The sequence below is a fragment of the Acetobacterium sp. genome (assembly GCF_039830195.1).
GTDB lineage: Bacteria > Bacillota > Clostridia > Eubacteriales > Eubacteriaceae > Acetobacterium.
In genome coordinates this window covers 1-50,145 of sequence record NZ_JBDODG010000023.1, presented here as the reverse complement: position 1 = coordinate 50,145, position 50,145 = coordinate 1, and the positions used below count along the sequence as shown (strand labels likewise).

Below are 50,145 nucleotides of genomic sequence, written 5' to 3'. Positions count from 1 at the left end.
GACCTTTTTCAGCGATGATGGCTTCAAAGGCAGTCTGTACCTTATGGGCGCCGGCGGCAATGCCGCAGCTGCCTGATCCGATGATAATTTTCATACGGTTACCTCCTGAACACTGGTCTCTGAATCCGTTGTATCATCACTGGCCTTTTCTTTTAACTCCGCCAGAATATGGGTGACCTTGTCTTTGGTCAGCTGACCGTAGGTGTCATCGTTGATCATCATCACCGGGGATAAGCTGCAGCAGCCCAGACAGGCAACGTTGTTCAGAGTGAACAACCCGTCAGGGGTGGTTTCGCCTTCGGTGATCTCGAGATAGTCCATCACGGCTTCTTCCACCATTTTGGAGCCATTGACGTGACAGGCGGTGCCCTGACACAGCATGATCAAGTATTTCCCGACAGGTTTAAAGCGGAACTGGGTGTAAAAGGTGGCCACCCCGTAAACTTTGGCAATGGCGGTGTGGGTTTCGGCAGCGATATGGCGCATCAGCTCGACGGATAGAAAGCCGTACAGCTCCTGGGCTTTCTGGAGGATCGTGATCAGGCTTCCGGGGATGTCGGCGTAGCGGTCCAGCACCGGGGTCAGTTCTGTGAAAGGGTTGGGCTGGTCACCGTGGCAGCCACAGCCAGATATTTTTGTATTTTGACTCATTATTCTTCCTTTCTTTCTTAACAGGGTCCTTAAGGTGTTCACACTATTGGTTTTCATAACATTTAGAAAGCTTTTAATTATTCAAAAAACCTTGCAGCAATCTACAAGGTCTTCTGATTATCTCCATATCAATATTCCTTTATGAACTATTTGAGTATCCACTTAAAGCTTCCGGTTAAATCGCTTGTTACAAATCTAAATTGTTGTTGATTTAATAATTTCAATGATAGTGGTGTCTTTTATTGTTCGCTATTATCCTTTTGAAGCACAAAGTATCTCTGTTTTCTGGCAGGCTTCCAAACGTTGCCCATTGGCATACACGGTCATGTTTTGACCACGAACATAACCAATTAAGGTCACCCCCAGGCTTCGGGCTAGGTTTACCGCTTCATCAGTCGGTGAACTAAGCGAAACAACCATGGGCACTTCTAGCATTACTGCTTTTTTAAGAATCTCTGATGCAATTCTTCCTGTTGTCATTAAGATCTTATCTTTGGGATTGATCTCACACATCATACAGTTACCAATTACCTTATCCAGGGTGTTATGGCGACCGATATCTTCCCCCATGGCCAGAATCTGTTCATGATCACACAGCACAGTGGTGTGAACCCCGCCGGTTAAGCGATAGGCGGAGCCGCTTTTGACCATTTTCCGGATCAGATCAAAAATCCTCGCTGGCGTAATTTTTAACTCCGAACAGATATTGATTTTGGGCATCGCTGTTCCCAGACTCATTCCACCGCCACAGCCGGAGGTCAGAATCCGTTTTTCGGTGCTGATGGTGACTTCGTTTTTTAGCCGGACATCGGCCAGCCGACTGCTTTCGCAGACCCTTAAAATATCAATATCATTTACTGCTTTGATAAGTCCTTCTGAAAACAAATAGCCAATCACCAGAAAGTTCAAACTGGAAGGCGAACAAAGAATGGTTACCAGTTCATGGCCATTGACAAAAATCGTCAGCGGCATTTCTTCCGGCAAAGAAAGCTTTTGTTCCGTCCACCGCCCCTCTGCCAGCCGATAACAGCCACTGGTCTTCTTTTCTGATGACAATACCATTATCTTATCCATCACTTTTCGCCTCCTCACTTTATCTTTTAAATTTCACAGACAATGCTTATTGTGGGCATTTACCCAGCGCTGCCAATTCATTAGCCACGTCGCCCAATCCCAGTTTTTCATAGGTTTCTCGGGTCGGCCAGCCGGTTTTTTCATCCCAACCGCGCAAACGATAATAGTTGGACACAAAAGTATTAAATCCATCTTCGTCAATGCAAATACCGTCAGCATCCGGATAACGATGAAAGGGGACAATCTCATCGACTTCCATTTGTCGGGTTCGGTCGTAATTACGGATGGTAATGGCTCGAAATAAATTTTTGATCCGGTTAGCAGCTGTTTCAATCTCTTCCTGAGTCAGGCCGGCCCCGGTGGCCGCTTCAAATAATTCGGTTTCGGCCGTCATCCAGAACATATCCGGCAGCTGCCAGTCACAGGTGGTGATGGCTTCCTTCAATTCTGACTTCGTTTCATTCATGATCACTGATTGGGGGCCCGCCATGCTGCCATAAGGATCTGTTTTCATGGCATGAACATACTCAGTAGTATCTTTGTGATGGGTATTGGTCTGAGCATCCCGGGTGGAGGTCATCATTTCAACAGCTATGGGCAGCCAGGTATCTAACGGTACCGTTCCTTCATAACCGCGGCCATTCCAATGGGCGGAATATCCCCAGGCTACTTCAAAACTGATGGGAATATCCAATTGTTTACCGCCGAATCGTCGGGACTTTCGCTGCTGATAAATGGTGTCGCCGAATTTTTCTTTGCCCATTTCCCGTATTGCCCGGGACATGCCTTCGGCAAACAGATTGCCATAATAACCTTTACGGTAGACAATCATATCCAGCATATATTTCATGAAGTCTTCCGATTCCACATCGATTTCCATACCGAAGTCAATGTCATCAAAAACCCCTTCGGTATTACCCATGGACAGCCAGGTCATCAGCCAGACAATGATATCCCACTTATTGACGCCATACTGACTGCACAGCTCATTAATGGTCATCCCTCGGTTGTAGTCCGGACCCCAGAAATTGTATTCGTCCCCCTGATGTTCGTCAAAGAGAATCGGAATTTCAGGATCAGAAAAGTCCGGTGGCGGTGCTGCTCCGGACATCATGGCGCAAGCGGCGGTATTGTTTTTTTCGGTGACATAGGTTTGGGCCGGCATCCAGGCGCAATCGTATTTCCACTCAATGGCAAAGGGACCTACACATTTTGACACCTGATTCATCCGTTCCTGTTTCCAGGTGGTGCTCTTGATATCCATCATCAGTCGGGGACAATGCTGGTTGCATCCATGACTGCAGGTGGTATTGTATTCTCTCAGCCCCCCTTCCACTTCTGCTTCCTGGCCATGACCAAAAAACTTCGGTGATTCCTTAATCGGATTGGTATTAAAACCTGGGGTGCCCATGGTTTTTCTGAGTTCCAGCACCTTGTTCACATCTGCCGGTTTGATACTGCCGGTGCCTCTGACGCAGATGCCCTTTAACAGCTTTGAACCCATGACTGCACCGAACCCGCCTTTGCCGGCGGCGGTTTCATTGGCGGTGGCCACAATTGCCATCCGCAGCAGGTTTTCGCCAGCCGGGCCAATGACAATACTTTTGACATCTTTCCCATGAATAGACTCCAGTTTGATCTGGGTATCATAGGTATATAGCCCCCAAATGCCGGCTGCCAAGGCATCGCGGATTTCTACCGTCTGATCGTCAATAAAGAGATAGCCCGGTTTTTCCAGGGCGCCTTCAAGGACAATTCCATCATAACCGGCATATTTAAGCTCTGATCCAAACCAGCCGCCCATCCCCGACCAGGCATACTGCTCGGGATAACATTGGGGTGCAATTCCGGCAATGACAATCCTGCCGCCGGTGGGAATACCAGTGGCGGTGGTTGCCCCGGTCATGATGATCAGCTTATTCTCCGGATCGAGGGCTTTGACTCCCGGCTTCACCTCATCCCAGAAAATTTTGTTGGCGACACCGCGTCCCCCCAGGTATATGGGTACATAATCCCAAATCGGTTGTTCAGTAATTTCCTTTGTCGTCAGATTAACCCGCAAGATTTTTCCGGCATAGCCGCATAATTCTCTCTTCATCTTAGTTTTCCCTCCCTAAGTCAGCCTCTGACAGCGCGAGACATTGTACCTGGCAATACTCAATACAGGCCGGACCCGCTTCACGATTGCGGCACAAATCGCATTTTTTCGCTTTTTTTGACACTGTGTCATAATTGATTCTTTTGGGCTCATAGGGACAGGCTTTGTAGCATTTTTTACAGCCAATACAATCTGCTTCATTGATATAAACAATGCCGCTATCCGCTTCAATACAGATTGCTTGATCTTTTTTGGGACAGGCTTCATAACAGGGATGATCTTGACAATGCTGGCAGGTTAAAATCGTATGATCCTCCAGATTGATGGTATCCCGTTCCAGAAAAATCCGTCTTAACATCTGCCCCGCTTCACCCTCGTGCACCAGACTGCAGACAATTTCACAGGCATTACAGCCCACGCAGACTGAATATTCCTTGGCATGCTGAATGACGTGCCGGCCTAGCTCTTTTGGCCCAAGATTACTATTATTATTCGTCATTTTTCGCTTACATCCTCATCAAATTTTTTGTTGCCCTCTTTCAGTTGTTTGATACTTTATCTTAGTTGCTAATACACACGCCGCCGTCAACAACGATATTGGTTCCGGTTACAAAAGAAGACTCATCGGATCCCAGGTACACGGCTGGATAAGCGATATCATCTGGTTCACCCAAACGACCGACCATACACACTGTGTCAATCATTCCCTGTTGCGCTTCTTTGCTGTTTTTAATGAAGTCCGGTGTCATGCCGGTATTAATTGGTCCTGGTAAAATACAGTTGATCCGAATCCCTTGGCGGGCAAATTCCTTGGCGACATTTCGGGAAAGGTTGGTAACAGCCGCTTTCATAGCACCATAGAAATAAGAATTCAGTTCTGGCCAGATTGACGAAATAGATGCGACGTTAATGATGCTGCCTTTGCCGGCGGCCACCATGCCCGGGATGAAAGCCTGCATCGTCCAGACGTAAGCCCGATAATTGGTTTCCATAATTAAATCGAAATCTTCTTTGTTTTGCTCTAAAAACGGTTTGTGTACCAGAACGCCGGCTGAATTAAAAAGAATATCAACATGATCATATTTTGCATCAACCGCCGCTTTTAATTTTTCGATATCTTCAAATTTACGCAAATCGCATTGAACAAAAGAACCTTCGCCGCCTATTGCTTCAATTTTTTTAACCAGTTCGTTTCCTTTTTCCGCATTTCTGCCGACACAAACAACTTTTGCACCTTCTTTGACATACATCAACGAAACGGCTTCCCCAATACCGGATGTTGCTCCAGTTACTACTGCAATCTTGTTTTCTAATCTGCCCATTTTTTACTCCTTCATATTTTTAGTTTGGATTTAAAAATCAACATGCATTTTTTTGCAGTCTAAACAAAACCGATCTCAACACATCAATAATTTTTAAATCGCTATTACAATCGTTATCATTATAGCAACTGGCTTATCAAATTACATTCTACATTAATTTCAAAATTGCTTTTCTTTTTATACATTTTGTATGATGAATATTAACTACCGGTCTGTTTTTTTGAATCTTTAATCTGCTGAGGTAATTATTAATGAGAGTAACTATGTCGATGCTTTACGATGGCCTTAAATCGTGTGTGCTTTGCCGCAAAGGAACCGCTTATAACAAAAATATATACGTCGATGATGTCTGTTTCTCAAAAAAAAGTAAAATTCCAACCGATATCAGCTATGTCATTATCGACTGGAGCGACTATAACCAGGATGCTTATGTTCATATTCCTTCCGAGATGTTAATTTTGGCAACACGAAAGGAAACGGTCGACAGCGAAGTTCTGCCGCCCTGTGCCTTAGTTATTTATTCTGTCTCATCCTTATCGCAATTATTCGAGATTTGCCGAGATGTTATGCGCCGCTATTTTCAGTGGGGCGATGAGCTTTTGTCTCTGGTGATGAAAAATGTGGACATTCATCAACTGATTGACTATGCCCATCGGATTCTGACCAATCCCATGATGATTTTGGATAATTCCATGAAGGTTCTTGGATTTACCTCAGACGATGCCATGAATGATGAAGTTTGGAAGCTCACTGTTGAAAAAGGTTATGCGGACCTGGATAGTCAGGCTTCCCAGGTTTTAAAACGGGCCTTGACATTATTAGATGACCATGACGCCGCCTATAACCACCCCATGCATGGCAACAGTTGGGCATCAGCTAAAAGTGTCATTTTAAACGGCAATCGGGTTGCCATCATCAGTCTGATCCAAAAAAATCATCCCATCAGTGAGGGTGACTTTTCCTGTCTCTGTTATTTCGGTGATATGCTGGCCTTATATTTTAAAACCCATGACAGCCGCAGCTATCTAACTGACAACCGGTTAGAATTAATCATTACCGATATTCTGGATGAACGGTTTAAAAATGATGCTGAACTAGTTGCCCGGATCCGTAACGTTAACTGGCTGCCCAAAAAGAATTTCTATATTCTGACAATTCAGTCTCAGCATGTCTTTTTAAACAAAACTCAGCTGAAGAAAATAAGTGATGCCATCCTTAAACTCATTACCAGTTCCTGTGCGGTGATTTATAACGATCATATTGTCATTTTGATCAATCACGATCAATTAAGCAGTCTCAGTGCTCAGGAGTCTGAAAACTTAGCACACTTCCTGAAAAAAAATCAGCTGTGTGCCGGGGTCAGCAATGGCGAAGAAAAAATTTCTGATCTTGCCAGGCTCTACCGCCAAGCCCTGATGGCGATTGACATCGGAAATTATCTAGGTCTTGACGACCAGTTATTTAATTTTAAAGAGCATCGCCTCAGCAGCATGATTTATGCCTTTGTGAAACTTGGCGATATTGAAAGTTATTTAAACCCCTGTATTAAACAATTGCAGGCATATGATCAAAAGAAAGGAGCTGCCCTGCTGCCAACGCTTGTTGCTTATCTGGATAACAACTGCAAGCAGCTAAAGGCGTCACAGGATTTGTACATTCAGCGGGGCACCCTTATTTATCGACTCAAGAAAATTGAGGAGCTGTGTAAAATCGAACTGACAGATCAACAGGTCATCTTTGATCTGCAGCTTTCATTGAAGCTGTTTCAATTTATCCTTGCGTTTTAATCCCCTAAACTTTACTTCAATCATTTGGCTTTCTTTTATTAAAAAATCAGTACATTTGACAGATAAATGTACTGATTGAAAGAACATAAATTAAGACTTCCCAGCTAGCGGTATGAACACATTTGCTGGGATTTTCCCTTAATACAACCCGAATGGTTTTATCTATTTTTCAAACAAACTTTTTTTCTTCCTCTTTTAACTGAAATCGTCCGATCATCTGATTTAATAACTCAGCCTGGCTGTTTAACTCCTCACTTGCGGCAGCACTTTCTTCCGCCGTTGCCGAGTTGGTCTGGACAACTTGAGAGACCTGTTCGATTGCCAGCGTAATCTGCGCAATTTCTGACGCCTGATCATTCGAAGATATCGCAATATTGCTGACAAGATTCGAAACGGTTTCAATTTCAGTCAGCATTTCTTTTAAACGCTCTGACGTTTCATCGGCAATTTTCGAACCGGATACTACTTTTTCAATGGAGTCTTCAATTAAAACCGTTGTTTCTTTTGCGGCTTCAGCACTTCTTGCCGCAAGCGTCCTGACCTCTTCGGCCACTACGGCAAAACCTTTGCCATGCTGACCGGCCCGGGCGGCTTCAACCGCTGCATTTAATGCCAGAATATTCGTCTGGAAGGCGATATCCTCAATCACCTTGATGATTTTTGAAATGTCCGTCGATGACCGATTAATCTCATTCATAGCATCAACTGTTCTTTTCATCTGAAGATTGCCATCTTCAGCGTTATCCCGTAATCGTCTGGTAATTTCATTAACCGCATTGGCATTGTGCGCATTTTGTTTTGTTTCACCGGCTACTTCCTCGATGGAGGCGGTGAGCTCTTCAATGGTACTGGCCTGTTCCGTTGCGCCTTGTGAAAGGGCCTGACCCCCATCGGAAATCTGTCTTGCGCCCATTTTCACCTGATCGGCAGCGGTGTTGATCTCTGCCATGGTCTCGCTGAGATGGGTGGTAATGTCATTTAATGCCATTTTAATGGTAAGAAAATCGCCATGGTAATAGGAGGTAATTTCCAGATTCAGATTTCCCTGACCGATTTCACTCAATGTCTCACTGATTTCAGCAACATACCGCTTTAAAAACGCAATTGTTTTGTTCATGGCAGTTTTTATTTCAGCATGATCACCTGAATAGTCACCGCTCATCGCTGTCTGCAGATTCCCCTTTGATAGTTCAGTCAGTACAATTGAAGCTTCGGAAATGGGCGCAATCACTGCATCCAGGGTTTGATTAAAACCGGCGATGACTTTCGCATATTCGCCACTAAACATTTCGACATGCCCCCTGTAACTGAGATTTCCTTCGATAGCCATGGTTGCCATTGCCTGGGTTTCCTGAGTCAGATTACCAATATTTTCAATCATTGCAATCAAGCTTGGATTTAACGTATCGGCTGTGCTTAACTTCCCGACTTGTTTTAATTCTTTTAAATCACTGAGATCACCTGCGGCAATCCGGCTGGCTACTGCCACAATCAGGTTCAGTTGTTGGTGGACACGATTGATGGACTCCGATAGCTCTCCATAAATTCCCTGGTACTGTCCTTTAACAACTTGGGACAGATCATTGACACGCATGTTTGCCATCACAGCGTTGCCTTCTACGAGAGCCCCTAAGCCATCAATACAGGCATTAATGCCATCCTTGAGATGATTATAATCACCAGCATACTCTTTGGTGATTTTATCCGGTATTTCGCCTTTGCCAATCTTTCCAATAATTGACTCACCCATTCTGATGTGTTCAACTAGGTCTCTGATAACCTGATTAAAACCAATCATAAAATGTTGAAATTGACCATTTAATCCTTCTTCATTTCCTTCATATTCAAAATTACCTTCGTTTGTTTTAAAGGCTTTTTCTGCCATTTCAGAATACAATTGATTGATTTGAGCGACAATATCAAGCAAAGACTGACCTAAAATATCTTGCTCTGATTCTTTCTTAAACTCCACCGAAAAATCGCCTGCCGCCAAATTTTGAACTTTGGCGGCCAGGTCTTTTCGTTTTTCAATCATTAGGACAAATGATGCCATCATCTGTCCCAATTCATCTTTTGAACGTTGTGAAAATGCATTCAAATCATTTACATCCAAGTCAACATCTCCCAACGCCATTTTTGAGAAAACTTCATTCAGTTTTTTTATTGGTCGTGTTAATATATTTCCTACGATCATTGAACCAATCAAACTTAAACACATGATTGAAAGTGTCATCACTGCAATAAGCATTCCAAATTCAAAACGTATCTGTTCAACATTCAGATCTTTCAAATTAGCCAGATAGGATGATACAAGCAGATAAGAAATGACTCCGTATAAACCAATCCCGATGAACGAGATCGCGATAATCAGAAGTGATATTTTATGTGAAAACTTTCCTCTGAATTCCCTAATTGCAGCTGCTGATTCATTTTTTCTTTTTTTCATTTTATTCAACTTCCTTCTTTTTATCCATTGCTTTTGATTTAATACAGTCAATAACGCTTGATGTCTTTAATCGCCATATCTATTAAACTCACTTGAGCAGTGTATACATACAGGCATTGTGTACCTGATCATTGAGACAAACACTCTTTCTCATAATTCCTTCCAGCCGGAACCCTGCTTTTTCCAGAACTTTTCTGGCTCTTATATTCTCAAAGATTGGCACTGCAAAAATACGCACTAAATTAAATTCGGATAATCCCAATTGACACATTTCTTCAATAGCATTTTGGGTAATTCCCCGTCCCCAATAATTTTCACCGATCCAAAAGACTAATTCACCGGATTTACTGCCATCATCCTCCTGAATCATCAGGCTGATTGTCCCGATGATTTTGTTCTCGTACATAATGGCTTTATTAATCTGCTTAACCCGGTAAACATTCTTGTCTTTTAAAATAAACGAATGGATATCATCTAGAGCAAACGATTTTTGAGCCGCTTTTCCCAGGTTTCTCACCACCGGCCCAGTGGCATGATTCATGATACTGTGCGCATCATTCAGCTTTAAATTTCGTAATTGAACGTTCATGATTTTCTCCTAATTTATTTACGTAAACTAACTGGCATTTAGATTGATCGCTACATCCAGCGCTTCGCCAAACCACAACTTCGCTTCTTCCCGCAACGATGCTTCTGAATCGCTGCAGTGCAGCAGGTTATTACAGCTGCGGTTTTCAAGATTGGCTGCTTCCAGGGTGTCGTATCCATAGTCGCCTCGGATGGTGCCCCTATCTGCCTTTGACGGATCCGTTGTACCAGTGAGCGCCCGGGAGTTGGCAATGGCAGCTGGACCTTCCTGAGACAACAGAATTGGAATCATTCCTTTACCGGCATAACTGCTGATCACGGCCGCCTTAAAGCTTTCCCCAAACCGTTCAATGACTTCCTGATAATGTGCAATAATCAGCTGTTCATCGACATTGCGATAACCGATCTTTTCAATCGAAAATCCTTCATTCCTAAAGCGCTCGCTAATTGTTTCAACCAGTTCTCGTTCTAATGCATCTGGTTTCATAATGATAAAAGCATACGTTTTCATTTTTTATCTTTCCTTTCGATAAACAGAGCCCATCTCAAAAGCTTCTCGTTTTTCAACAAAAATTTTCTGAAGATGGGCCTGACGTTAAAATTTCTAAATTATTTGTATGAATGTACTTGTTATTTTATATTTTTTTATTTTTGCAATGGGGCTTTAAATGTTTTCAGTGGCAGGGTATTAGGATAACCCGATGATTTCACCGTCTTCGGTAATATCCATACCGTTGGCTGCCGGCACTTTGGGAAGACCCGGCATCGTCATAATAGCACCGGTAATGGCTACCACAAATCCGGCGCCGGCAGACAGACGGACTTCTTTGACATGGATGTTGAAATTGCGCGGTGCTCCCAACAGGGCGGCATCATCCGAGAACGAGTACTGGGTTTTTGCCATACAAACCGGCAGGTGATCAAAGCCCAGAGCGGCAATTTCGTCCAGCTGTTGCTTGGCTTCCAGGGTGTATTCCACCCCATCGGCCCGGTAGATCTCTTTGGCAATGGTTTCAATCTTATCTTCAAGGGGCAGTTCCAGGGCATAAAGGGGTTTGTAAGGTGCCACATTCTGATCACAGAGTCTGACCACTTCCTCGGCCAGCTCCACCCCGCCTTTGCCCCCCTGAGAGAAGACATCGGACAAGATCACTTTTACACCCTTATCTTCGCAGGCTTTTTTAACGGCGTCAAATTCGGCAGCCGTATCAGTTGGGAACTTATTGAGCGCCACCACCACTGGTACTTCAAACTTCTTTAAATTATCCAGATGCTGAACAATGTTGGCCGTTCCCGCTTCAACTGCTTTGACATTTTCTTTGGACAATTCCGCTTTTTCCACACCGCCATTCATTTTCAGCGCCCGGACAGTGGCAACGATGACCACGGCACTGGGGCTGATGCCGGCATAACGGCATTTAATATCAAAGAACTTTTCAGCTCCCAAATCAGCGCCGAAGCCAGCTTCGGTTACCACGTAATCGGCCAATTTTAAAGCTGTTTTAGTGGCCAGGACTGAGTTACAGCCGTGGGCGATATTGGCAAACGGTCCGCCATGAATAAAGGCTGGGGTATTTTCCAGGGTTTGCACCAGATTAGGTTTGATGGCATCTTTTAACAGCAGAGCCATGGCGCCGGTGGCTTCCAGATCACTTGCAGTCACCGCTTTGCCAGCGGTATTGTAGGCGACGATCATCCGGCCCAGACGTTCTTTCAAATCGGTCAGACTGGAGGCCAGACAGAGAATCGCCATAATTTCTGAAGCCACGGTAATGTCGTAGCCGGTTTCCCGTTCAACGCCGTTGGCGCGACTGCCTTGGCCAACCGTAATTTTTCGCAACGCCCGGTCATTCATGTCGACTACCCGTCGCCAGACAATCCGGTCCAGATCAATGTTTAAGGCATTTCCCTGATGAAGGTGATTATCAAGCAAGGCTGCTAGCAGGCTGTGAGCCGAGGTAATGGCATGGAAGTCACCGGTGAAATGAAGGTTGATATCATCCATCGGGACGACCTGGGCGTAACCGCCACCGGCTGCACCGCCTTTAACCCCAAAACAAGGTCCCAGAGAAGGCTCTCTTAAGGTTGTGATCGTTTTCTTACCAATGTAGTTCAGCGCCATGGACAGACCCACGTTGGTGGTGGTTTTACCTTCTCCGGCTGGGGTCGGGTTGATGGCTGTTACCAGCACCAGTTTACCATCTGGCTTATCCTGATTATCCTTTAACACTGAAAGAGATACCTTGGCCTTGTGATTGCCGTAAAGCTCCATGTCATCGGCTTTTATTCCCAATTGCTCTGCCACTGCTGAAATTGGCTTCAGATTGGCTTCCTGGGCGATTTGTACGTCGGTTTTCATTTTTAATAATTCTCCTGTTTATAATAATTTCCACGTTTACTAATTCATTCTCATTTAGTATAAAACGCGTTTATCTTAAAATTTTGCAACAAACGCGTTTTATAACTGACTTTATTAATTTTTTATCAGATGATTTTAGTATTCTTCTTTATAATAGATTATTTGTTATATCTCGGAATTTCGTTCACATCAATTTCTTTATTGTTTTCCAGATTCATATAAGGCGAACGGGCAACCGTCACCCGGATTTCTTTTTGCGGTTTTCCCGGTGTTCCCCAGACAACCTTCAATTCTTTTCCTTCAACGGCATATTCCGGCTTGATAAAGGCCAGCGAAATCATCCGCTGATAGTAATAACTATTCAATCGACCGCTGGAAATACCAATTTCTTTACCATCCGTCAGAACCTTATCAGCGTGGTAATACATCGAAAAACCGCTGTTGTAATACATATCCATGGGGCGGTCGTCCATGGTTTCAAAAGGTTCAACGTCCTGACCTCTGAACTGTGAAGCAAAGATTTCGCCCAGGTCATCGGGATTCCATTCCAGGGTCACCATGGTTCTGGTCGGGTTTTTGGCAATTTCTTCCAATGCCGCCTTGCCCGGGAAGTCATGATCAAACTTGATCAGATATTCCCAGCCGACATCATAGGGGGTGACAAAACGGGTCGTTAAATCATCACCCACGCTGCCAACCAGGGCTCTATTCAGATTAAAAAAGCCTTCCATCGGTCTTGCGGCCATATACTCTTTTAGGCCTTCCGTTTCAAACCAGGGCAATGGATAATGCATATTGATATTCGGGAAACCGGCTTCAGTATGGTTCATGGTATAACCAACCTGTCCCAGCTTTTTGGCGTCAAAGGTTTTAGCCACTTCCCAGATACAGTCATAAACCGCTTCTGAATTTTTCGTATCGCCATGAATTTCGTAGCCCAGGGTGCCGGCCATGCCCAGTCTGAGAATGCGTACATCGATCCCGGCAATTTTTGCCATCCGATGTTTGGTAAAGGCTATATCATGGAGATCGCTTTGAGAAGCCTGTTCCAGAATTTCCAGAGATTTTGGTCCAGCCAGCTGGAAGAAAAACTCTTTACCCGACAAATCAACGCCTTCAACATCCATCTCAGTAACCGATACATAATATCCCACCACCGGGTTAAGCCAGTAGGTTCGGAAGTGATTTTCGGCAATCATCATGACTACTCCGTCAGTCAGAATGAAACCCTGGTCATTACATAGAACGGCATGGCGGATGCTGCCTGGTTTCATCTTTAAAAAGCTGTTGATGCAGATGGAGGTCAGGAATTTTGCCGCATCCGGTCCTTTGACATCGTATATTGGGGAATTGTTCAATGTTGTCCCAAACCAGGCCGTCGATTTTGATGCCAAAATTTCATTTTTATACCCGGTGTACTCATAAGGTATCAGATTCCCTCCCTGGTTAAACAGCGTAAACGCATCGCGATTAATTGAATTTAACATTTTATTTCTCCTTTTGATTGAGAAGTGATAATGAAATCCTTCTCAATATTTTATTTGTCCTTATTATATTTAACTTGCACTTTAAAGTCATTGTCCATATAATAAAAAAATAATCATTATTATTATACAAACTTGTATAAGATGAAAGGAGTTCCTGATGAAACTGAGCATTGATATTGTATTTGAACAGCTCGCCTGGCCGGACGCTGCATTAATTTCAGGCAAAACCATTCAATTAAACCTCTCCGGAATCCGCTTTTATCGCCCTGAGGGTGGTTGTGACCTGAGTGAGGAATTGCTCTATCTCAGCGATGCAAAACAATTAGCTGACCTGCAATCGCCAAAATCATTGTCCTTTATCTGTCTGGGTCCGATTGACGAAGCCCTGCTCGACCCCCATTGGTCGGTTATCATCATACCTTCGCAAACCGATGCCGGTGAGCTGTTTGACGCGGTTCAGGCGATTTTTGACCGCTATCAACGATGGCTGGAACACATTAACGAAGCGATTTTTAACGGCCAGACGCTCCAGGCCATCCTTGACGAAGCCTGCCGGTATCTTAAAAACCCGGCGGCCTTGTTTGACGATTCCCAGGGGCTGCTGATGCGCACCAGTAACATGAATCTGGATAAATTGGATGCGATCTGGGCTCACGTTCTGGAAAAAGGCTATTCTTTAAAAGAGGTTGACAGTATCAATCTCAGCGAAAAGTTCAGAACCCAGCACCAGCCCTTTTATTATCAGTCCCCGGATACGTTTGGAAACATCAAACGCCTGATTGCGCCGATTCTTGTCAATGGCCAGCTGTTCGGATCACTGGCGATGACGGAACTGATCAGTCCGCTGACAAAGTCCGAATATGCCAACCTGTGGCTGGCTCAGCAAATAATCGAAAATGCCCTAAAGGTGAATGACGAATTTTGCAAAAATCTGGAAACCCCCTGGTATCTCTACCGTTTGATTAAAGAAAAATACGTCGATCCCCATATCCTCGCCCATCATTTAGGTTTAAAAGACCGCAAGATCGCGGAACCTTATGCCTTATGGTGCTTTAGCCCTGCCGGAAAAATTATTGATTCGGATTTCAGCACTCAGGGTTACTCTAATCAGCTTTCCCGATTGTTTAAAGATCAGCTGATTTTTTTGTTTGAGTCACTGATTCTCGTCTGTGATTACAATCTCGAACCTGAAAATAAAAAACAGTTCCATGAGCTGATTCTGGATTTCTTAGCCAAACGCGAATTCAAAGCGACGAAGAGTATGGTTTTTAATGATATCTATGAAATTAATCTGGCCTATCTGCAGTGTCAGATAGCCAACGAATACGCCAATGATGCTGCTTGTGAAATCATCTGTTTTAATGACATTTATGCCGATCATATTTTAACGGTTCTTGATCGCCACACCAAACTCGATGTGCTCATTGTCCCCCAGCTTAAAAGCTTGAATCAGCAGGATCCCTATACCCACGAGTTGCTTTTATGTCTTAGAGCCTATATTGCCAACGGCAAAAACATTACCGCGGCCGCTGATTCACTCAAGATCCATCGCCACACCGTGGTTTATCGTTTAAAAAACATTCAAAAGCTCACGGGTCTGAATTATGAGATGCTCCAGGACGACATGATGTTTCAATTGTTTTTGTCCTGTGGAATTTTATTGCGAAATGTACCGCAATAAGAAATCATTTGTATTCCTTTTATAAAGACAAACAAAAAACAGCATCTCCATTAATTGGATAATGCTGTTTTTTTCTTTTCTAACTTTATTAATTTTCAGTTGAGGTTCGGCTACCAATCCGGTGATTTTCCAGATCCTGGAAGATTTCCCGGACGGATAATGGTTTTCTGCCAATCAGCATTTCTACATCCTTGGAGCAGGCGTTCATCTGTTCCAAGCGGATGGCCCGGCCAAAGGTCACCATCCCATCGGAACAGAAGGGAAAGTTCTTGGCTGTTTCGGCCCATTCACCTTCGGTATTTCTCGGCACACCAATAGAATCGAAGAAGGCGTACATCTCGTCGTCAGTCAATTCCTGATAGGTAACCGTTTTGCCGGTGACTTCGCTGCCGATTTTACAGAATTCGGTAATGGTCATCGCTTCCGGTCCACTGATATCGTAGATGGTATTGTTTTCGCCAGCCCCGGCCGCCACACAGGCAGCGACTTCGGCACAATCATCCCGTGAAATGAAGGCCATGTGCCCATTGCCCATGTTAGTGGCCATTACACCGTTTTCGGCGGCACTTTGTTCAAACACCGATACCATTGCCTCGGCATACTGGGAATCCCGTAAGATGATCCAGTCAATATCAAGGCTTTTCAGGTAAGCTTCGGTGATTTTATGATCTGAAACTTCATAGGTATCACAGTCTTCTTCGCCGGCACCGACAATGGAGGTATAAACAATTTTTTTCACACCCGCTTCAACGGCAGCATCAATCGCGTTCTTGTGAGCAGTTCTTCGGCGCTCACCAACAAAAGGCATAGAGATTAGCAGTAGTACCTCTCCCCCTGCAAAGGCTTTTAATAATGTCTCTTTATTAAATATATCCGCATATCGGGTCTCGACGCCCTGCTCTTGATACTGTTTAATCACATCTTTGTTTGGGGTTGTAAAGATCAGCTGGTCTTTCGGCACTTTTTTTAAAATACTGCGCGCAGAATAACCGCCAAAATTACCGTCTACACCGGTCATTATTATTTTTCCCATTAATTCGTTTCTCCTTGTTTGTTATTTATCTAACTAAGACAAGTATAACGAATCTCTGACCAAAAAGATAATTCAAAGAGGCAAAGATGATAATCAGGTTTACTTATGATGTTATATCAATAACGTCCGATATCCCGGGCAATGGTATAGGCGGTGGCATTGGCCGTATAAACATTTTTAGGTTCAACACAATCGCCAAGTTCAAAGAATAATGGTGCGCAGTTTCTCAATTCATTTGACTGGTCTCGCAGTGGTTTCTGCCCAAGCGCATAGATCACCGTGTCCGCTTCATAAAGGCTTTGTTTGCCAATTTCGTAGTGTTGATTCAAACTGGCCTGGGTCACAGCCGATACCAACATTCCTTTTGTAATGGTATCGCAGCATTGTTCTTCTGAAAATGAGTCACCAACAAACTCACCAATGACACCTTTTTCAGTGATCTCGACAGCTTTGGTTGAAGTCACTACCACGATTTGATACTTCAGGATTTCATTGTTAATGGCCATTGAATGAATGACATTGTTTGAAAAGTTCAAACGGTTGGACATTTCGATAATGGTCACTTTTTTCCCTAGCTGTGAAAGATAAATGGCCAGTTCAATCCCGGATAATCCGCCACCTAGAACAACTGCTTTTTCGCCAACTTTCTCGGCCTCCAGATATCCCGCATCTGCATCCATAACGTTTTTGCCGTTAATTCCAGGGATATTGGGCATCACTGCTTTTGCGCCCAAGGCAGCAATGATAACATCTGGTTTTAAGACTTTAGCTAATTCCGGCGTGACTTCGGTATTCATACGCAAATCAATTTCCGCTTCTTCTATCAGCGCACTTTGTGAATCCAGATATTGCTGCATATTCTGCTTGAAAGGCACTTTTTTCTCACAACGCAAAGCACCGCCTAATTCATTTGACTTTTCACAAAGAATAACTTCATGACCGTGTTCATAAGCAGTCAGAGCCGCTTGCATACCACCGATGCCGCCCCCGGCAATCAATACTTTTTTCTTCTTTTGAGGCAATATCTGATTGTATTTTACTTCCCGTTCAAAACCAATTTCTGGGTTGATTGCGCAAATGCTTGTTAACTTTGTGAAGTGCGCCGAGAAACATTCAAAGCAACGAATGCATTTGCGAATTTTTTTCTCCTGTCCCATTTGGGCTTTAATAGGGGTGTCCGGATCAGCCATCAATTGACGGCACAACATCACCACATCGGCTTTTCCTGAAGAAATGATCTCTTCCAACAGCTCCGGTTCAGCCAATGCACCTACCGTTGCAATTTTAGAATGACGGATGACTTTTTTCACTGCCGCCGCATATTTTATATTGGCACCGTCATCTAAAAACATACTGGGGGAAGTGATGGTAAACACCGAAGTTTCTTCGTGAGCGCCTACCGAAACGTTGATCAGATCCGCATGGCCATCTAATTGTTTGGCAATCTCAACGCCGTAGTCAATGTCATAACCGCCTTCAAAAAGCTCTGCTCCGCTGATCCGAACACCAACCGGAAAATCACGACCGCATTTTTTCTTGATATCAGCAATGGCCGCATTAACAAAGCGAGCCCGATTTTCCATGGAACCACCCCACTGATCCCGTCGGTTGTTATGGGGTCCAAGAAACTGGTTGAACATCCAGCCATGACCGGCATGGATAGTTACCATCCCAAAACCGCAGTGTTTGGCGGTTTGTGCCGCATCACCAAATTTCTTGATGATTTCAAAAATAACGTCTTCCGGCATTTGGGGAATCTCCATCCCTAAACCATTAACCGAATCAAAGGCACCAAAAATCTCATTTCCCAGACCAAACTTGCTGTGATACGAATTTGCCCCACAGTGTTGGAGTTCAATATCGGCAACAGCGCCGTGTCTGCTGACACATTGAGAAAGTCTGTATAAAGGCGACAAAGCGGTGGGATCATCCAGTCTGATGGTCGGACCGATGGCACCTCTGGCATTATCAGCCATTGCTGAACCAATGCTGACGGTGGCCGCTCCGCCCTGAGCCTTTCTTTCAAAATAAGCGATAAATTCATCCCCCGGATGCAATCGCTCGTCGGGATAGTATTCCAACCCAATTGGCGCTGCAAAAATCCGGTTTCTAAACTGTCTGTTTCCCAGTACTACTGGCGAAAATAATTGTTCAAATTTTTTCATTAAATCTCTGCCTTTCAAAATAAAATAATAGTATTCACGCTTCTATCGTAATTAAAATTAACACTGTTGTCTAACGATTAAAAAGCCTGATGCTTATGCTAAAAATGCATAAGTACCAGGCTTTTGTGACCTCTTTAATTTTTGTCTCGCGCTGTATTGAGGAATGCGTTAAGACAAGGATTTTTATTCGCCTGATTCCAGGCAAATTCAATGTTATATTGATGATGCGTCTGATTAATTTTCAAAAACGTGATCGTCTGATATTTTTTCGTCAGCCCATCTGAATCAGGATAGAAAGAAATGCCCCTTCCCAATTCAGTTAACAGTAACTGGGTTTCAAACGAATCGACTTCAATGACTATCGGATCAAAACCATCCTGACGACAGCAATCCAGAATATAATCATAATGCTTCTGAAAGCTTTCCCTTTTGGGTACAATAATTTTCTCATTTCTAAGTTCAGGTGCTTCAATCGATTCTCGTCCTACAAACCGATGAAATGGCCCCACACCAACTTTTACATTATATTGACAGATATTTAATGAATTGATTCCTTTTTCATCCTGCAGTTCTGCTTTAAAGACCGAAATAATATCCAAAGTGCCATCGTTGATTTGGGTCAGCAATTGTGCCGGCGTACTTTGTTGCAGAACGATTTCGACATTTTGATTTTTTTGCTGATATCGTTTTAATACCCCAGTCACATACTCAAAGCCCAGATCATTAGAAAAGCCCACTTTTAAGACATTGTTTTCTTTGTAACTTAAACGCACGCCATCTTCAACCGCTTTATCGTATAATTTCAGTATCGATTTCACACTGGTTAAATAATCGCTACCCGCTGGAGTGAGCTGAACTTTTGTGGTGCACCTTTCAAAAAGTGCAAAACCAATCTCTTTTTCCAATTGTTTGATGGCGCGACTGATGGTCGTTTGTGAAACAAACTGGCGTTTTCCAGCTTCAGTGAAATTTAAAGTTTCAGATAATGCGATAAAATACTCCAGGGTTTGTCGATTCAAGCACTTGCTCCCTCCTTACTCTTTTTAATAATCAATTGCATAAATTCATCAATGAGGGGATTATCATCATTCTTATTTCGGGCCATGCAAAATTCTGAATGATGATGGGTTTCGATCAGTTTTATCCGGTGAATCCCAGAAGCTTCGGTTAGCACTTCCTCAGAAATAATGGCAATTCCTTTATTGGCACTAACCAATAAAATCATCTCATCAAAATTATCGACCTCTTTAATAACATTCGGTTCAAAACCGTCCTGTTCGCAGCTCCTGAAAAAGGAGTCGTGATATTTGGGTCCATAGGTTTTTGAAAAAATAATCAGCTTTTCAGATTTCAATTCATTGCCATAGATTTCATAACGATCGTGCCAGGGATGACTGGTCGAGACAATGACACATAGGGTGCTGGTGAATAAGGTTGTGATCTCGATCTGGGGATAGGTCTCAATTTCATTGGCCAGACCGAACATAATATCAATTTCGTTATTTCTTATTTTTTCAGATAATTTTCTAAAGCTGAGTTCATACAGTTCCAGATTCACTTCCGGGTGATGGGCGACAAATTTACTTAACACCTCCGGCAAAAAACGTTTTTCAACCGGACCGGATACGCCGATTCGCAATGATCCTGAAAACCCATTTTTTAAGGCCTTGGCCTTTGTTACCGCTTGTTCGTAATCCTCAATTATCCGCTTGCTGGCTTCATAAAAAGCTTTACCGGCTAAGGTTAAGGTCGGACGATAACCGGATCGGTCAAACAATTGAAAATCCAGTTCCTGTTCCATGGCAGCCATCTGCTGGCTCATGGCCGTCTGGGAGACAAAGCATTCCTGTGCCGCTTTGGTAAAACTGCCATGCTCAACTGCCGCAATAAAATACTCCAATTTTCTGAAATCCATTTTCCACCTCGCTGGGATGATCATTCATCATTGCATTCTTTGCTCCAATTTTATCATTCGTTTGTTTTCCACACAATGCGAAATTTATGAAGCATTTGATTTTTACTGCAATGCAATTATATATTGCGATTTTTTCTGCTATCCCAAGATTGTACAGGTTTCAATATAAGTTTACAGCATAAAAAAGCTATCTGAGATTTGTCTGCATGCAGACAAACAGATAACTTTTATTGATTATTATTTTACTTTCTTAAGGTAAACTGATGGATGGTTTCCTTTGCAGCTTCGGCGCTGCGGGCCGCCAGGGTTCGGACCTCTTCAGCCACCACCGCAAAGCCTCTGCCATGCTGGCCGGCCCGGGCTGCCTCTACGGCAGCATTTAAAGCCAGAATATTGGTCTGGAAGGCAATGTCGTCGATAACTTTAATAATTTTGGAAATATCATTGGATGATTGATTGATCTCAATCATGGCATTTTGCATTTCCGCCATCTGACCGTTGCCAATATCCGCATTTTCACGAACAACCCCGGTTAGTTCCCGGGCCTTATTGGCATTTTTGGCGTTTTCCTTGGTCTGATCTGCAATTTCAGCGATTGATGCGGTCAATTCTTCGATGGAACTGGCCTGTTCAGTGGCACCCTGAGCTAACGACTGGCTGCCGGCCGCTACCTGGTTGGCACCTGAACTGACCTGCAAGGCCGCCGTATAGATTTCACTTAACAAGGTATTTAATGTTTTGATAATCTCATTCAGAGCATTTGAGATCCCGACAAAGTCGCCGCTATACGCCTGAATATCGTCGATATCAAGGTTACCATTGCCAATTTCCCGGGTAACCGCAGAAATTTCTTCAATAACACTGTTTAATTGTGCAACCGTGCCATTCACCGATTGTTTCATCTGGTCAAAACCGCCTTCGTAGTGTCCCGTGATGCTGGTTCTCAAATCACCAGTCGAAATTGCATCCATTACTGTCGAAATCTCATCAAAGGGCTTGGCAATCTCAATCAGGATGTTATTCATTCCGGAAATAATAGTCTGCCAGGAACCTTTAAAACGTGTTTCATCAGCCTTTATCTGTTCGCCCTTGACAATGGCATTTAACAGCATATCGGCTTCGCCAATCAGATCTCCGACCGACCCTTTGACTACACCTAGACTCGTATTGATTGCCCCGAAGTATTCTTTTATTTCGACCGTGTATTGATTGCCTTCGCCAATCGTCAGATCAAAATTCAGATCGCCATCGGCCAGAAGCAGCAGGTTTTCTTTGAGCCGTGAAACCTCGGCCTCCGTGTATCGATTGACACTCACCGATGAGGTTAGATCCATGGTGATTTCAAGAAAACCAAGCTTCTCATTTTTTTTGTTCGTGATCAATCGAGAATTCTTTTGCAGGTATGCGCCTAAAAATTCAAAATCGAAAGTGGTCACGTCATTATTAATTAACTGATAAATACTGCAGTTCGCCGGACATTCTTGTGAATTGCAATAGTCAACCCCAAATTCACAGGCTTTTCTGCCATAGGCACCTTCGCGGTTCTCAATAATGCCAGCCTGCAAAAGTTGATTCTCCAGAGTTTTATTAAAAAACAGCCAATGGGAATTGGTATCCAGAATATGCATGGGATAAGGTATCGCATCCATGGCATGCTCATACAGTTCGATTTTGGCAGTGTTTTGAACTATGGTGCTGCTAATCGTTTCAAACAGTGACAAATAGATACCCGATAGATCAGTGGCTGTTGGTCGAATTTGCCAAAAAAGTCAAACAGTATTATAACCCGGATATTTTTAACAACTATGATGACATCGCCACCGAGCGGGGGCTGTTTATGTCCCCGGCCACTTATCGAAAACTGATCAAACCTCATCACAAACGCCTCAATGACGCCGTTAAAGAACTGGGGATGATTCCCATCCAGCACACCTGCGGGCTTTGTGAATCCCTAATCGAAGACATCATTGAAACCGGCGCTGCCGCCTGGAGCTCGGTTCAGCCGGTTAATGACATTGTGGGGCTGCTGGAAAAATATGGCGATCGCATTGCCTTAATCGGGGGCTACGATGCCAATGGTGCACCTGACCACCTGGATGCTACCACCGAAGAACGACTAGCTGACGTGCATCGGTGTCTGGACACCTATGGCAAATATCAATCCTATATCGTCTTCCCCTTTGTCATCGTTGACTCCCTGGACCCCAACGATATGCTTGCCTTGATGGGGCCAATGCTGGGTGAAGCGGTCCGATACAGTCATGAACTGGGACGAACCCAGGCTGTCTAATTGTTTTCATTTGTATTCGAAAAAATAATGAGGGGAATTATGTGACCGAGATTATGGTGGCAATTGACTAGCACGGGCGGATAAATAGTCCGGCCACAAAAAAAGAAGCCGATTTTCTGCTTCCTCGAACCTGATTAATAAAATAACCAAGAAATGGTGTGAGATCGAGAACCCCGCTGATCTGAGCATTTTCTTCTGAAAGTGTATAAGCCTGATCATACTTATTTATGCTGACTTCAATATGATTTGAAAACGGGATAAACACAGTGGGTACATATCCCTGTTGAACCAGATACCAGATTGGTGATGCTTTTCATAGAATTCAAGAAAAAAGGGGCTTTTGCAAAATAGCGAATAAGCTATGATGCAAAAGCTCCTTTTTTTGTAGCATACCGTATTAAATGTCTTCACTTGATTATTTTTAAATTTGTTTTTACTCAACCGTCACACTCTTAGCCAGATTTTTCGGCTTATCGACATCACAGCCTCTGGCAACGGCCAGATAATAAGCCAACAGCTGCAGATACACAATGGTGGGAATGGCGGTGATATCATCGTCCATCTCGGGAATCACCCAGACCTCATCTACCTCTGAGGCAATATCCTCGTGACCGGCCTGGACAATCGCCAATACGTGGGCGCCGCGGGCCTTCACTTCTTTGATATTACTGAGCATTTTTTCGAATACATTTTCCTGGGTACAGACGGCCACTACAATGGTGCCATCCTCGATCAGGGCGATGGGACCGTGCTTCAGTTCCCCGGCCGCATAGGCCTCCGAATGAATATAGGAGATCTCCTTGAGTTTAAGTGATCCTTCCATACTGGTGTATAAGTCCACCCCTCTGCCGATGTAGAAAAGGTCATGGATTTTATGATTTTTGTCAGCAAATGCTTTAATCACGTCCTGGCTTTCCAGCGCCTTTTCGATCAGTCCCGGGGTCATCATCAGACCATGACAAATCCGGGCGGCCTCTTCTTTTTTCATTTTCCCGTTGAGATTTCCCAAAAATGAGGCCAACAGCATCATACAACCAACCTGGGTAACATAAGCCTTGGTCGATGCCACGGCGATTTCCGGTCCGGCATTGGTGTAAATAACGTCATCCGCTTCCCGGGCGATGGAACTGCCGACCACATTGGTCACCGCCAAAACCCAGGCGCCCCGTTCTTTGGCGAGGCGGATCGCCGCTAAGGTATCGGCTGTTTCGCCAGATTGACTGATGACAATCAGCAGGGTATTTTCATCGACAATCGGATTCTTATAGCGATACTCTGACGCTGCTTCGGTTTCCACGCTGATCCGGGCAAATTTTTCAAAATAATATTTGCCTACCATCCCGGCATGATAAGCCGTTCCACAGGCCACAATCTGAATCCGGTTAATGTGTTTCATCATCTCAGCATCAAGCTTCAGACCGGTAAAGGAAGCGCCATTGTCGCAGCAGCGGCCCATTAAGGCTTCCATCATCGCCTTGGGCTGTTCCACCATTTCTTTCATCATAAAATGATCGTAGCCGCCTTTTTCAGCATCGCCGGGATCCCAATCGACGACAAATATTTCTTTGTCAATGACTTGACCAGCGCTGTTCATGACCTCGATCGCGTCAGCTGTCAGCACTGCCATTTCGCCGTTATCCAGCAGATAAACATCCCGGGTATAGTTTAGAATCGCCGGAATATCCGAAGCGATAAAATTTTCACCATCTCCCAATCCGACAATCAACGGGCTGTCTTTACGGACGGCCACAATTTTATTCGGTTCATTGGCACAAAGAACTGCCAAAGCGTAGGAACCCTTCATCCGCTTCAACGCAATCTGAATGGTTTGAACCAGATCGCCGTTATAAAGCTCATTGAGCAAATGAGCAATCACTTCGGTATCGGTATCGGAAATGAAAACATGACCCATCGCTTGCAGTTCATCTTTCAAAGACATATAGTTTTCAATGATCCCGTTATGGACCACCGATATTTCTTTATTGACACTACAATGGGGATGGGCATTGGCATCTGAAGGAACCCCATGGGTGGCCCAACGGGTGTGACCAATGCCGACCTGGCCAGAAAGAGGTGTTTTTTCCAGAACATCTTCCAGATTTTTAAGCCGCCCCTTTTTCTTTTCCACCCGGATCACTTCATTTTCCAGAGTCGCAATTCCAGCCGAGTCGTAGCCCCGATACTCCAACCGGGAAAGACCACTAATTAGCACATCCTGAGCCTGTTTATCGCCGATATAACCTACAATTCCACACATTTTTTCACCTGTTATTCTTTTTTTATGCCATCTCTGTCCTGAAGATCACTCTTCAGTTTTTCATGACAATTCTCCAGGGCATCCGCCGAAATTTCGATACTCCCTGACCTCGTCAACTCAATTATGTGTGGACCATCACTTGAGTTCTGGCGCTTCTTTGCTGTCTTTGGTTTTGGTCCATGGTCTTTTTTTACCCAAATACACGCTGAAATAATCTAGCTAAACTGTTCTAGCTGGGTTATTTTATCATAAACGATCTTTGAACGCAAAGAAATGAGAGGCATGCCCCTCATTTCTTAATAAGTTATTAATGTTTCAGTAATCATTTATACCGGTTAAACCATCACGACTTGACCGACTGATGGTCCCGAACTGCCTAAACGATCTTCAATGAAAAGAGCCAGTTCTTTGGCCATATTGGTCAATTCATTCTGATCCTTTCCTTCAATCATCACCCGCACCAGCGGTTCGGTCCCGGACGGCCGGATCAGCACCCGTCCCTGGCCCTGAAAATGAGCTTCAACTTCCTGAATCTTCTTTTGGATCTGATCATCTTTCAGATAATCCTGTTTGCGACCATTCTCAACTCTGGCATTAACCAGAATCTGGGGGTATACTGTCATTAAATCGCCCAGGCTTTTTGAATCCCGGCCATCCAGTTTCAACAATTCCAGCAGCATCAAGGCTGTCAGCATGCCGTCTCCGGTAGTATTATGATCCAGCAGAATCAGATGGCCGGATTGTTCCCCGCCGAGATTATAATCACCCGCAATCATCGCTTCTAAAACATAGCGATCCCCTACATCGGTTTTGATGGTTTGGCAGCCCGCTTCTTTCAAGGCAATATCCAGACCGATATTACTCATCACTGTCACCACCACGGTATTTTTTTTCAGCGTATTGCAGGCCTTCATGCGACTGCCAATGAGATTCATGATCTTGTCGCCGTCAATGATATTCCCGGCGCAATCGACGGCCAGGCAACGGTCAGCATCGCCGTCAAAGGCAATCCCGATATCGGCCTTTTCTGTCACGACCCGGCGCTGCAACGGCTGCAAATGGGTCGAGCCACATCCGGCATTAATGTTCTTACCATCAGGGTTGTCACCAATGACGACCACTTCGGCCCCCAGGCTACGAAAGAAAGCCGGAGCAATGGCGTAGGATGCTCCATGGGCACAGTCCATGACCACCTTCAGCCCAGTAAAATCCCCTTGAACCGCCTTTTTTATGTGATTCAGATAAAAGCTTTCTGGTTGCTCCAGGTGCCGGATACTGCCGCCATCTTTTAGTGGCACTGGCTGACTTTCAAGGATGATCTTCTCAATTTCATTTTCCACCGCATCCGGCAGCTTGAAGCCCTGATTGTTGAAAAACTTAATCCCATTAAACTCATAAGGATTATGCGATGCTGAAATAACAACACCGGCATCTGCTTGTAGTTCTCTGGTAATGACGGCGATTGCCGGGGTTGGCAAAACACCAACCAGCAGCACTTCTCCACCGACTGAAAGAATCCCATTGGCCAGGGCCTGTTCCAGTTGTGCTCCCGATTCTCGGGTATCCATACCGATAACAATCTTGGGCCGGTGGGCATTTCTTCCCAACACACTGGCACCAGCCTGGCCAAGACCATAGGCCAGCTCCAATGTCAATTCTTTTTCATATATTCCACGCACACCATCGGTGCCAAATAATCTTCCCATCTATATAAAACTCCTTAGTTTGTTTGCTCGCTTGTTTGTTTACCAAAAGATAATTCGCTATTTCGGTAACCTGCTGTGCAAGTCGACTGACTTCAAACATGTCATTATCCTTATCTTTATCGACATACCCCATCATTTGTTAATCTTTTCTGGTGGTTTGACAGTCTGCTTAAGCCTAGTAATTTTTCCAAATCTTTTTTATTATACCTCAAGGCCACTGGAATTAAAACCGTTTTATAATTCCACCGCCCAGAACCTGACGGCCCTGATAAAAAACCAGGGCCTGACCCGGGGCCGGCGCCCGAACTGGAACACAGCTGTGGACGATAGCCTGAGTCCGGGAAAGTCGTTCGATACGGCCTTCATATTCGTGACCCCAGCGACAGGTTTTAAAGGTGAAACCGGTTTCCGGCAGACCCTTGGGTGACTGGATGATCAGTTCGTCGACAAAAATAGCACTTTGATACAAAGCCTTTTCCTCATCCAGTACCACGGTATTAGTCGCCGGTATCACCTCCACCACTGCCAATCGTTGCTCGCTGTTAATCCCTAAACCCCGGGTTTGACCCAGGGTAAACTGATGAATCCCCGGGTGTCGGCCCAGGATTTTTCCCGTAACATCGACAAAATTGCCGGGGGCGGTGGGGTTATTCCCAAATACGGCGTCTTTAAGAAACAGACCGTGGCCCTTCTTGGGGATAAAACAAATCCCCTGGCTTTCTTTGCCCCGGGCCAGCTCCGGCAGCAAGCCGAGGATTATTTCACGGACCGCAGCTTTGGATTCAAAACGATTCAGCGGAAACAACAACCGCCCCAGCATCTCCTGATCCAGATGATATAAAAAATACGACTGATCCTTATTCGGATTAGGACTGGCCCAGAGCTGAAAATCATTTTCATATTTGCGGATTTCGGCATAGTGTCCGGTAGCAATCATGGCATCATCATTGGCTGCTGCAAACTCACCCAGCAGTCTAAACTTCATATTCTGATTGCACAGCATACAGGGGTTGGGTGTTTCCCCCAACTGGTAGCCCGCTACAAACGGATTGATGACTTTTTCCTTAAACTGACTTTGAGCCGCCAGTACATGGTGTTCAATTTTCAGTTTTTCCGCCACCTGTCTGGCGGAATTAATAGTATTTTCGTCATTTAAAAAATTAAAGGTTACGCCAATTACCTCGTAACCTTCATTTTTTAACAGATAAGCAGCGGCGGCACTGTCGATACCGCCGCTTAATCCGATAATCACTTTTTTCTTTTTCACGTTTATTTCTTTCTCTGAATTTAATTTTAATTCCAAGTTAAATGCCTCGGTTAAATGCTTGATTCAAGTTCTTAGTAGTATTTATGCTAGCGTACTGTGATGTCCTTCAACCGGGTCTCTTTTTTTTCAATGTGGACGATCTTGGATTTTAAGGACTCCAGCTCCAGCGTATTATCCCGGTGGTCTTCCCAAATCGGCCAGTTCTTATTGGTTTCAATTAAATTGATGATTTCTTCAGTGAGCCAGGGGTTGCAAACCAACACCGGGCCCAGGGTATTGGTAAAAATACCTTTGCCGCTGATAACACCTTCAAATCGAGTCTCACCGTTATTGCCGTAACCATATTTCAACCGGCCAAAAGGTGACTCTTCTTTGATATCCAGGTCGATCATCTGAATTTGACTACCGACGATTTCCATTTCTTTGCCATTATACTGACAGCTGTAATAAAGATCGTCGCCATAAACGGCGTGATTTTCCCGGGTTTCAATTTCGATAATGCCCAGTCCTCTAATCGAAGACTGATCATCGCGGCTGATTGTTTCCCCAAAAAGCGCCACCGTTGTGCCGGTCACCAGCATCGGCCGGGTTTCAATATAGGCAATCAACTCTTTGCGATGCGGTTCCAGATAGGCTGCCACCGCCTCAAAATGGTCAATTTCTCCCGGCGGACAAAACAGAAAATCAAAGTCCAACGGGTTAAAGATCTCCGTATCCAGGTTAATCTGCTCGACCTCAACCCGGTAGCCCCGGCGTTCCCCTTCGGCCCGGATGGCCAGCAGATTGCCCCGGTCGCCATGAAGGTTAAACATATTATTAAAAAGCCAGCCGACTTTTATGGTCTGTTCCATTAGTTTTGTCCTCCTTCTATGAATTTTTTCATCTTTTCAAAGGTGGAGAGCCAGGTGATTAAATAAATATTATCGGTTTCGGCCTTGTCAATCTCGGCGAAAATTTCGTTAATATCGTCACTGTCCATAATTGTGATCGCTTCTTTGGCAACCCCATCATAAACAAGCCGGTTGGCGGTATCATAAGAAACATGTTCAGAAAAACACAGATAGCGCTCCACATTTGATTCTACCACCGGTTTGAAATCACAGTCAAAGGCATAAAAGGTATTGATATAATGGGGTACAAAGTCATTGACCACATACAAACCCAACGCCACCATTTTTTTACTCTTATCAGAAGCCATAATATTTAAAGCACTCTGGAGCGTATCAGGATTTTCCTGCTTAATCCGCATGTATTTAATGGTTTTATTTTTATAGGTCAAGATCTCAAAGCGGCCGCCAATGTTTTTGAAATTATCAAAAGCCTTAGCTGCCGCAGCTGGCGCGATACCGCAAATTTCTTCACAAACAGCCAACGAACCGGCATAGTTATAAAACATAAAGGGCAGATCATAGGGCATATGGAAGTCGACATTCTTCAGCTTAAAGGTTTGTTCGGCAAAATTCAGATCAGTGACCTGATAGTCCGGTGTGCTTTTACTGGCGAAACCACAAAAGTCACAATGAAAAGCGCCGATGCTATCAACATTGTAATAGTCAAAACTCATATCATGATGGCATTTGGGACAGGCCTGGGTTGGGTAATCCGCACCTTTAGTGAATGATTCATCGTGACGGGAAACCCCGTAATAAATGGAGCGACGGGCTATTTCCTCAAAAAATCGGGATCGCGGTTCTTCGTTATTGAGGATCAGTGTCATCCTGGGATTCACAACCTCTTTTAATTTACGGATGATAAAATCCGGATCCCCATTTCTCTGGACCTGGTCTTTTTGTAAATTGGTGATCAGCATGTTTTCAGCCGGCAGTTGGGCATAAATCAAGGGTAGATAACGCTCATCCGTTTCAAAAACATAGTAGTCCGCCTTCAGTTTCCCCAATAAGCTGGCTTCTTTGGCCAGCATTGTGGCAATTCCACCCAGTAAATTAGCACCCTCCAGATTCGAGACAATTTTCTTTCCATTTTGCTTTAAAATATGGGTGACCAGGTTGGTCGTCGAGGATTTTCCATTGGTTCCGGTAATAAAAATAACCTTCGAGTAGTCAATATTTTTAAAATGTTTCACAAAATCAGGGTCGATTGTCAACGCCTTTTCACCCGGAAGGTTGGTTCCCCGACCCTTGCTGACAAGTTTAATGGCAATCCCCATTAATTTTGCAAACCATAATGCGAGATAAAATTTCATTGTTAATAACCTTTCTTTACTATTGTAGTTGCTATTGCAATCGTGCTGTGAGCTCTACAACTCTTTATTCTTTAATTTTTCCCGAACCACAGTGAGCATGCTTTTGCGGTCATTGTGATCTGACGGATCGGATGAATCATCCTGATCTTTTGTTTCCAGGCTCTGATTCCAGCTCATCTGAGCCGCTCCGGCAACCACTGCTCCAACAAAGCAGGCGGTGCTGAACATGCTGGCCAAACCGATCACCATCGCCACCAGTTCGCCGTAGATGATACCATTAAATCGGACCGGGTGAATATCCCCATAACCGATGGTAGCAAAAGAGATCACCATATAATAGAGCATATCAAAGGCGTCCAGGGCCCGGTCTGAATTGGCCACATAAAAATTCGGATCGATCTTAAAACAATTAAAGACCATCAGGTAGAGGATACTCATTTCACTGACAACCAGTACCAGCATTCCTTTTAGAATACTGGCGGTTTCATGATATTTTCGCCGCTTTGAAACCGAACTCCGGATGATGCTGGGATTGGCAATGGCCCGGATCATCACCGAAAAACAGAGAATCAAGGCAAAGGAAAGTCCGACAAGACCCAGTGGCAGGCTTGGTGGCGAAATAAAATTCGCAAACAGCACAAAGTAATGACCCAGGACCAGATAAAAGATCAAATCCACAAAACGTGAGACAATGATATCCTGAAACTGATCGATCTTCATAAAAAGATGCTGAACCAGAAATACGATGACAATAAAAACGGCAAAACTTCCTAAAATTCCGGCTAATTCACTGACTAAGATCCGATGATGGCTGGAGACCACCACCAGTGAAATAACCAGCAACACGCCGGACACCATTAAAATCCCCTGATATTCATAATTGACAATCAATTTTACCAGAAAACGTCGGAACGGTTTGATTTTTTTTGTTTGATTCAGCTTTACTTCTTCAACAATTCGTTCTTTATTGTAAAATAAAAATAGTTCAAACAAAAAAAGCAGCATGATAAACAGATCATAAATAATAATAATGGCATTTCCATTAGCCAAGGTTTCGTAGACCGGAAATTCATTGACAAAGGGATTCATCTGAAAACTCCTTTATTGATCTTATGGTTCACGACTCTCAATCAACTTTATTTTTTGCTCTTTTGTCATTTTTTTGATGGCAACTTCCCGACTCAGGGCTTCTGACCGGGTATTGAGAGCTTCCCAATAAACCAGCGTCACCGGCAGGCGGCCCCGGGTATATTTTGCCCCGGTTCCCGAATTATGAACCTTGATCCGGGCTTCAACGTTGGTGGTCCATCCGGTATAAAGTGTATTATCACTACATTTTACGATATAAACGTAAGCCTTGTCTATCATTTGTTTATCTTTCTTTCAGTTTAAATGGGAAATCGTCCAACCGGTTTAATCTGTCACATCAACTTATCTATTTATTCTTGCGGTTCCTCCGTTTACCGGTTCGCAAGAAAAAAAGATCCCTAAAAGGGATCTTAATTGTTTTTTTTTAATTCCTAGAAGTTGCTGTTTCTTGGTCTTCTAGTTTGTTTTCTTTTTGTTCGACATTCACGACATCTTTTTGGTTCATTGTCAAAACCTTTTTCCTGGTAGAATTCTTGTTCACCTACTGTAAATACAAATTCTTCGCCACAATCTTGACAAATTAAAGTTCTGTCTTCCATGAGTTACCTCCACTTAATTTTAATGTACAGGATCTGATTATTCTTTTTTAAATGGAGCATGGACAATTTTGTCTGAACATTTTTTACCATTTATGAACTTGTAATCATTAACTATACTATGGTCATTATACAATGTTCGTTTACATTTGTCACCTGTTTTTTTAATTTTTTATTGAGTTAAATTCTTTTTTCGGATATATTAAAATAATACTATTTCAATTATAAGGAGATAAATCATGAGAGATCAGCGACTGTTAAAATATGCCCAAACCCTGGTCAATTACTCCCTCTACATTAAACCAGACGAGTGGGTTGTGATCCGGGGTTCCGATCTGGCCCTGCCCCTGATTAAAGAGTGCTACCGGGAGATCTTAAAAGCCGGCGCTCACCCCACTGTTATCCTCAACCCGGAAGGAATCTCAGAAATTCTTTTAAAGGAAGGCAACGACGACCAGCTACAATTTAATGCGCCGATGATGATGGAAGTCTATGCCAAAGCTGATAAGATTTTAAACATTCTGGGGGACCATAACCTGAAGTCATTGGCAGCGGTTCCCAGCGAACGTATCGCTCTGCAACGCCGTTCTGGTGCACCAGTCACTAAAATTTACAATGACCGGGTGGCCCGGGGTGAAATGGATTGGACATTGTGCCTCTACCCCACTGAAAGCGGCGCTCAGGAAGCCAATATGTCGCTGTCCGACTATGAAGAATTCGTTTTTGAGGCCTGTCTCCTGAATACCAACAACCCTACTACCGCCTGGCAGAAAATTCATGATGAACAGGAAGCAATGGTCGGCTATTTAAATCAAAAAACTAACTTCCATGTGATTGCCAAAGATACCGATCTGACCCTCAGTACCAAAAACCGGATTTGGATCAATTCCGACGGCCACCATAATTTCCCCAGCGGTGAGGTCTTTACTGCACCGGTAAAAGAAAGCGTAAACGGCACCATTCGTTTCACCTTTCCCGGTATTTACAGCGGCCAAGAAATTGAAGACATCCGTCTGATCTTCAAGGACGGCAAAGTCGTCCAGGCCAGCGCCAAACGCGGCGAAGCCTTGCTCCACGCCCTGCTTGATACCGACGAAGGTTCCCACTATGCCGGTGAATTTGCCATCGGCACCAACTACGGCATTACCCAATTTACCCGCAATATGCTTTTTGACGAAAAAATCGGTGGTACCATTCATGTGGCTCTGGGTAAATCCTACCCCGAATGCGGCCCCATCAACGACTCGATGCTCCATTGGGACATGCTCTGCGACATGAAAGACGGTGGTGAGATTTATGCTGATGGCGAGCTTTTTTACCAGAACGGAATGTTCATCAAAAAATAATCCCTATTTATACCTATCATCACCCAATTTATTGTAATAAACCCGGCTTTATGGTATTATTGGCAAATATACAAACAGGAGGAAATTAATGGAGACCACGGAAAAAAAGACGAATTTTATCACCAATGCAATCGATCAGGACATTGCCAACAAAGTCTACACCAACGATCGCGTTCACACCCGCTTCCCCCCCGAACCAAACGGATATTTACATATAGGTCATGCAAAAGCATCACTTCTCAACTACCGGATTGCGCAACAGTATCATGGAAAGTTCAATCTCCGCTTTGACGACACCAACCCCATCAAAGAAGAGTTGGAATATGTGGATTCGATCAAAGAAGATCTCAGCTGGCTGGGAATCAAATGGGATGAGCGGCTCTTTTTCGCTTCCAGTTATTTTGATAAAATGGCCGAGTACGCCGTTGAACTGATCAGCAAGGGTCTGGCCTTTGTAGATGAACTGTCGGCCGAGGAAATGCGCCAGTATCGGGGCACCCTGACCGAACCCGGCCAGGAAAGTCCCTTCCGCAACCGCCCGATCGAAGAAAACCTGAACCTGTTCGAACAAATGAAGGCCGGAAAGTTGCCGGAAGGCTCTTATATTCTGCGGGCTAAAATCGATATGGCCAGCCCCAACATGAATATGCGGGACCCGGCGATCTATCGGATTCTCCATACCCAACACCATTCCACCAGCGAAGACTGGTATATCTATCCGATGTATGATTACGCCCATCCGATTGAGGATGCCATCGAAGGGATTACCCATTCCCTGTGTACCCTGGAATTTGAAGATCACCGCCCCTTCTATGATTGGGTATTGGCGAACATCGACGATTTTAAGAACGAACCGCCGCGGCAGATCGAATTTGCCAAACTCAACCTGACCAAAACCATTGTCGGCAAACGCTTCTTAAAACAACTGGTCGATGAAAAAATTGTCGACGGCTGGGATGATCCCCGGTTAGCCACCATTTCCGGTTTACGCCGGCGCGGCTTTACGCCCGAGTCTATTCAGGCCTTCTGCGAAGCCATCGGGGTCGCTAAAACCAACAGCACCGTGGATATTGCCATGCTCGAACATTTTATCCGGGACGACCTGAAACTCAAAGCGCCCCGATTAATGGCCGTGGTCGATCCCCTGAAGGTGACCATCACGAACTACCCGGAAAACCAAACCGAGTGGGTTGAACTACCACTTAATCAGGAAAATGACGAAATGGGTAGCTATACTACTCCATTCAGCCGGGAAATTCTGATAGATCGCAGTGATTTTATGGAAGTACCTCCTAAAAAGTATTTCCGGCTATTCCCCGGAAATGAAGTCCGCCTGCGTGGTGCCTACTTCATCACCTGTCAGGAAGTGGTTAAAGATGCCGACGACCAGGTGATTGAGTTAAAATGCACCTACGATCCGGCTACCAAATCCGGGGCCGGCTGCGAGCGCAAGGTCAAAGGGACCATCCACTGGGTGGATGCCAGTCATGCCAGCGAAGTGGAAATCCACCTTTACGACTATCTGGTCGAAGACGATGCCGGACTCAACAAAGACAACTTTCTGGAACGGATCAATCAGAAATCATTGGAAATTGTCAAAGCCTATATTGAACCAGAACTGCTGAAGGCGAGCCCGTATGAAAAATTCCAGTTTATCCGCAACGGGTTTTTCTCAGTCGATCCCAAATATTCAACCCCAGACGCCCCGGTTTTTAACCAGATTGTCTCTTTAAAAAGTTCCTGGAAACCGACAAACTAACTGATAAATGAATACTGGCAAGATGCTGTTTTAGATGAGGGGAGAAGTTATGAAAATATGGTCTGATAAAGAAAAGATGTCCCGGGGCGAACTCCGGAAACTGCAGTTTAAGCGTTTAAAGAAAACCCTGAATCACGTTTATGAAAACGTACCTTATTATCACGAAAAGTTCAAAACCGCCGGGGTTAAACCGGTGGATATCCGAAGTTTGGAAGATCTGCGGCTGTTGCCGCTGACCACCAAGGAAGATCTGCGAAAAAATTATCCCTTTGGCCTCTTTGCCATGCCCAAAAATAAAATTGTCCGCTATCACGCCTCTTCCGGCACCACCGGCAAACCAACCGTGGTCGGTTATACCAAGCACGATTTGAAGGTTTGGCGGGAAGTAATCGCCCGGATTGCCACCATGGGCGGCGTCACCAATGAAGATACGGCCCAGATTACCTTTGGCTTCGGCCTCTTTACCGGAGCCTTTGGCTTACAGCAGGGGCTGGAAAAGGTCGGTGCCGGGGTGATCCCGATGTCGGCCGGAAATACCCAGAAGCAGATTATGATCATGCAGGATTTTCAATCCACCGTGCTGATTGGAACCCCCTCCTATGCCCTGCATCTGGCTGAAGCTGCTCAAGAAATGGGGATTGATCCCAAAGAAGAATTGTTTCTGAAATACGGCCTCTTCGGTGGCGAAGGTTCCACCGAAGAAATGCGGACCAAACTCAACGAAGCCTGGGGCATTGTCGCCACTGAGAACTACGGCATGAGCGAGCTGATCGGCCCCGGCGTTTCGGGCGAGTGTCTGGCTTTTAAAGGGATGCACATTAATGAGGATCACTTTATTGCCGAAATCATCGACCCCAATACCCTGGAAGTGCTTCCCGAAGGCTCGGTGGGTGAATTGGTAATCACGCCGATTACCAAAGAAGGACTGCCGCTAATCCGTTACCGTACCAAGGATATTACCCGACTGGACACCACCCCCTGTGATTGTGGCCGGACCTCAGTCCGAATGGCGAAGATCACCGGACGAACCGATGACATGCTGATTATCGGCGGCGTGAACGTCTTCCCATCGCAAATTGAAGGCGTCCTTCTGGGTATTAAGGGTATCGGCTCCAATTACCAGATTCGGGTACTGAAAAAAGGGTATTTAGATCGTATCGAAATCGATGTAGAAGTGGTCAACCAGGACTTGCTGGTCTCGGTGACCCTGCTGGATCAGCTTTACAAAGAAATTGAATCCAAACTGCACACGATCCTCGGCATTCACGCCGGCATTCATCTGGTTGAACCAAAAAGTCTGGTTCGCTCTGAAGGAAAAGCCAAACGCGTCATCGATCTACGATCAGAAAATCAATAGGAGATAAACCATGCTTATTAATCAATTGTCGGTCTTTATAGAAAATAAAAAAGGTCATCTCAGCAAGATCACCAAAGTCTTGAAAGATGCTCAGGTGGATATTCGGGCCATTTCCGTTTTTGACAGCGCTGAATTCGGAATTTTGCGCATCGTCGTCGATAAACCCGAGTTGGGCGCCGAAGCCCTTAAAAAAGCCGGTCACGTCGTTAAACAAAGCTATGTGCTGGCCATTGACCCCTCTGACAAGGTCGGCAGCCTGCATGATGTCTTTGCCCTGCTTTCGGATAATGACGTCAACATTGAATACGTCTATTCCTTCGTTATGCCCAATAATCAGGGGGCACCCCTGATTATTCTAAAAGCCGACGATCAGGAAAAAGCCATCGCCCTCCTGACCGCCTCGGATTTCAGTCTGATTCCCAAAGAAGCCGTTTATAACGTTCAAAACGGCTGATCGCCCAACCCCGTACCGACAATTGTTATATCATGTTGTATGCCTCAAGGCGAACAATTGCAAGGAAACGTCTATTCTAGCCGAATTAGTAATGCAACTGTACGAATTGCGCGCATACAACAGATTAACAATTGGTCGGTACGGCAGTTGTGTAACAAAACAAAGCCGGAGCAATGCTCCGGCTTTGTTTTTTATCGTCTGTTTTTGACCTTTTTAAGCCTGAAAAACTCTTCCCGCTCTTTTTCTTCGATGGTGTCCTGAATATACTTTATTTCGGTCTCTAATCGGGGAATCTGGATCTTGTCCAGGGCGTTGGCGCTTTTCTGGGTCTTTTTTATTTCCAGGGACAGCTTATAGGCAGTCGTTTCGACCTGCGCCAATTGATAAGACAAATACTTGACATCATTGAATTTTTTGATGGCAATATCCAGGGCCGGGTTATTTTCATTAAAACCAAAAGCCAGGTTTCTTTCCCGCCGCTCCGTATAGATGACCTCGGGAATATCTACCCCCATAACCCCTTTGGCCCGAATTTCAAACGGGATCTCCGGGGTTACCGAAAGCGCAAACTCTTCCAGATGATTAAGCCCCATACTGATACAAACCTGTTGCAGTGCCTCATAGGCATCCCGAAACATCTGACCGATTTCTTTCTCGATCAACTCGGCTTCTTTGACCAGCTGCATGATTTCCTGAATCAGGATGGTTCTTTTTTTATCCAGCAGTTCATAACCTTTGATCGAAAATTTCAGACGTCCCTTGGCCTTGATCAGATTCGCCTTGGTCGGTGTTATTTTAATGGCCATGACACCACCTATGCTTCCTTGGGAAAATACTTGTCGATGTTTTCAGGACTGAGTCGATCCAGCTCAGTTAATGGCAACAGTGCCAGCAGCCTCCAGCCCAGATTAAGACTTTCGATAATATTTCGGCCTTCATCAAAGCCCTGATTCAGAAACTCCGCTTCAAAAGCACGGCCAAAAGCCATATACTTTTTATCCGTCTGACTGAGATCCTCTTCGCCAATGATCTGAGACAAATCTCTGACTTCCTGTACCTTGGAATAAGAAGCAAATAATTGGTTGGCCACCTCGGCATGATCCCCTCTGGTAAAGCCTTCCCCAACCCCATCTTTCATCAGACGTGACAATGAGGGCAAAATAGCAACCGGCGGGTAAATGCTGCGTTGAAACAAATCCCGGCCGAGCACGATCTGACCTTCGGTGATATAACCGGTTAGATCCGGAATCGGATGGGTGATATCGTCATTGGGCATCGTCAGGATCGGTAAGAAGGTGATCGAACCCACCTGGTCTTTCAGCATTCCCGCCCGTTCATAGAGGGAGGCCAGATCCGAATACATATAACCGGGATAACCTTTTCGACTGGGTACCTCTTCCCGGGCTGATGATATTTCCCGCAGCGCTTCACAGTAACTGGTAATGTCGGTCATGACGACCAGAATGTGCATATGTTTTTCAAAAGCCAGGTATTCGGCCGCCGTTAAGGCGCACCGTGGCGTTGTTATTCGTTCGGCGATGGGGTCATCAGCGTAGTTGACAAACATGACCACCCGATCCATAACATTGGCTTCATCAAAACTTTTTCTAAAGAACTTTTCGTCATCATGTTTAACGCCGATGGCCGCAAAAACCACGCCAAATTCTTCATCGGCATTATCGCCCAGTCTTGCCTGTCTGACAATCTGAGCCGCCAATTCGTTATGCGGCAATCCATTGCCGGAGAATATTGGCAGCTTCTGACCGCGAATTAATGTCGCCAACGTGTCAATGGAAGAAATTCCGGTCTGGATAAAGTTACGGGGATATTCCCGCGACATCGGGTTAATCGGGCGACCATTAATGTTTGCTTCAACCAGACTGAAAATATCGCTGCCGTTGTCAATCGGCTCGCCAATGCCATTAAAAATCCGGCCCTGCAAATCCAGCGACATTGGTAAATTAAATGCTTCCCCGGTAAACTTGATAATGCTGTTCCCGGCTGCTAAACCGGCGGTGTTTTGAAAAACTTGGATAATGACATTTTTTTCTTCAATTTTGATGACTTTTCCCTTTTTAATATTTCCGGTGCTAATTTCGACAATATCAACTACTTCGCCATAGAAAACATCATCAACATCGGAGATCTGAATCAGGGGACCAACGACTTTGTCGATCTGTAGATATTCTTTTTTCATGTTATTCCCCCTTAATTCTCATATTTTTTAAAGAGCACTTCAAAATACTGGTCAATCTCATCTTTAAGTTTGTCAATCCCACTTAAATCATCGTTGGGAATGGTATACTTCATTTTTATGAATTGACTGAAAATATCCAAATTTTTAAGCCGCGATGTAGGTATCCCCAATTTCAGCCCTTCCCGTCCTCTTTCATAAAGATACTCAATCGCCTTTAACATTGCATATTGTTTTTCCAGCGGCACATAGGTGTCATCTTTGTTATAGGCATTCTGTTGGAGATAACCGACTTTAATGATTTTTGCGATCTCCAGAACCCAGCGCTGGTCATCCGGCAGTACATCTTCCCCAACCAGCATGACCATTTCCTGAAGTTTGTTTTCTTCGTACATCAGCTCCAGCATTTTATTTCTCAGGCTGATACAATCCGCAGCCACATTATCCTCATACCAGTCCGATAATATTTTAATGTAACCGCTGTAACTTTCCAGCCAGTTAATGGCCGGATAATGTCTGGCATAAGCCAGACTTTTGTCCAGGGCCAGAAAGACATTGACGAAACGCTTGGTATTCTCGGTTACCGGCTCAGAAAAGTCTCCACCGGCCGGAGATACGGCACCAATAATCGTGATCGAGCCGTCATCGCCGCCCAGGGTTTCAATACTGCCGGCCCGCTCATAAAACTCGGCAATTCGCGACGGCAGATACGCAGGATAGCCTTCCTCCGCCGGCATTTCTTCCAGCCGACCGGAAATCTCGCGCAGCGCTTCAGCCCAGCGGGAGGTTGAATCGGCCATCATCGCCACGGCATATCCCATATCCCGGTAGTATTCAGCGATGGTAACACCGGTGTAGATACTGGCTTCCCGGGCGGCCACCGGCATGTTTGAAGTATTGGCGATCAAAACGGTCCGCTCCATTATCGACTTGCCCGAGCGGGGATCGATCAGTTTGGGGAAATCTTCAATAACCTCGGTCATTTCGTTGCCGCGTTCACCGCAACCAATATAGACAATAATATCCGCATCCGACCATTTGGCCAATTGATGCTGAGTCATCGTTTTACCGGTTCCAAATCCCCCGGGGATCGCAGCAGTTCCGCCTTTGGCGATGGGAAAGAAAATGTCGATAACTCGTTGACCGGTTATCAATGGTACCAGTGTTTCCCGGCGATAGGCATTGGGTCGGGGAGTACGAACTGGCCATTCATGAGCCATCTTCAATTCATGAAGCTCATTTTTAGCGTCTCTGATCGTCACGAGTACGTCTTCGATCGTATATGAACCGTCAGCTACCACTTCAATGACAGTCCCTGATACATTCGGCGGTACCAGAAGGCGATTTTGGATGACCTCAGTTTCCTGAACGGTTCCAAAAATACTCCCCGCCAATAAGACGTCTCCAGGTTTAACCGTCATTACAGCCGGCCACAGTTTTTTGTCATCAATGGATAACAGACCGATTCCTTCAGGGATGAAAATTGGGGAAATCTCCTGGATTTTCTCCAGTGGTCGCTGGATCCCATCAAACATGTTTTTCAGCATCCCTGGTCCCAGCTTGAGACTCAGGGGTCTACCGGTGGGGGTTATTTCCTCGCCGGTTTTCAGCCCTTCGGTTTCTTCATAAACCTGGATGGTGCCGACATCCCCTTCTAAAACAATGACTTCACCGATTAAACGCTGTTCGCCAACGGTTACCATTTCCCGCATCTTGAAGGTGGTCATATTTTTCCCTTTGATTACGGGACCATTGATGGCAGATATAATGCCCTTTTCTTTGTTTTCTTCCTTAACTGCCACTTAGCTCACCTGCTTTTCCATAAACCCGTTCAGTGTCATTCCGATGAGTTTATAATTGGTTTTAATCAGATTTTCAACCGTAAAATCACAATGTAGTCGGCCTTCGGCATCTTCGGCAATAAAACCACCAATACAATCGATACACTCCTGACGGTATTCGATGGTAAAACTAGCTAATTGTTCTTCCATTAAGGCTTTAATCTCTTCAAAATCCCGTTCATTGACAAAGACAACAATATCTTTTTTATCGCCGAACACCTGGGGAATCTGTGCTGCACAATCGCGCAGATAATTGTTGTAAACATCTGCGGTCAGATAATCTCTGGCTTTCTCCCGGATCATCTGATTGAAATCCAGCAGAATCCGATTCTTTTCTTCCAGCTCCAGGGTTTTGGCTTTATTCTTACCTTCAGCAATAATTTTATTTTTATCTCTGAATATCGTATGATAACTCCGTTCCTCGATAGCGCGCTTTTCTTTTTTAATCTTTTCTTCGGAGTCAACCAGCAACGCTTTCTTTTTATCTTTTGCTTCGTAGATGATATCTTTTCCCCATTTGCGTTCTTTGCTTAAGAGATATTGGGTAAATACCCGGAGTTTTTCTTCTACTGAAATCATTTTATCACATCCTTACAATCCCACAGATTCTTTAATATACTGCATAATCATCCCTTCACTGCGCTGATAGCCATGACGATCGGGGATGACCGTAATTAAAGGTGAAAAGTACTTCTTTTTTGCTTCTAAAACTAAATCCTCAATCATTAGCGATGCTTTTTCGGTCAGAAAAATTATTCCAATGTCCTTATCTTTCAAGGCTTCCTTAAACGCTTCTTCAATCTCAGCTTTTGTTTTAAAATAAGATCCTTCGATGCCAGCCAGCTGCATTCCCAGAAAGGAATCACGGTTCTCACTGATAACATAAGATTTCATTACTACAGACTTCCGATAATCATGATCGAAATGATCAAACCATAGATTGCAACACCCTCTGCCAAACCAACATAAATCAAAGTTTTACCTAAAATTTTCTGGTCCTCAGAGACAGCCCCTAAAGCGGCCGAACCAACCACACCAACCGCATAACCAGCACCAGCACAAGCCAGCCCGGTAGAAAGTGCTGCCGCAATGTAGCCTAACCCCGCATCAGTGATTCCCCCTGGTGCGCCTTCAGTAGCTGCGGATACTATGCTGGGCGCCATAAAAATAAGTGCCCCGGCCAGCAAAGGTATAAATGTTGACAAATTTACACGTAAGAATTTTTTCATATTCTGACTTTTCTCATCGCAATCATTATATACGAAATAAACCCCACATGCGATTGTTCCTAAAACTAATAGCGCTGCTCCAATTGTAATCAGAGTTAAAACATTCATTTTCAAATTCTCCTTAATTTAAATTAATTTCCAGATCAACCGACTTAAACTCAACTCCGTCACCTGAATAGTATTTACTGAATAATTCATAAAACTGCAATCTCAGTGCCTGAATGCCAACGATTAATCCCTCTAATGCTATGATAAAAATATTAGCAAAGATGAGTATCCCCACGCTGATCACACCATTTTGGACCATGATTGCCAGAGTCTGAAATGCCATAAATAAACCCACATGGGTTAATGCAAACGCTCCAATTCTGATAAATGAAAGGGTGTTGCTCAACATACCCAAGAGCATTTCAAAAAGCTCAAAACCACTTTCTACATAATATTCTGAAGCGGTCTCTTCATACAATGGCTTCTTCTTCATCAAATAATTTGCCAGTGGTTCCCTGATTAATACCAGAAATACCAGTGATATTGCTAATACAATCAATACCGGATTGAATATTTCAGCATATGGTAAAACACCAAAGTTCAAACCAAAGATACCCAAAATACTAGAATACAAAGCTAAACCACAGATACCATTTTTTCCGAAAATACCCTCTTTGATTTCTTTCTGCTTTAGTTTGTTGATAATGCTGTAGACATACGCAATAAAAAGCATTGCCATGCCGATAAAAACTGCTGTCAGAAGAATGGTGTTAATCTCCTCAAAAGGTCTTAACCACAAGGGATGGATCACTTCTTCGAATCCAAAAATACTGCCATACATAAAACCAAAGAAAGTGGAGCACAGTCCTAAGCGTAAGAGCACTTTCCCAAGCTCCATTCCCCTTTTTCCCAGGATCAATCCAGCAAGTGCCAAAACCAATCCCTGACCCACATCACCAAACATAAATCCAAAACAAAACATATAAGTGATGCTTAAAAAAGGGGTTGGGTCGAGCTCATTAAACGATGGTACTCCGTACATTTTCACCAGGGTTTCAAACGGGCGAAAAAGCCAATTGTTTTTTAATTTTGTGGGTGGTTTTCCACTACCCTTATTGGTGTCTGAAAACATAATGATCATCTCCGGATATTTGGCCGCAATTGCTTCCATCCGTTGTTTATCCCGCTTGGAAATCCAGCCCGAAAAGTAAAAGTTCTCATCACTGAAGGCCATGTACTTTTTAATGATACTGAGATTTGCATACAAACTCAGGGTGTTGAAACTGTCTGTTGCATCCAATCGGTTTTCTTCTAAATGAATATTTAGTTTCTGAACTAGATCCGCATTCTTAGTCTGCAGTTCATTGATTTCAGCATCAATTGCAGCCAGAATTTCCTTTGGCGATTCGGTATATTTGGCATTAAACCCTTCAATCGGTTTAAAATTGAGGGCTTTTAGAATCCGTTGGGATTCGATTTCCAGATCCTTGGGCGACACAATCATAAATACTTCTTCATTGTCTTCCTGATTGCCAACATGAAAAACTATTGATGTCACGCTGTTGTAGATACTTTTTAATCGCACGGCGTTGTCTTTTGTTACCGAACCCAGGCTATATGAAAAATTTTCCAGACTGTCCAGTTCACTCATCTGCGCATCTAACTCGTCAAGATAGGAATATGCTATCTTGCTTTTTTCGAGGGCTTCGATCTGCGCCTTGACATCCCTCAATTCACTGTATTCCATCACTAAATTACTGTCAAACTCCCGAGCTTTGCCCAGGGCTTTCCCAAGGTCATTCTCACTTTTTGCTAAAGAAACCATGTCTAAATTAAGCGAACCTTTGTAGAGTTCGTTCAGCTTATTCACCGTTTTTACAAAATTCTTCTCATCCATCATAGTTTCGCCCGACACAAGCTGTGCAAATCCCAGTAGTTCACCCATATTTTCTTCACGTATGGGAAGAATGAACCGCCCGGAATCGATTTCCTGCATGGCATCGACTATTTGTATATCATTGAAAAGAAAAATGTCTTTGGCGAATTTATCAACATATTTGATCTTTCCGACCACATCCATCATAATCACATTTTCAATTGCCATAGAATACTTCCTTTCACAGCCTAATCAATGGGCCTGATTAAATATTTTTTAATTTCATCCGATCCCATCCGATAGCGCTTACTTTCGATGATTGAAGTAATATCTTCAATCTCAAAGTCCAATAGCCGAACATAGGCAACGACACGTCCAAATGAACCATTCCCTTCACTGAAAAGCTTGAGATACATAAAATAAAGATATCTTTCCTGCCGCCGTTCCATATACAGATCGATGGTTTTAGTATGATTAAACAGAAATGCATAATCTGTATCAGCGATCTGTTCTTTCATTTCAATGAAATTTTTCGCTTCAACTAATGCGAGCAAACGTTTTTCATTTAATTTCAGTCCGCCTCTTAATGAGTATGCAATCAGCTCCTCCCGAGACAGCTTATAAAACTTTTTACCGCGATAGATCCAGATTAAATTCAGCAGATCAAAATTGCGGCGCTGGGCATCAATTAAATCCCGATTCGCTTTTACATCCAATTTTAGCAAACGATTTTTCACCAGATCATAATAATAACGATCCAGTGTTTTTTCAACCATTACCAGGTCCTGCTCTATCTTAATATCTTTATAGATTTCCAGAATTCGATAGTAGTCGGTATTGATCAGTAGTTTTTTAAATTCATCCCAATCCCGTGCCCGAAATAACTTTTCAAAGGGGACCGTTGTATACTCATGGGAATAGATGATCAATTCCCTTAAAGTCTCAAGATCATCACTTCTGGCAATGCCCCGGATTAAAATCCGTAGCGCTTCTACTTCCAGTCGAACGAGAAATACCTTGAAATAGTTCTTATCTTCTCCTGATAAATAATGCATCAACTTTTCAGTTTCCTGCACTTTCAAATCGTTTAAATGCGCCTCAAACTCGGTTCGATGCAAATCCTCGATATTCATCATTTTTAGAAACTGACCATAGTAGGTATTATCTCTTAAATACAGAAATACTTCCTTCAAATCCTTTGCTTTGATGAGTTCCCGAAAATCTTCATCGCTAATTTTACGCGCTCTCATCGCCAGTGCTTTTGTACTTATACAAGCATATTTACTCTTAGACATACGATTCTCACACTTTTCTTTAAAATCTAGAAAGAGAATCAAAAAAAACTGGTTTTATGCGAATTTTTTTCTTTTCTTTCCGTTTCCACCTGAGTGTAATACTCATGAGACCTGTCGCTTTAATGTCCTTCAAACATCACTAGCTTTTTTTTTGAATAGTATTTCCAGCACTTCCCTGGCTTTATCTTCTTTTTTTTCATCATACCGGCAACGGATTTTTCCGAGTTCCTGCTCCATCGAATCTATGATTTTCTGGCGTTCATCTTTAGCTTTATCTATTTCCTGTTGATAGTTTTTTTGGGCTAATTCCCGAGCTCCATCCAGCTCAACTTTTTCTTTTTCTTTTATATCATTCTTAGTTCGTTCTAAAATTCTATCGGCTCTTTGGACAACATTCTTTTTAATTCGCACTGCCTTAGAGTCAAGATTTATAACTTGTCTGATGACCAAATTAATATCAGCATCTTCACTATGTAGCATGATCAGTCTCCTTTCAGTAATATTTGCACAATTACTTCTTATTAATATACCCACTAATTATGATTTTCATTATAGCACTTTAAAAAATTCTATCAACATCTATTTTTTTCTGGCAACCGATTACAAATTTCGTTGAATTACTTATTTGGTTGACATTGTTCCAGATTGGGTGTACGATGTATATATCTAGTACCCCTCCCCGCATGGGGTGCGTAATCAAGGAGGTAACACCATGAAAAAAACTCAGTTCAGTATCAGCGGCATGACCTGTACAGCGTGTGCCAGTGCCATTGAACGTAAGGTTGGCCAGTTGAACGGTGTCGAATCAGCGGTCATAAATTTTTCAAATGAAAAGCTTGTTGTTCAGCATGATCCGGACCTTGCGCCGATACTCCTGATCATCAGTACCATCGAAGCTCTGGGCTACGGTGCCGAGTTGGCTGATCAGGAGAAAACTGCCGGTATCAATAAAAAAGAAACAGGAAAACCAGGTTACCAAAGTCAAATTGATGAGGTCAAATTTCGTTTAATCGGTTCACTGATTTTTACGCTCCCCCTGGTTTATCTGGCCATGGGTCCGATGATCGGCCTGCCTATCCCCGCATTTCTGGCCGGCGAGCAAAACATCCTGATTAATGCTTTAACCCAAATGTTACTCACCCTACCAGTCATATACATGTGTCGACATTTTTATATCAATGGCTTTAAAGCCCTGGTCAAGCGCATTCCTAACATGGATTCCCTGGTAGCGGTGGGCACCAGTGCATCATTTTTGTATGGCGTGGTGGTTTTGTTCATCCTGGCCTATGGTTTCTCATATGATAGTATGCAATTGATCCATCATTATTCACATGAACTATATTTTGAATCGACCACGGTTATCCTAGTACTAATCACCCTCGGTAAGTTTCTCGAAACAAAAGCCAAAGGCAAAACTTCTCAAGCGATCGAAAAACTCATTGCTTTGGTCCCGGATAATGCCCGTGTTTTACGAAATAATATCGAAGTCGAAATTAACATTGATGAGGTGAAAGTTGATGATCTTGTGATCATTCGTCCCGGCGAACGGATTCCTGTCGACGGTGAAATAAGGAGTGGCCATTCCAGTGTTGACGAATCCCTGTTGACCGGTGAAAGCTTGCCGGTTGAAAAATCCGTTGGCGACTTTGTTATCTCTGGTAGTATCAATAAAACCGGATCATTTGAATTCAAGGCGACAAAAATCGGCCAGGATACGACCCTCAGTAAAATTATTCAGCTGGTTGAAGAAGCGCAATCATCAAAAGCCCCGATTGCCAGAATCGCCGATGAAATCAGCCGCTACTTTGTTCCGGCAGTGATGGGAATTTCGCTGCTCACCTTTGTGATCTGGATGATCCTCGGATACGGGTTGTCCTTTGCCTTATCTGCTGCGATATCAGTTTTAGTCATTTCCTGCCCCTGTGCTCTAGGTTTAGCGACCCCTACGGCAATAATGGTCGGCACCGGAAAAGGCGCCGAAAAAGGCATCTTATTCAAGAATGGACCGGCGCTGGAAATTCTCGGAAAATCCAACACCATTGTCTTTGACAAAACCGGCACTCTGACCATCGGTTCTCCATCGATAACCGATATCATTCTTTATGATTCTGAAGTAGATCAGAATGAATTATTAAAACTAACTGCCTCGCTCGAAAAAAAATCAGAGCACCCGCTAAGTGAAGCGATTATTAATGAGGCTGATGCACGCCAATTGCCTTTATATGATGTCTCCCATTTTGAATCGCTGTCGGGATTAGGTATTCACGGTCAGATCGCAAACAAAGAACTGCTGATCGGAAATATTAAACTAATGGAAAAAAACGCTGTCTCGGTAGAGCCTATCATGGCAGACTATCTGCGACTCTCCGATTTGGGAAAAACGCCACTATTGATAAGTTGGGATCAATCTATTAAAGGGATCGTCGGGGTTGCCGATACCATCAAAGAAAACAGTAATCTGGCCGTTTCTCAGCTAAAGGCGATGGGCATTCAGGTCTACATGCTTACAGGCGATAACGAACGAACTGCTCGCGCCATTGGCAATATGGTAAACATTGAAAATGTTGTCGCCAATGTACTTCCCGATGAAAAGTCATCAATGATCAAAGATCTTCAGTCCCGAGGACATCAGGTGATCATGGTCGGCGATGGCATCAATGATGCTCCGGCTCTGGCCCAAAGTGATGTGGGCATTGCCATTGGTAATGGTACCGATATTGCCATCGAATCTGCCGATGTTATTCTGATGCAAAACGATCTGATGAACATCGTCTCCGCCATCCAATTAAGCAAGGCGACACTTCGAAACATCAAGCAGAATTTATTCTGGGCGTTTATCTATAACGTGATCGGTATCCCCCTTGCTGCTGGTGCACTCTATATCCCCTTTGCACTGAAATTAAATCCCATGTTTGCGGCTGGAGCAATGAGCCTAAGTTCGGTATCGGTTGTTCTTAATGCCTTGTCGCTCAAGACTTTTAAAACAAAACGCTTCCCTATAAATAAGGTTGAAAGCAATCAAACTGTTACGAAGGCTGAACAGCCTCCAAATAAAAAAATAGAAACGAAAGAAGGAAAAACCATGAAAAAATTATTAAAAGTAGCTGATATGAGTTGTCAGCATTGTGTTAAACGAGTCGATGGTATTTTAAATGAATTCGAAGGGATCACTGATGTCTCCGTTTCACTGGAAGAAGGTCAGGCGAGTTTTTCAGCTACTGAAAATGTCGATATCAGCGCCGTTACTGCTGCTCTAACCGATGCCGGTTACCCGGCTTCTCTAATCACTGAGTAAATGATGGAAACCAAAGACCGTACCACCGAGCTTAACTTGCTTAAAACGGCCAGGGGACAGATAGACGGCATCATTAAAATGCTGGAAAGTGATCGCTACTGTATTGATGTTTCGAAACAAATTCTCGCAGTTCAGGCTCTGCTAAAGAAAACGAACCTGGAGATTCTAAAAAAGCATATGAATTCCTGCGTCAAAGATGCCTTTGAAAAGGGCGATGGTGATGCAAAAATTGACGAGATCATGCTCGTCCTTGATAAATACTATCGATAGCACTCATCGTCTTGCTTCACGGTAATCTAAAAGCCAGTTCTAGATAGGGCTGGCTTTTTTAGCGTTTTATAGGCTCTACAAAATTGAATATTATTTTTTTATTAAATTTCTTTTGACCTGTCTTCTAAAACATCATATACTATTTACAAGAAATTAATTCGATTATGTTTAGTTATAGAGGTGTCTTACCAATGAAAAAATTATTCTCAATTCTGATTGGTCTGTTAATTATCGGTTCAATCCTTGCCATTGACAGGGATATTATGAGTATTTCCAAATATATGAATAGCCCCGGTAAAGGCAAAGACACTTTTGTGACGACCTTGACCGCTGGACATTATACGGCCGCTATCGATATTCCTCCTGGCACCTATACCATTACATCCATATCCGGTATCGGCCAAGTATCATCTACTAAAGTGTTTTCCGGTGCCATCGATGGTAAAGGATCTGATAATAGCGAAAATCTGAAACAAACGATCGACAATGTTCAGCTTCCTAAAACTGTCGTCCTGACACTGACAGGTAGCTTAGTTGCAAATATTTCCACTGACACCGCTGATTTAAAAGCAATGATTCCCCGCAGAAACACCGCCACTAATCCGATAACGCTTACTCCAGGACAATACAAATCAGGTCAAGATTTTGATCCTGGTACCTATGATGTCATCTGGGTCAGTGGGCTTGGTACGGTTTCTTCCTCTAATCTATTTGATCAAGGAATTTTTGAGCGCATGGGTTTTGCTGATTTGACTGTAAAAGAATTTAAAAATCTCGAACTCAAAGATGGTTCAACCCTCACCGTTTCTGATTTGACGATTAAATTAGTGCCTAGCAAATAAAAAAACGTTCTGTGTTCGATGTCACTGTTAGCTGTTGTGAAGTTGTTCCAAAAGGAGATATTATATTTATGCTGAGATTAATTAAAATCGAAAGTAAAAAAATAAACCGCTTTATATAGCGGTTTTTTAATGTAAAAATTGGTGACCCATGGGCGACTTGAACGCCCGACACCCTGATTAAAAGTCAGATGCTCTACCAACTGAGCTAATGGGTCAGATAAATATTTGTTTAGTTTGTCTTCATAGGTTTGTATGATCCATTTATTTGCCAGACTAAGCGATTCACTCAAAAATGTTCACTTCCTACGGTCGTGCATTTTTGGTTCTCTGCTTATACCAACTGAGCTAATGGGTCATGCTGTATTAAAGGTTCGTATTTTCAATA

General features: G+C 43.9%; 42 protein-coding genes and 1 tRNA gene. 10 read left to right on the top strand and 33 right to left on the bottom strand.

What is annotated here, in order from left to right:
* Positions 1–90: 90 nt before the first annotated feature.
* The 5 genes from nuoE to ABGU93_RS07890 all read right to left on the bottom strand — a co-directional run bounded on the left by nuoE (position 91) and on the right by ABGU93_RS07890 (position 5,145).
* Positions 91–651 (bottom strand): NADH-quinone oxidoreductase subunit NuoE, encoded by a 561-nt coding sequence (gene nuoE / locus ABGU93_RS07910; RefSeq protein WP_286946154.1) that lies wholly within the window; start codon positions 649–651, stop codon positions 91–93.
* A gap of 252 nt (positions 652–903) precedes the next feature.
* Entirely contained in the window at positions 904–1,725 is an 822-nt protein-coding gene (gene fdhD / locus ABGU93_RS07905) for a formate dehydrogenase accessory sulfurtransferase FdhD (RefSeq protein ID WP_263993027.1), read from the bottom strand.
* A 46-nt stretch (positions 1,726–1,771) separates the two neighbouring features.
* Positions 1,772–3,823: an aldehyde ferredoxin oxidoreductase N-terminal domain-containing protein gene (locus ABGU93_RS07900; RefSeq protein ID WP_347412929.1), complete on the bottom strand. Its 2,052-nt coding sequence runs from the start codon at positions 3,821–3,823 to the stop codon at positions 1,772–1,774.
* Position 3,824: 1 nt separating this feature from the next.
* Complete coding sequence (locus ABGU93_RS07895) at positions 3,825–4,322, bottom strand: 4Fe-4S dicluster domain-containing protein (RefSeq protein ID WP_347412928.1); 498 nt, start codon at positions 4,320–4,322, stop codon at positions 3,825–3,827.
* Between the two features lie 61 nt (positions 4,323–4,383).
* Positions 4,384–5,145, bottom strand: coding sequence for an SDR family oxidoreductase (locus ABGU93_RS07890; protein ID WP_347412927.1), 762 nt, complete (start codon positions 5,143–5,145; stop codon positions 4,384–4,386).
* Between the two features lie 251 nt (positions 5,146–5,396).
* On the opposite strand from ABGU93_RS07890, the gene ABGU93_RS07885 reads away from it, so the two are divergent.
* Positions 5,397–6,932 carry a helix-turn-helix domain-containing protein gene (locus ABGU93_RS07885; protein ID WP_347412926.1) on the top strand — a complete coding sequence of 512 codons (1,536 nt, stop codon included), beginning with the start codon at positions 5,397–5,399 and terminating at the stop codon, positions 6,930–6,932.
* Between the two features lie 169 nt (positions 6,933–7,101).
* Here the strand turns inward: ABGU93_RS07885 and ABGU93_RS07880 are convergent, their stop codons facing one another.
* The 5 genes from ABGU93_RS07880 to ABGU93_RS07860 all read right to left on the bottom strand — a co-directional run bounded on the left by ABGU93_RS07880 (position 7,102) and on the right by ABGU93_RS07860 (position 13,812).
* The gene (locus ABGU93_RS07880; RefSeq protein WP_347412925.1) at positions 7,102–9,378 is read right to left on the bottom strand and encodes a methyl-accepting chemotaxis protein; all 2,277 of its coding nucleotides are present in this window, start codon (positions 9,376–9,378) and stop codon (positions 7,102–7,104) included.
* Positions 9,379–9,466: 88 nt separating this feature from the next.
* A complete protein-coding gene (locus tag ABGU93_RS07875) occupies positions 9,467–9,967 on the bottom strand; it encodes a GNAT family protein (protein WP_228882135.1) in 501 nt (166 codons plus the stop codon).
* Positions 9,968–9,994: 27 nt separating this feature from the next.
* Positions 9,995–10,477 (bottom strand): nucleoside-diphosphate kinase, encoded by a 483-nt coding sequence (locus ABGU93_RS07870; protein WP_228882133.1) that lies wholly within the window; start codon positions 10,475–10,477, stop codon positions 9,995–9,997.
* 177 nt (positions 10,478–10,654) lie between these two features.
* A complete protein-coding gene (locus tag ABGU93_RS07865; protein WP_347412924.1) occupies positions 10,655–12,325 on the bottom strand; it encodes a formate--tetrahydrofolate ligase in 1,671 nt (556 codons plus the stop codon).
* A 158-nt stretch (positions 12,326–12,483) separates the two neighbouring features.
* On the bottom strand, positions 12,484–13,812 hold the full coding sequence (locus ABGU93_RS07860) for an aminomethyl transferase family protein (protein ID WP_347412923.1): 1,329 nt from the start codon (positions 13,810–13,812) through the stop codon (positions 12,484–12,486).
* 157 nt (positions 13,813–13,969) lie between these two features.
* Between ABGU93_RS07860 and ABGU93_RS07855 the strand changes: the two genes are divergently transcribed.
* On the top strand, positions 13,970–15,493 hold the full coding sequence (locus tag ABGU93_RS07855) for a PucR family transcriptional regulator (protein ID WP_228882700.1): 1,524 nt from the start codon (positions 13,970–13,972) through the stop codon (positions 15,491–15,493).
* Positions 15,494–15,581: 88 nt separating this feature from the next.
* Here the strand turns inward: ABGU93_RS07855 and ABGU93_RS07850 are convergent, their stop codons facing one another.
* The 5 genes from ABGU93_RS07850 to ABGU93_RS07830 form a co-directional block, all read right to left on the bottom strand.
* Entirely contained in the window at positions 15,582–16,526 is a 945-nt protein-coding gene (locus ABGU93_RS07850) for an NmrA family NAD(P)-binding protein (RefSeq protein WP_323397008.1), read from the bottom strand.
* Positions 16,527–16,642: 116 nt separating this feature from the next.
* Complete coding sequence (locus tag ABGU93_RS07845) at positions 16,643–18,691, bottom strand: NAD(P)/FAD-dependent oxidoreductase (RefSeq protein WP_347412922.1); 2,049 nt, start codon at positions 18,689–18,691, stop codon at positions 16,643–16,645.
* Between the two features lie 134 nt (positions 18,692–18,825).
* Positions 18,826–19,710 (bottom strand): LysR family transcriptional regulator, encoded by an 885-nt coding sequence (locus ABGU93_RS07840; protein ID WP_347412921.1) that lies wholly within the window; start codon positions 19,708–19,710, stop codon positions 18,826–18,828.
* A complete protein-coding gene (locus ABGU93_RS07835; RefSeq protein WP_347412920.1) occupies positions 19,707–20,606 on the bottom strand; it encodes a LysR family transcriptional regulator in 900 nt (299 codons plus the stop codon). The genes ABGU93_RS07840 and ABGU93_RS07835 overlap by 4 nt, the downstream gene beginning before the upstream one ends.
* A 242-nt stretch (positions 20,607–20,848) precedes the next feature.
* A complete protein-coding gene (locus ABGU93_RS07830) occupies positions 20,849–22,327 on the bottom strand; it encodes a methyl-accepting chemotaxis protein (protein ID WP_347412919.1) in 1,479 nt (492 codons plus the stop codon).
* On the opposite strand from ABGU93_RS07830, the gene ABGU93_RS07825 reads away from it, so the two are divergent.
* Entirely contained in the window at positions 22,321–22,896 is a 576-nt protein-coding gene (locus tag ABGU93_RS07825) for a uroporphyrinogen decarboxylase family protein (RefSeq protein ID WP_347412918.1), read from the top strand. The two genes, ABGU93_RS07830 and ABGU93_RS07825, sit on opposite strands and share 7 nt — an antisense overlap.
* Positions 22,897–23,329: 433 nt before the next feature.
* Here the strand turns inward: ABGU93_RS07825 and glmS are convergent, their stop codons facing one another.
* From glmS to ABGU93_RS07785, 8 genes are all read right to left on the bottom strand, one after another.
* On the bottom strand, positions 23,330–25,153 hold the full coding sequence (glmS, locus tag ABGU93_RS07820; protein ID WP_347412917.1) for a glutamine--fructose-6-phosphate transaminase (isomerizing): 1,824 nt from the start codon (positions 25,151–25,153) through the stop codon (positions 23,330–23,332).
* A gap of 335 nt (positions 25,154–25,488) precedes the next feature.
* Positions 25,489–26,859 (bottom strand): phosphoglucosamine mutase, encoded by a 1,371-nt coding sequence (gene glmM, locus ABGU93_RS07815; RefSeq protein ID WP_347412916.1) that lies wholly within the window; start codon positions 26,857–26,859, stop codon positions 25,489–25,491.
* Positions 26,860–27,082: 223 nt separating this feature from the next.
* Positions 27,083–28,126 (bottom strand): tRNA 2-thiouridine(34) synthase MnmA, encoded by a 1,044-nt coding sequence (mnmA, locus tag ABGU93_RS07810; protein WP_347412915.1) that lies wholly within the window; start codon positions 28,124–28,126, stop codon positions 27,083–27,085.
* 86 nt (positions 28,127–28,212) lie between these two features.
* On the bottom strand, positions 28,213–28,977 hold the full coding sequence (locus ABGU93_RS07805; protein WP_347412914.1) for a cobalamin biosynthesis protein CobQ: 765 nt from the start codon (positions 28,975–28,977) through the stop codon (positions 28,213–28,215).
* Positions 28,977–30,329 (bottom strand): MurT ligase domain-containing protein, encoded by a 1,353-nt coding sequence (locus tag ABGU93_RS07800; protein ID WP_347412913.1) that lies wholly within the window; start codon positions 30,327–30,329, stop codon positions 28,977–28,979. The genes ABGU93_RS07805 and ABGU93_RS07800 overlap by 1 nt, the downstream gene beginning before the upstream one ends.
* 54 nt (positions 30,330–30,383) lie before the next feature.
* Positions 30,384–31,418 (bottom strand): potassium channel family protein, encoded by a 1,035-nt coding sequence (locus ABGU93_RS07795; protein WP_347412912.1) that lies wholly within the window; start codon positions 31,416–31,418, stop codon positions 30,384–30,386.
* 21 nt (positions 31,419–31,439) lie between these two features.
* Complete coding sequence (locus ABGU93_RS07790; protein WP_347412911.1) at positions 31,440–31,697, bottom strand: GIY-YIG nuclease family protein; 258 nt, start codon at positions 31,695–31,697, stop codon at positions 31,440–31,442.
* A 152-nt stretch (positions 31,698–31,849) separates the two neighbouring features.
* The gene (locus tag ABGU93_RS07785) at positions 31,850–32,017 is read right to left on the bottom strand and encodes a zinc-ribbon domain-containing protein (protein ID WP_041668887.1); all 168 of its coding nucleotides are present in this window, start codon (positions 32,015–32,017) and stop codon (positions 31,850–31,852) included.
* A 236-nt stretch (positions 32,018–32,253) separates the two neighbouring features.
* Between ABGU93_RS07785 and ABGU93_RS07780 the strand changes: the two genes are divergently transcribed.
* From ABGU93_RS07780 to ABGU93_RS07765, 4 genes are all read left to right on the top strand, one after another.
* Positions 32,254–33,360 carry an aminopeptidase gene (locus tag ABGU93_RS07780; RefSeq protein WP_347412910.1) on the top strand — a complete coding sequence of 369 codons (1,107 nt, stop codon included), beginning with the start codon at positions 32,254–32,256 and terminating at the stop codon, positions 33,358–33,360.
* Between the two features lie 88 nt (positions 33,361–33,448).
* Complete coding sequence (locus tag ABGU93_RS07775; protein WP_347412909.1) at positions 33,449–35,119, top strand: glutamine--tRNA ligase/YqeY domain fusion protein; 1,671 nt, start codon at positions 33,449–33,451, stop codon at positions 35,117–35,119.
* Between the two features lie 49 nt (positions 35,120–35,168).
* Complete coding sequence (locus ABGU93_RS07770) at positions 35,169–36,476, top strand: phenylacetate--CoA ligase (RefSeq protein ID WP_347412908.1); 1,308 nt, start codon at positions 35,169–35,171, stop codon at positions 36,474–36,476.
* 10 nt (positions 36,477–36,486) lie between these two features.
* Positions 36,487–36,930 (top strand): amino acid-binding protein, encoded by a 444-nt coding sequence (locus tag ABGU93_RS07765; RefSeq protein WP_347412907.1) that lies wholly within the window; start codon positions 36,487–36,489, stop codon positions 36,928–36,930.
* 191 nt (positions 36,931–37,121) lie between these two features.
* Here the strand turns inward: ABGU93_RS07765 and ABGU93_RS07760 are convergent, their stop codons facing one another.
* From ABGU93_RS07760 to ABGU93_RS07720, 9 genes are all read right to left on the bottom strand, one after another.
* Positions 37,122–37,736, bottom strand: coding sequence for a V-type ATP synthase subunit D (locus ABGU93_RS07760; protein WP_347412906.1), 615 nt, complete (start codon positions 37,734–37,736; stop codon positions 37,122–37,124).
* 8 nt (positions 37,737–37,744) lie between these two features.
* Complete coding sequence (locus ABGU93_RS07755; RefSeq protein WP_347412905.1) at positions 37,745–39,127, bottom strand: V-type ATP synthase subunit B; 1,383 nt, start codon at positions 39,125–39,127, stop codon at positions 37,745–37,747.
* Between the two features lie 11 nt (positions 39,128–39,138).
* Complete coding sequence (locus ABGU93_RS07750; RefSeq protein ID WP_347412904.1) at positions 39,139–40,926, bottom strand: V-type ATP synthase subunit A; 1,788 nt, start codon at positions 40,924–40,926, stop codon at positions 39,139–39,141.
* Positions 40,927–41,544, bottom strand: a complete 618-nt coding sequence (locus ABGU93_RS07745) for a V-type ATP synthase subunit E (RefSeq protein WP_347412903.1) — start codon at positions 41,542–41,544, stop codon at positions 40,927–40,929.
* Positions 41,545–41,556: 12 nt separating this feature from the next.
* Positions 41,557–41,859, bottom strand: a complete 303-nt coding sequence (locus ABGU93_RS07740; RefSeq protein ID WP_347412902.1) for a V-type ATP synthase subunit F — start codon at positions 41,857–41,859, stop codon at positions 41,557–41,559.
* Positions 41,860–41,861: 2 nt separating this feature from the next.
* Positions 41,862–42,302, bottom strand: a complete 441-nt coding sequence (locus ABGU93_RS07735; RefSeq protein ID WP_347412901.1) for an ATP synthase subunit C — start codon at positions 42,300–42,302, stop codon at positions 41,862–41,864.
* 13 nt (positions 42,303–42,315) lie between these two features.
* Positions 42,316–44,286 carry a V-type ATPase 116kDa subunit family protein gene (locus ABGU93_RS07730; RefSeq protein WP_347412900.1) on the bottom strand — a complete coding sequence of 657 codons (1,971 nt, stop codon included), beginning with the start codon at positions 44,284–44,286 and terminating at the stop codon, positions 42,316–42,318.
* A gap of 20 nt (positions 44,287–44,306) precedes the next feature.
* Positions 44,307–45,353: a V-type ATPase subunit gene (locus ABGU93_RS07725; protein ID WP_347412899.1), complete on the bottom strand. Its 1,047-nt coding sequence runs from the start codon at positions 45,351–45,353 to the stop codon at positions 44,307–44,309.
* Positions 45,354–45,482: 129 nt separating this feature from the next.
* A complete protein-coding gene (locus tag ABGU93_RS07720; protein ID WP_347412898.1) occupies positions 45,483–45,833 on the bottom strand; it encodes a hypothetical protein in 351 nt (116 codons plus the stop codon).
* Positions 45,834–46,065: 232 nt separating this feature from the next.
* Between ABGU93_RS07720 and ABGU93_RS07715 the strand changes: the two genes are divergently transcribed.
* The 3 genes from ABGU93_RS07715 (at position 46,066) to ABGU93_RS07705 (ending at position 49,760) form a co-directional block, all read left to right on the top strand.
* Positions 46,066–48,648: a heavy metal translocating P-type ATPase gene (locus ABGU93_RS07715; RefSeq protein ID WP_347412897.1), complete on the top strand. Its 2,583-nt coding sequence runs from the start codon at positions 46,066–46,068 to the stop codon at positions 48,646–48,648.
* Between the two features lie 3 nt (positions 48,649–48,651).
* On the top strand, positions 48,652–48,918 hold the full coding sequence (locus tag ABGU93_RS07710) for a metal-sensing transcriptional repressor (RefSeq protein WP_347412930.1): 267 nt from the start codon (positions 48,652–48,654) through the stop codon (positions 48,916–48,918).
* A gap of 191 nt (positions 48,919–49,109) precedes the next feature.
* Positions 49,110–49,760, top strand: coding sequence for a hypothetical protein (locus ABGU93_RS07705; RefSeq protein WP_347412896.1), 651 nt, complete (start codon positions 49,110–49,112; stop codon positions 49,758–49,760).
* Positions 49,761–49,899: 139 nt separating this feature from the next.
* Here ABGU93_RS07705 and ABGU93_RS07700 read toward each other — a convergent pair.
* A tRNA-Lys gene (locus ABGU93_RS07700) sits at positions 49,900–49,975 on the bottom strand.
* Between the last annotated feature and the right edge of the window lie 170 nt (positions 49,976–50,145).

Bases quoted from the DNA above. Each gene is read 5' to 3' on its own strand.
- ABGU93_RS07890 (WP_347412927.1), bottom strand. From the start codon at position 5,145: ATGGGCAGATTAGAAAACAAGATTGCAGTAGTAACTGGAGCAACATCC.
- ABGU93_RS07870 (WP_228882133.1), bottom strand. From the start codon at position 10,477: ATGAAAACGTATGCTTTTATCATTATGAAACCAGATGCATTAGAACGA.
- ABGU93_RS07855 (WP_228882700.1), top strand. From the start codon at position 13,970: ATGAAACTGAGCATTGATATTGTATTTGAACAGCTCGCCTGGCCGGAC.
- ABGU93_RS07735 (WP_347412901.1), bottom strand. From the start codon at position 42,302: ATGAATGTTTTAACTCTGATTACAATTGGAGCAGCGCTATTAGTTTTA.
- ABGU93_RS07880 (WP_347412925.1), bottom strand. From the start codon at position 9,378: ATGAAAAAAAGAAAAAATGAATCAGCAGCTGCAATTAGGGAATTCAGA.
- ABGU93_RS07885 (WP_347412926.1), top strand. From the start codon at position 5,397: ATGAGAGTAACTATGTCGATGCTTTACGATGGCCTTAAATCGTGTGTG.
- ABGU93_RS07710 (WP_347412930.1), top strand. From the start codon at position 48,652: ATGGAAACCAAAGACCGTACCACCGAGCTTAACTTGCTTAAAACGGCC.
- ABGU93_RS07785 (WP_041668887.1), bottom strand. From the start codon at position 32,017: ATGGAAGACAGAACTTTAATTTGTCAAGATTGTGGCGAAGAATTTGTA.
- ABGU93_RS07740 (WP_347412902.1), bottom strand. From the start codon at position 41,859: ATGAAATCTTATGTTATCAGTGAGAACCGTGATTCCTTTCTGGGAATG.
- ABGU93_RS07775 (WP_347412909.1), top strand. From the start codon at position 33,449: ATGGAGACCACGGAAAAAAAGACGAATTTTATCACCAATGCAATCGAT.
- ABGU93_RS07790 (WP_347412911.1), bottom strand. From the start codon at position 31,697: ATGATAGACAAGGCTTACGTTTATATCGTAAAATGTAGTGATAATACA.
- ABGU93_RS07770 (WP_347412908.1), top strand. From the start codon at position 35,169: ATGAAAATATGGTCTGATAAAGAAAAGATGTCCCGGGGCGAACTCCGG.
- ABGU93_RS07760 (WP_347412906.1), bottom strand. From the start codon at position 37,736: ATGGCCATTAAAATAACACCGACCAAGGCGAATCTGATCAAGGCCAAG.
- ABGU93_RS07895 (WP_347412928.1), bottom strand. From the start codon at position 4,322: ATGACGAATAATAATAGTAATCTTGGGCCAAAAGAGCTAGGCCGGCAC.
- ABGU93_RS07800 (WP_347412913.1), bottom strand. From the start codon at position 30,329: ATGAAATTTTATCTCGCATTATGGTTTGCAAAATTAATGGGGATTGCC.
- ABGU93_RS07765 (WP_347412907.1), top strand. From the start codon at position 36,487: ATGCTTATTAATCAATTGTCGGTCTTTATAGAAAATAAAAAAGGTCAT.
- nuoE (WP_286946154.1), bottom strand. From the start codon at position 651: ATGAGTCAAAATACAAAAATATCTGGCTGTGGCTGCCACGGTGACCAG.
- ABGU93_RS07860 (WP_347412923.1), bottom strand. From the start codon at position 13,812: ATGTTAAATTCAATTAATCGCGATGCGTTTACGCTGTTTAACCAGGGA.
- ABGU93_RS07875 (WP_228882135.1), bottom strand. From the start codon at position 9,967: ATGAACGTTCAATTACGAAATTTAAAGCTGAATGATGCGCACAGTATC.
- fdhD (WP_263993027.1), bottom strand. From the start codon at position 1,725: ATGGATAAGATAATGGTATTGTCATCAGAAAAGAAGACCAGTGGCTGT.
- ABGU93_RS07845 (WP_347412922.1), bottom strand. From the start codon at position 18,691: ATGAAAAAATTTGAACAATTATTTTCGCCAGTAGTACTGGGAAACAGA.
- glmS (WP_347412917.1), bottom strand. From the start codon at position 25,153: ATGTGTGGAATTGTAGGTTATATCGGCGATAAACAGGCTCAGGATGTG.
- ABGU93_RS07730 (WP_347412900.1), bottom strand. From the start codon at position 44,286: ATGGCAATTGAAAATGTGATTATGATGGATGTGGTCGGAAAGATCAAA.
- ABGU93_RS07865 (WP_347412924.1), bottom strand. From the start codon at position 12,325: ATGAAAACCGACGTACAAATCGCCCAGGAAGCCAATCTGAAGCCAATT.
- ABGU93_RS07805 (WP_347412914.1), bottom strand. From the start codon at position 28,977: ATGGAACAGACCATAAAAGTCGGCTGGCTTTTTAATAATATGTTTAAC.
- ABGU93_RS07705 (WP_347412896.1), top strand. From the start codon at position 49,110: ATGAAAAAATTATTCTCAATTCTGATTGGTCTGTTAATTATCGGTTCA.
- ABGU93_RS07745 (WP_347412903.1), bottom strand. From the start codon at position 41,544: ATGATTTCAGTAGAAGAAAAACTCCGGGTATTTACCCAATATCTCTTA.
- ABGU93_RS07715 (WP_347412897.1), top strand. From the start codon at position 46,066: ATGAAAAAAACTCAGTTCAGTATCAGCGGCATGACCTGTACAGCGTGT.
- glmM (WP_347412916.1), bottom strand. From the start codon at position 26,859: ATGGGAAGATTATTTGGCACCGATGGTGTGCGTGGAATATATGAAAAA.
- ABGU93_RS07835 (WP_347412920.1), bottom strand. From the start codon at position 20,606: ATGGATTTCAGAAAATTGGAGTATTTTATTGCGGCAGTTGAGCATGGC.
- ABGU93_RS07795 (WP_347412912.1), bottom strand. From the start codon at position 31,418: ATGAATCCCTTTGTCAATGAATTTCCGGTCTACGAAACCTTGGCTAAT.
- ABGU93_RS07780 (WP_347412910.1), top strand. From the start codon at position 32,254: ATGAGAGATCAGCGACTGTTAAAATATGCCCAAACCCTGGTCAATTAC.
- ABGU93_RS07850 (WP_323397008.1), bottom strand. From the start codon at position 16,526: ATGGGAAAAATAATAATGACCGGTGTAGACGGTAATTTTGGCGGTTAT.
- ABGU93_RS07755 (WP_347412905.1), bottom strand. From the start codon at position 39,127: ATGAAAAAAGAATATCTACAGATCGACAAAGTCGTTGGTCCCCTGATT.
- ABGU93_RS07720 (WP_347412898.1), bottom strand. From the start codon at position 45,833: ATGCTACATAGTGAAGATGCTGATATTAATTTGGTCATCAGACAAGTT.
- ABGU93_RS07900 (WP_347412929.1), bottom strand. From the start codon at position 3,823: ATGAAGAGAGAATTATGCGGCTATGCCGGAAAAATCTTGCGGGTTAAT.
- ABGU93_RS07725 (WP_347412899.1), bottom strand. From the start codon at position 45,353: ATGTCTAAGAGTAAATATGCTTGTATAAGTACAAAAGCACTGGCGATG.